This window comes from Coleofasciculus sp. F4-SAH-05 (genome assembly GCF_040222985.1).
In the GTDB taxonomy this organism is placed as follows: domain Bacteria; phylum Cyanobacteriota; class Cyanobacteriia; order Cyanobacteriales; family Coleofasciculaceae; genus Coleofasciculus; species Coleofasciculus chthonoplastes.
Genome location: NZ_JAVKBY010000196.1, coordinates 1 through 50,476, shown reverse-complemented (window position 1 = coordinate 50,476; position 50,476 = coordinate 1). Strand labels below are relative to the sequence as shown.

The window sequence follows — 50,476 nt, the reverse complement described above, 5'->3', positions numbered from 1 at the left end:
TGGTTAACGGTTTCAACTGTTGCTTGATAGAATATATCGGACAATGAAGTTAAAAACATCTCCAAGTCGGTGAAACCGATGGGGTTAAGTTCATCGGCGGGAGTTGGCAAGCCTTTGCAATAAGTTATCGTCGTCATAGCTTTTTGGATACCCGATTTCTTACCAATTAAGTCAACAATATCGATAAGACGATGACCACCAGCGATACTAATACTATAAGATTGTATTTTACCATTGAGTTCCCATCGGTGCAAAGTGCAAGACCGTGGCACCTGGTAGACCCGTTTCACCACATACCCGATACAGCGCCCATCGGGTTGAATTGACAGCCGCCGCGTCCTTTAAAGGACGTTTAGCAACCGACAAAACTGACCCGAGTAAATCGGGCTTTCTGTTTAGGAACTCTTCAATAGGCTTGTTTCCTTTGTTCTGATTGCATTGAACACAAGACAGAGTAAGATTGCTAACTCGGTTACTACCTCCCTTGGATTTGGGATGAATATGCTCCACCTCTAGGGGGACACCTTCTTTGCCGCAATAGGCACAACGTCTACCCCACTTTTCGAGTAGATACTCTCTGGTCTCATACCCTGCCAATTCGCCCTGCTGATACTCCGTGCCAGATATTTCTGGGTTCTGCATTAGTTGGGTGTCAAAGCGAACCAATTCCATTGAAATGGAACCAATTGGGCAAAAACGTCTCAATCGATTAACCCAAGTTAAAGTCGTCAAAACTCGATGTTGGAGACTAGGAGCCAACCAACCATCAGGACGCTTGCGATTGTTGAATCGGGGTTGACGATAACGGGTATACCGATTTCGTCTCCCTCGTCTCAATGCACGGCGAGACTCTAAGGACTGTTTAATTGAGTAACCGCGATGATTTAATTCGGCTGCCCAAATTATTTTGTCGTCCTTGAGGATAGAAATGCCCGTTGTCCTGCTGCCAGGATCTAGCTTGAGTCGATATTCTTGACATACACTATTCGGTTTTTTCTCGACATCTTTGAGCATGATAGTAAGCTGTTCGGCATTTAAACCTTAATGTCAATAATGGCGAAAGCATTGTAGTGCGAGCATCTTGCTCGCTACTAATACCCAATTTAAATGCATGACAGCTTAAACGGATAGCGCCGTAGCACAACCGCTCTTCCAGACTTGAGAAACTTCCTCGCCCGTGCCGGATGACACGGATTAAGAGGTTTTCGGTTTTGATCGACAACAAGTACAAACATAAGTTTTCATCTCCCGTTTCCGGGGTAGAGACGCGCCATGGCGCGTCTGTACGCCTCGAAGTGGTTATTAGGCGGTACTTTTCCCAACACACTGGCTTAACCCTTGTATACCTGTTTAATGCTGAGATTTCAGCGGCTTGGAACTGGCACGCATTCCAAGGTGAGAACTTAAACTCTCCCTAATAACGGCTGCTTGGTTCGGCTCCGCTCACGCCCGCGACTGGTATCGAGCGAAGCCGAGATAAGTCGAGGTGAGCCTTCTGGTCAGGTGGGGCAAGCTTCCCTCCCTCTCAAAGATCGGGTAATTTGCAAGCCCCTAGCTTCAGCTATGGGGTTCCTGACGACTAAGTTTTGGTGTCCGAATCTAGGGGAAAACCATTATCCGATGATTTTGACTCAACCTTGACACTATTGAGTGACCAACGGTACTCAACCGGTAAATTGAGCCGATTACAGGTTTGTTCGAGTTGTTTCTGCTGGGCTAACGCTTTGCGGAGCGTAACAATCAATTGATGCACCTGTTCTCGAATCATGGGGTTTTGATTCGTGGCAAAGGCAGTATGACGCTCTAGCATCTGTAGTAGCAGTTCGTAGTGAATATAAGACGGAAGGGGTATTGGCTCCATGAAACCGGGTTTACCTCAAAAGACGAATTCGCGATCGCGCTTCAGTTGAATAAGCGTATCGGATGATCTGACCTCTTGTAGCATTCGTGGCTACAGGCAAGGACAATTGACGACAGAAAACTCACGAACTTGGTAACAGATTGGTAATGGCTAGGGCTGGATCAGGCTGTTTGACCAATGATTCACCGATCAGTACGGCTGTAGCCCCCGCCGATGCGACCTGCTCTAAATCAGCACGTTTATGCAGTCCTGACTCACTGACAACCAGAATACCGCGTTCTTCAAGCTGCTGACTTCGTGCTGCCAGAAGTTGGCAGGTTGTTTGCAAATCAACCGAGAAATCTGTCAAGTTACGATTGTTTATACCTACTAGGGTAACCCCATCTACCGATAACACGCGGTCTAATTCATCCAGAGTATGCACTTCGATCAAAGGGGTCATGGATAACCCATTGGCAATTTTGACAAAATACCGTAGGTCTTGATCCGACAAAATAGCCGCAATCAGCAACACCGCATCAGCGCCACGACTCCGAGCCAGGTAGAGTTGATAAGGATAAATGATGAACTCTTTACACAGAATTGGCAAATTTACAGTTTCCCTGACATAGCTGAGATTGTCCCAACTCCCTTGGAAGAACTTTTTATCCGTCAGCACAGATATGGCACTCGCACCCCCAAGTTCGTAAGCACGGGCAATGGCAACTGGGTCAAATGCTTCCCGAATCACGCCTTTACTCGGTGATGCCTTTTTGACTTCAGCAATTAAGGCGGGACGAGTCTTTGCCGCTAATAACGCCGCTTTAAAGTCACGCGCTGGGGGGGCTGACTCGATCTGTTTCCGCAGTTGAGCTAAGTTCAGCCGTTCCCGCATCTGGTCAACTTCTTTTTCTTTATGCCAGACAATTTCTTCCAGAATATGGCGCGGCTGGGCGTCTGGGAGAACGACTTGATAGCGTAAGATATTCAGGTCAACCGCCGGATTAGGTGGACGGCGGCGAATTTGTTTTTGGTCATTTGTCATTGGTCATTTGTCCTTCGTCATTGGTCATTGGTCATTGGTCATTGGTCAAAAAAACTCTATTGCATATTCCACACCGAGCGTGTTACCGAGCGAAGTCGAGGTAAGTCGAGGTGTTGCCTTCTGCCTCCTGCCTTGTCTAATGACTGGCAACGGCTCGCTTGTAGGCTTCGTCAAGGACTTCTGACAAAGTGGGATGAGCGTGAACTAGATATACCAGAGTATTCACGGACTGTCGCTGGGCGATCGCGTTTGAGGCTTCGTGAATTAAATCAGAGGCGTGGATGCCGAAAATGTGAACCCCTAAGATTTCACCGTTATCTTTACGATAGATAACTTTGGCAATCCCATCCGCCTCTCCTTCCGCGATCGCTTTGGAGTTTCCTTTAAAATAGGTCCTCACTGAGGCAACTTCAAACCCTTCTTGTTCAGCGAGTTCCTTGGCGGCGGGTTCAGTTAGTCCCACATAACTAATCTCTGGATGGGTAAAGGCGGCGGCGGGGATGCTGCGATAGTCAATGGTACGATGACGCCCACAAATATTTTCCACGGCGACAACTCCTTGAGCTGATGCTGCATGTGCCAGCATGAGTTTCCCGGTAGCGTCACCAATTGCCCAGAGGTGGGGAACGGCTTCGTCACCGGATAACACTGCCATTTGATCATTGATGGGGATGAAGCCTCGGCGATCTGTTTCCACGCCTACAGATTCTAAGCCTAAATCTTTACTTACCGGAATCCGTCCAGTGGCGACTAAGCAGGCATCAACTTCTAGGACATCAACGACTTCCTTGGTTTTAGCATCTGCTAGTTCAATCACCACGGGTGAACCCGGAGTCACTTTTTGTGCCAGAGTGCCGGAATAGGTTTCCATATCACGGGGAGAAATCAGCACCCGGCTAGCTAGTTTGGCGATATCGGGGTCAAAGGTGGGCATTAACTGATCCAGGGCTTCAATCATGGTGATTTCTGACCCTAGGGCGGTATAGATATCAGCAAACTCTAACCCGATATAACCACTGCCAATAATTGCCACCCATGGGGGTAACCATTCCAGCTTTAGGGCATCGTCGCTGGTGAAGACGGTTTTCCCATCAAGTTCAATACCGGGGGGGACGAAGGGAACGGAACCTGTACAGAGGATAATGTCTTTGGCGGTGAATGTTTTTTCACCCTCGTCTGTCGTCACTGTTACCTTTTGTGATCCCGCCACTCGACCCCAACCGGGAATGATATCCACCTTTAAGCGTTTGAGGCTGTTGGTGAGATCGCCACGAATTTTACTGACCAAGGTATTGGCATGGTTTGCGATCGCGCCTCTATCAAATTCTACGCCACTCACCTGAATTCCCAGGGATTTCAGATGATGGGTATTGTGTAACTCGCGCACTCGACCCGATGCGGCTAATAGGGCTTTTGACGGGATACAACCGCGATTCACACAAGTCCCGCCCATCTCCGATGCTTCAATGATTGCGGTTTTCAAGCCGCAACTTACTGCATGTAAAGCTGCGCCATGTCCACCGACGCCAGCACCGATAATCACTAAATCGTAATCAAATTCTTGACTCACATCCATTTCCCTGACGCAATTGCCTCCTTATTTTCAACTTGACCCCTGACTCATCGCAAGCTTTTGCTGAAAAATTTTGCCTGATCTAGCTAAGGCGGTGGTTTCTTTAAGGGTTGTGCGTTTGTTAAATTGGATAGGTCACGGAGATTTCTTAGATTGTGGTTTAATTGCTTCGATATAATTTTTTGCCTCTTTGACTATACAAGAACTATTTTTTGAGTAAATAGTATTTTCCGAAAAAGCGGAGATTTTATCGCATACTGCTATCTGACTCAGTAGAGCAATTCTTCCTCCTAATCTAAGTAGTCGGACAAAAGAAAACAGCAGATCTACTAAGTTTTGTGAACAAGCCTCAAACCCTTACAAAGGACGAATGACGTAGCTTGCTTCTCGCTTGCGCGAGTATGACGAATGACGAATGACGTTCTTCACCGTTCACATTAATTGTGTCCACCTAAAACTAAAAAACTATACCATAGAATGAAACGGTAAGGGTGTTGTTTTTCCGAGTATAGGCTATTCAACAACCCCACGCTACTAACGTAGAGCGTGGGGATTGCAAGACAAATTGCGATTTAAACCATTGAATACCGCACTGAGTCTCAACTTGGCACAGACCTCCGAATGCCTCCCTAGTTCGGATACCCTCTAAAACCTTTTGTCGGGTTGTGGTTAAGTCAAGACATCCTAGTTGAGATGGCGGGAAGGGACTACATTTCGACTTACCTCGACGGTCAGTGAGCTTGTCGAACTGTCGCTCGGTACAAGTCGCTCAATGCAAACACTTTACTCGTGAGGTTTATCACCCATGTTACGAGTACCAGTTCTATCGAAATCAGGCAAGCCGTTAATGCCTTCCTTACCTAGCCGCGCTAGGCGTTGGCTAAGAGACGGTAAAGCCAAGGTTGTACATAACGACTTGGAATGCTTTGCCATTCAGTTAACTTTTGACCCTTCGGCTTCGCTCAGGGTCAACACCGAGCGAAGTAGACAGTTACACCTATGTGTTCCATCTAAGGGCGGTAAACGGCGCAAATATGGCGGCACAGTTACCCGCCATGGCTTCAGCAAAGGTGACAAGGTTATAGCCGAAAAAGCCGGAAAGACTTACATCGGTTGGTGTTCTGGAGACACAGAGAAACAAGTTTCAGTTAGTGATGTTAACTGGAAACGACTAGGGCAGTTTACTGTCAAAAAAGTCCAGTTGTTGCAGCGAAGCACGGGGTTAATCGTTCGCCGCCAAGCGAAGTCGAAATGTCGTGCCTTCACCTGGATTGTCAAATCTCCCCTTATTGAAAGGGTCGATTTGACCGCTATCCCTCTCCACCCTCCTGAGCCGGCGAAGGATCTGCTGAGGGTGGAGTCTCACGCGAATACGATGAGTAGCGTTCACTCTCAATAAACACTAGCTTTAGGGGATAAACTATTATGTGCGAACCTCAGCAAAATCATCGAAATGAAGCAGCTAGAGCGTTTGTAGAGTCACTTGAGCAACTTGAGAATCTCTTGGGTCATACATCTCCTCCTCCCCAGTCGAAATCTCGTCCTTCTTCATTGAAATCCCCTACTCCTCAATCAAAAACTCCTCAATCAAAATCTGCTCAGTCAGACGATGACGTTTTTGATCTAGATCTTCTCGAAGAAGCGGCGGCTGATCTGGATGCATTTTTTGGCGACACTGAACCAATGGAGGAGGAATAGAGTGCAGGGGAAGCTGGGGAAGCCGGGGAAGCCGGGGAAGCTGGGGAAGCTGGGGAAGCCGGGGAAGCTGGGGAAGCTGGGGAAGCCGGGGAAGCTGGGGAAGCCGGGGAAGATGGAGGAGATGAGGGACAAAATTTCTATAGCCTATTGCCTATAGCCCATTGCCTATAGCCTATTGCCTATAGCCTATTGCCTATTGCCTGTTCCCCCAACCCGTTGGCGCAGTGCTTCATACACGATTAAAGCTGCCGCGATCGCTACATTTAAAGATTCTACATCCTGACCGAGGGGAATTTGCACCGATTGATCAGCAAGTGTCGCTAACTCAGGGCGCAATCCCGCCGCCTCATTGCCCAGTAGAATCAGGGTAGGACAGTGCCAATCTATTTCCCAGTAACTCAACGTTGCCTGAGGTAGAGTTGCTACAACTTGTACCCCTTGAGCCTGACTTTGCCTAACTACCTGACTCAGATTAGCATTGGCACTCATGGGCAGACGAAACCATTGACCGGCTGAAGCTCGCAAGACTTTAGGATTCTCTAAGTCTACACTGTCTGGACTTAACCATAAACCATCCACACCAGCTGCGGTTGCGGTACGAATGATCGTACCCAAATTTCCTGGATCTTGCAGCGTCTCTAACACTAAACCGAGGGAACAGGGAATCTGAGGCGGGGCGAGGAATGAAGACATTGCCGTTACCACTACGCCATCTGGCTGAACTGTTGTCGCCATGGCTTTGAGAACCGAGGCGCTAACAAGTTCTACACGCTGACAGTGAGGGGTAGCGTCTTGCCAAAGTTGGGGATGACTCTGCTGCCAATCGGGTGTACAACAAAGCGTGACTAAGGGATAATTGACCGCACAGGCTTCTGCTAACAGGTGAGTTCCCTCTAACAACAGAAGTCGCTCCTCCCGTCGTCCTTTGGCTGTGTGTAGTTTCCGAATTGCCTTAACTAGAGGATTTTTGGTACTGGTTAGCATTATTTCAATGTTATGTAGAGACGCGCCATGGCACGTCTCTCCAATGCGGAACCCGGGACTTGAACCCGGAAGTTCTTGCGAACACTAGAACCTGAATCTAGCGCGTCTACCAATTCCGCCAGTTCCGCGTCTTTTTTTAATTTTCCATGCAGTTTTCAATCATGCAACAATCCTGACACATTTGTCAACTATTTTTTTTTTCGGATTTTCAGCATCGGACAAGGTACAATTCAAGGCTGGTCGATTCACTATTTTAGGGAGCAAATCTAGACATTTGCCCTCTTTCAGGTAGAATCAAAACCAAATTTTAAAATATGCCAAGATTTCACCGATTCTGGAGGATAGACCTATCAACCACTCTCTTAATTTGACCGATACTGGCTCTGTACCCAAGCCAAACCCATCCGTTCTAGAGATTTGGGGCAGATCGTCCCTAAAAGGACATGTCACCATTAGTGGCGCGAAGAACTCAGCATTGGCAATTATGGCAGGGGCGCTGCTGTGTCCTGAAGATTGCCGACTGCGTAATGTGCCTTCTCTGGTAGATATCGGGCGGATGGGTGATGTGCTGGCGGCTTTGGGTGTAAAGCTAGAACGCCAAGGAGATATCTTGGATATCAATGCTCGTCATTTGAAGCAGTCAAAAGCACCCTACGAGATTGTGAATCAGCTTCGAGCCAGTTTCTTTGTGATTGGTTCTCTGTTGGCACGATTGGGTGCGGCTCAAGTTCCTTTACCGGGTGGCTGTGCCATTGGCGCTAGACCTGTCGATCTTCATGTTAGGGGATTGCAAGCGCTGGGGGCTGAGGTGCAAATTGAGCATGGTATGGTTCATGCTTATGTGAGGGGGAATGGACGGCGGCGGTTAAAGGGGGCAAAAATTTATCTGGACTACCCTAGTGTGGGTGCAACAGAAACCCTGATGATGGCAGCAACATTGGCTTCAGGGGAAACCACTCTAGAAAATGCTGCCCAAGAGCCAGAAGTGGTGGATTTGGCAAATTTTTGTAACGCCATGGGTGCCAAGATTCGAGGGGCGGGAACCAACACGATTATTATTTCTGGCGTTCCCAGTTTACATTCAGTAGACTACTCGATTATTCCCGATCGCATTGAAACGGGTACATTTTTAGTTGCTGCGGCAATTACTCAGTCAGAACTCACCCTTTCCCCGGTTGTGCCCGATCATATTACCGCCGCGATCGCGAAACTCCAAGATATTGGCATGAGAGTGATTCAGGAAGCCCCCGACTGTCTGCGGATTATCCCGACGGGGATTATTCGGGCGACGGATATTGAAACCTTGCCCTATCCCGGATTTCCCACGGATATGCAAGCTCCCTTTATGGCACTCTTAACGTTGAGTGATGGGGATAGTGTGATTACCGAAACCGTGTTTGAAAATCGTTTAGGACATGTTCCTGAACTGAATCGCATGGGGGCAGATATTCGGATTAAGGGCAATAATGCGATCGTGCGCGGTGTCCCTTTGTTATCAGGAGCCCCTGTGGTTGCCACTGACTTACGAGCGTCCGCTGCGCTGATATTAGCCGCCTTAGCCGCCGATGGTAAAACCACAATTCAGGGACTGCATCATTTAGACCGAGGGTATGAGAAGCTAGAGGCGAAGTTACAGAAACTTGGCGCACGATTACAACGGGTATCGGATAACTCTCCGATAAAAGCCCCCTCGGTGACTCACAGTCCCCTTAATTCCTGACTGGCTATCCATCCCCATCAGGTAAGTAGGTGGGGATAATTAAAGTTAACGGCGGAGATCGTCATTCGTCATTCGTCATTCGTCATTTGTCATTCGTCATTCGTCATTTGTCATTCGTCATTTGTCATTCGTCATTCGTCATTCGTCATTTGTCATTCGTCATTTGTTGAAAACTGCTTGCACTCTGTCGGGGCGGGTTTAGGGATATCAGAGTCAAAACCAAACGTTAGCGGTAAAACCCGCCCCTACAACTCCCTCATCTGACACACCGAGCGTGTTACCGAGCGAAGTCGAGGTAAGTCGAGGTGTTCCCCATCTGACACACCGAGCGAAGTCGAGGTGTTCCCCAGCTTCCCCAGCTTCCCCAGCTTCCCCAGCTTCCCCAGCTCCCCCAGCTTCCCCAGCTCCCCCCGCTTGCCGTTATAGCGCCCCATTGACTCTGCCATTAAACCCATAAACCTGACGGCTACCGACAAACGGAACTAACTCAACCTCCCGTTCATCTCCTGGTTCAAAACGCACGGCTGTACCCGCCGGGATGTTTAACCGCATCCCCTTGGTTGGCTCTCGGTCAAAGGCTAGGGCGTCATTCACTTCATAGAAATGGAAATGAGAACCCACCTGAATCGGGCGATCGCCTGTATTCGCTACCGACAGGCGTAAGGTAGGACGCCCTGCATTGAGTTCAATTTCTCCCTTTTGGATGATTAGTTCCCCTGGAATCATGAGCTACCCTTAACAAAAATTTACAAAACCATAGCTAGTATTAATTGGCATGACAGCAATGACTCCCAGTGCTTCACCTGTCCTGCTGCCAATGAAGGCAAATTTATTTATAATACACGACTATTTAACCTGTTTGATGAAAAGATTATTTTAATTTTGTATATTTCATAAAAATATCTTTACAATTCGTGCTGTGCCACGACGCTAGTAGTTAGCCCAGGATTATAACCGGCTAAAGCCCTTACTACGAACTCAATCACTTGCCTGAGAGCTTAACCATACCAATTCCACCGAAGTAAAGACCAATAACCGCGCCAGCGAGTAAACTTTGAGTCAGAGGATCAGTGGAAGGCGTTAACACAGCGCCTAAAATCACTGCACCTAAAATAACAATTCGCCAACCGGAAAGCATTTGTGAGGATGAGACAATTCCTAAATTTCCCAACAGAATCTGAATAATTGGCACTTGAAAGGCTATCCCTGTGCTGAACATGAGAAGCAGCACAAATTCAAAATACCGTTCAATTGACCAAGCTTGCTCAACCACATCAGCGCCGTAACTGATAAAGAATTTCAGCGCGGCTGGAATTAAAGCAATGTAGGAAAATGCCAACCCCACGAAAAACAGAACACTCGATCCTAAAACCACAGGTGCAATCAAGCGTCGTTCGCGGCGAGTCAGCCCCGGTAAGACAAACTGAATCACTTGGTAAAGAATGAAAGGCGTCGCCACGAGCAAACCACTGTAACCCGCTACTTTCAGGGACACAAAGAAGTATTCACCGGGAGCTAATTGTAAAAACTTAACGCCTTTAGCCGGGATTTCCAATAACTGGACAATGTACTTAACCGCCACAAAGCAGCCAATAGCACCAACGGCGACAGCCAGCAGCGAATAGAAAATTCGCCGCCGCAACTCTTCTAAGTGATCAAACAGTGACATCTCGACATCATGGGGAAGTTCGTCGAGGTTGTCGGTTTCACTGGTGTCAGGTTGCTGGGGTAACGTTTCTACGTCAGGCGTCATCAGTTTGCAGAGTTGGATTGTAGTTTTTTAACTATTGTACCGATCGCGGGATGAGAATGCAGGAGTGCGGGGGAGCTGGGGGAGCTGGGGAAGATGAGGGATATGGGGAAGATGAGGGATATGGGGAAGATGAGGGATATGGGGGAGCTGGGGAAGATGAGGGAGATGAGGGAGATGGGAAAGATGGGGCAGATGGGAAAATTGTGTAGGGGCGGGTTTCACTACTATCTTTTCGGTTGCACCCAGATGTAACTAAACCCGCCCCGACTTGACATAAGACGTAGCTTGCTTCTCGCTTGCGCGAGTATGACAAATAACGAATGACTAAGGACGAATATCAAATTCACTCAGACGCTGTTCTAACTCTTCAAGTAATGTATCGACATCTTTCCCCACTTCCTCAAAACATACAGGAGGTGGAGATTCTGGTTCAAAATGAATTAACTTAATTTGGTCATTACCAATCCCAATCATTAAAACTTCTTTATCCGGTTGGTGAGCATTGACAATACCGACCACTTCCTGAAGATAGTTCTCAACCTTTTGATTTAATTTTTCCAGGGCGGCTTTGGAACAATAGACAAAATGGGGTCTAGGTTTCAGGTCAATTCCTATAGTTTCGTCACTTTCGCCCTTCTCTAAAAAAAGTCCCCATGACAGCGCCGCCAGTTCCTTACTATGTTCTTTGGCAAACTGATTTAGCTTAACTTTCCACTGCTCCTCTGGCTTATTCGGCTGAGGTTTACTGAACATGATCATGGTTGGCACTCCATTTGGCTCCATGGCTCTTTATTATAGCTGATTACTTGTACCAAACGGTTATCGTGGGTGTATATTAATAACTAGGACTGACTCGTCGGTGACTATGACTGCCAACCAACTTAGCTACTTGTATTCTACGTTCGTCGCATAATCATGAAAAATTTAATTAAGCAAATTAGCCGAAAATTTGGTTTTGATATCATTAAATACTATCCCAGCCCTCTTGAGCGTTCAAGAGCTATAAACCTCAAGAATAAAGGAGCAGATATGCTCAAATTGCTCACGTTTCATGAAATTGATTTAGTTTTGGATGTTGGTGCTAATGTAGGGCAATTTGCTACTCAATTATTTACAATTGGATATCAAGGTAAGATCGTTTCTTTTGAGCCTCTATCTTCTGCCTACAATCAACTATTAGAAGCCAGTAAAAACAATCAAGATTGGCAGGTAGCTGAACGATGTGCTATTGGCAATAAAAATGGGGAAATTGAAATTAATATTTCAGAGAATTCTGAAAGTAGTTCCATATTATCTATTCTGCCCAATCACACGGATGCCGCTCCAAAATCTGCCTACATTGGGTCTGAAACAACAAAAATAAGGAAACTCTCTGAACTTGTTTATAATTATGTTGATCAATCCAAAGCAACCTTGCTAAAAATAGATACACAAGGTTATGAAAATGATGTTTTGGAAGGTGCCAAAGAAATTATTCCTAAACTCAAAGGAATTCACTTAGAACTTTCTTTAGTTCCACTGTATGATGGACAAATCCTTTTTGATGAAATGCTCGATAAATTAAAAAATATGGGATTTTCTCTTTATAATCTATATCCGGGTTTTAGAGACTACAGAACAGGACGATTGCTACAAGTCATGGGAACCTTTTTTCGCTAACTAGCGACTCGAATAATTGCTTACTCCCATTCCGGCACAAGACTCTGTAATAAAAACATAGCACTGATAGGTATTTCAGCCATTAACAGTACCTAATCTTATAGTGGGAAGGGAGTAAGAGAGCCAACGATCAGTTTAAACCTGATTGAACTCGCCAGAGCATCGCATAAATGGCTTGTTGCTCTAGTAGTTGTTCATGGGTGCCTTGTTCAACTAATTTACCTTTATCCATAACATAAATACAATCGGCATTGCGTACTGTAGACAGGCGATGCGCGATCGCGATCGTGGTTCGGTTTTGGGTAATCTTTTCTAGCGATCGCTGGATGGCGGCTTCTGTCTCATTATCCACGGCGGAGGTGGCTTCATCGAGGATCAGCACCGGGGGATTTTTTAAGATAGCACGGGCAATTGCTAGTCGCTGCTGCTGTCCACCGGATAACTTTTGTCCTCTCTCCCCGATAATTGTGTCGTAGCCTTGGGGCAGTTGGCAAATAAATTCATGGGCTTCGGCAATTTCTGCGGCGGCTTCTACCTCAGATAAGGTGACATCAAAACTACCATAAGTAATATTTTCCCGCACTGTGCCATGAAACAGAAACACATCCTGGCTGACTAAACCAATGGCGCGGCGCAAATCAGCTAACTGAAGCTGGCGTAGGTCAATACCATCTAGGGTTATCGTTCCGTCTTGGACTTCATAGAGTCTCAATAATAACTTGACGAGGGTACTTTTCCCGGAACCCGTTGCACCGACAATGGCAATGGTTTTTCCGGCTGGAATATGAAGGGAAAGATTTTCTATCACAGGATGGCGTCCCTGATAGGAAAAGGTAATATTTTTTAACGCTAACTCACCTCTTATCTGAGTTACAGGCAAGGAAATCTCGCCTGAATGCATGGTAATCGGTGTATCTAACAGATTCATCACCCGGGTTGTAGACGCCATCGCCCGTTGATAGAGATCGAGGGTTTGTCCTAATCGGGTGAGGGGCCACAATAAGCGTTGAGTGAGAAATACTAACACGCTATAAGTACCGACGGCTAATCTCCCAGCTACGGCTTCCATCCCCCCATAGAGGAGAATGCCGATAAAGCCCAATAAAATAAGGATACGAATCAACGGTACAAACGCGGCAGAAAGTGCGATCGCGCGACGGTTACTTTGACGATAGGCTTCACTTTGGGCAGTTATGCGCTGGATTTCATACGCTTCCGCCGTAAAGCTTTTAATCGTGGTGATTCCGGTCAAATTATTGGCTAATTGCCCATTGAGTAAACTCACCTTTTCCCGAACCTCAGCATAACGGGGCGCAAGGCGGCGCTGAAAAGCGATAGAACCCCAGAGAATAAACGGCATGGGTAGAAGCGCCATCCAAGCCACGCCAGGTGCCAGAATCAAGAAGGCGACACCAATAATCACAACGGTTGTAGATACCTGGAGAATTTCATTGGCGCCAACATCCAGAAAGCGTTCCAGTTGGTTGATATCATCGTTGAGAATCGACATCAACCTACCCGTACTCCTATCCTCAAAAAAAGCCAAGTCTAGCGACTGTAAGTGGGCGTAAGCATCTAAGCGCAAGTCATGCTGAATCGTTTGTGCCAGATTACGCCAGAGTCGGTTGTAGGCATATTCAAATATGGATTCTAATCCCCAGATGATCAGACTCAGCACCGCCAGAATCAACAGTTGTGTGAAGATATCAGTGACGCCAAGTTGGGCAATTAAGGAATCCTCTTTTTGAACTACCACATCCACCGCCGCACCAATTAAAGCAGGTGGCGCTAAGTCAAAGATTTTATTCAGAACCGAACACGCGATCGCCTGCCAGATTTCCGTGCGATAGTTATGACCGTAGGCAAATAGGCGTTTGAGTGGTGATTTGTCATTTGTCATTTGTCATTTGTCATTTGTCATTTGTCATTTGTCATTTGTGATAATTGAACGGTTAGGTCAGGGCGGGTTTAGTTATATCAGGGTGAAAACGAAACGTTAGTGGTAAAACCCGCCCCTACAACAGATGTTTCATCGGAACGTCTCTGCTTTCTCAGCTCCCCCTGCTTCCCCCTGCTCCCCCTGCTCCCCTCTTGTCTATTTTGTGGCAATCCGTAGAATAAGTATATTTACTCGACCGAATTATGTGAAGGTTATATGAAGCTCAATTTCACAGAGACTTCGGCAACTCCCTATAACCTCGTGTTTTGTTCCAATATAATTATGATATTTCGATAAAGATTGCGGGTAAGGCTTACCATCTCCAGAAAGGAGTGGCAAGATGATTGATAGGACTCAGGGCATCACCAGTAAGCTATAGGCGATCGCTTCCTTACCCTCAATCACAATTTTTTTGACCACTTACAGGGTATTACGAGCAAGCAATGATGATTACTAACGCCAACCCCTCGATTATTCCTCCCCGAATTGATTATTGCCTCACCGCAACTGAGCAAGGATGGCAATTGACGGCTTGGGAACCTGCTATTGTGGGGGGCAATAGAGTTAAGCCTTATCTCTGGAAGTTTAATTCCGAACTCCAAACGCTACAAGAAGCGCACCGAACGCTTCAGCTAATTCTGGGTGAAGGATAGTTTTTTATTTTCCAATCGGCTTTCCGCGACTGTCTGAGTGAGCGTTAAGCTCATCCGTTTTGAGTTTATAACCCTAAACGACTGTGATAGAGTGATTTGGCTGGATTTGAGGAATACAAATTTTCGCTTGTTGTAGAGTAAACTCTATTTAGGTTGGATTTCTAGCTCTTTATATCCCGTCGTTTCATCCATCGTTCTCAAAAAGATTAAATTATCGCTGACGCCCATAATAATTTCAGCCGTCGTATAGATGATACATCCCTCTAGAAGATGACCTCCGATTGTCTTTCCTTTTTTATCCGACAAGGCAATGTGTAAATGGATACCATGGATAGACAGAGTGCCAACGAGGGAAACAATTTCAAAACGCCGCTTGAAGGCTTGAGCATAATTTTGACCTGCAAAGCGCAGGGTGGCTTGTTTGAGGCTACCCACCGCCGTAATCATAAACCCGGATTCAATCTGGTGCTGTTTGACGAACTGCCTTAAGCTTGTCCTTAAATCGTCATTGGGTTTTAAGCGAATCGCAAAAATTTGCATGGTGTATGATGATGGCGGCAGCGCTAGTTTTAAGTCAGATTGATGAGAGTTGTAATTACCACCTTTGTGGTAGTATTTAGCCTAATAGAATTGTCCCAGTGGATGAGCGATTTTATCCTACCCATGCCAGTATTCATTTTGGCAGGAGCGTTACTCGCGATCGCGTCTAACTACGGTAAATCTCCAGGTTGGTCTATTTCTCTACAACCCAGACAATTCTCAAGCAGTCAAACTCAGTCTACCTCTGTGGAGAGTAATAATCCAGCATCTAACTCGACGGTGCTTAATCCATCATCATCCACATCACTACCTCAGCCGCCTCGTTCGATTTCCTTTACGATTCCTCGCCGTTCATCAGGGAATGGGTGAATAGGGAGGGGTAATACCAAATTTGCCTTTGTTACCCCCTTTTAAGGAGGTGATTAAAATAGCGGCTAAATCAACAAAGGTTTTGGCTTTGTGCAGCAAACCATATCTATTTTCTCTGGAATCCATGATCAAGATTGTCGGGATTTTCGGAATTATCGCGGTTGTAGGGGCGTCGCGGTTGTAGGGGCGAGTCGCTGCACATAGTAGGCGGTGTAAGAATTAACCTATATCGACTCGCCCCTGTCCCAATGTGGTGTTATGCCAAATCCGGGTTAACTATTCCTAAAGAGAGCAAATCGCCAAAACCCTGTAGAGACTTGCCATGAAAACCCTGTAGAGACTTGCCATGGCAAGTCTTGAACAATCTGGACATAAAAGGGTTATGTATGGCGGATTTGGTATTAGATAATTACCGATACCTAATGCAGGGCGACCCGATATAATCAAGGGTTGGGTTCTGTTCATTGAATGCGGCGGGTCGCCCCTACCATGTTTATCTATAGTTACCGATACCTAGTGCAAGAAAGCAGAAATAACTGAACAGCTAATATCTCCCCCCGCTTCCCCTGCTCCCTCTGCTCCCCCTGCTTCATCGTATCTACGAAGCTGCTCAAGTATTTTTGCCGAGCTGCACTAGTGGGAGGGAAAACCGATCAAATTAAGGGTTGGGTGGTGTTGATTGGGTACGGCGAGTCGCCCATCCCTGTTAGTTTCTCTGTACACCCTCAGTGCCCCATATTCCGTTTCAGTTGCTCCAACTCCTCATCAGTCTCCCAGCGCTGAAATTGAGTCTCTAAGGGGTCTACACCTGCTCCAATGTTGTAATTTGAACTCTGGTTCCAAGCCGATGTCTGCCACTGAGACTGAGATTGAGCTTGGGCTTGAGTGCGGGCAGCTTCGACAACTCTTGCTTTGGTATGAACTTCATTGCGACGGGTTTGAATCTGACGCTGTAGTTCTTTAGTCTGAGCAATTCGTTGTTTAACCCCTTCCATCTTGCCCCAGAGTTGATTCCCTTGATGCAAAAGCGTAGCTTCTCGTTGTTGAGCGGCTTGGGCTAAATCAGGTCTGCCTTTCGATTGAGCCTTATTCATCCGTTCGTGCCAACGCTGAATTTCTTGGGCAACTCCTAATATTTCATCCTGTAGGCGCTTTTGCTGAAGTTGCAAGTCAGCAATCAGCTTCAATGTGTCTTCTTCTTGCTCCCGTAACTGTTCTTCGAGTGCCTGTAACTCTAAATGGGGATTGTTGCGGAGAAATTCATCCAGGCGATTTTCCAGAAAGCGATTGAGATCCTCAAATAAACCCACTTCTGACTCCTAATACCCGTGCCCTTCGCTAATATGCTACCTCATCCTGCGGGTGTCGGGGTGATGGGGTGTCGGGTGTCGGGTGTGGGAAAAATCTTTTTCCCGATCAATTCGCCAATCCCTCTATCGATGGGCATAAATTGGCAATTTGCCTGGTGGGTTTCACCCCTTGGGGAGATGATTTTAAGCCTTTAGACAACGATTCTGACAGACAGAAGGACAGGAAAATCTGCCTTGAAGTAGGCAATCCTATTCCGGTCATCGTTATATATAACCGAAACAACGAGGAAAAACATTATGGTTGAGAGTGTGGGACTAGAACTCACGAGTTGGGTGGCTTGGATAGCACAGATACCAGTAGAGCCAGAACTCGATACCGTCGAAGATGCCGCGCTGATCTTTGACGGACCTCAATTTTTTACCACATTAATCGCTGGTGTGGTTTTAGCGTTTGCGTTCCAGATGCTCTTAACGAATCTGGGTGTGGCGTTGGGAATTTCCTTTGCTGGAGGCGGAGATTCATCATCGTCTGATAAAAAGTCATCAGAGACGGTGCAGGGGACAATTCGCAAGGTTGGTACAGCATTGGGATTAGCAACGTTAATTAGCGTTACCGTGGCGCTATTTTTTGCTTGTCTATTTGCCGTAGAATTAAGCTTGCTGGAGAGTCCCGGCTTAGGTGCGATTGTCGGGTTGGTGATTTGGGCAACGTACTTTTCGTTACTGGTTTGGGTCAGTTCGACAACGGTTGGTTCTTTGATCGGATCAGTAATTAGTACCGCTACCTCTGGTTTTCAAGCCATTTTAGGTACTGCCACAGCCGCAATTGGGGGTAGCGCCGTCCAAAAAGAGGTGGTGCAAACCGCAGAAGCAACGGCGGCGGCGGTACGTCGAGAACTGGGTTCTGCCATTGACCCGGAGACGATTCGCGAGAACTTAGAAGATTATATTCAGGCGATACGACCTCCAGAACTGAATCTGCAAAAGATTCGGGCGGAATTAGAAGACTTAATCAATGATCCAAATTTACAAGAAATTGCGGATAGTAACAGTCTGTACGGTGCGAGCTGATGTGGAAAATTATCTGCTCAATAAATATTCTTGGCAGATGCATCGACCAACGCTGGAGCGGGAATTCCGAGATGTACTCTATGATCCAGAAGCTGACCCCGCCACTGTGGTACAGGAATTAGAGCAGCTCAATCGGTCAGATTTTGCTGATTTGTTGGTACAACGGGGTGTTTTTACTGAAGAACGGATCAGAGAAATTTCGACTTGGCTGGATATCATTCGCTTAGAAGCCTTATCTGTGGCAATTGCCGCTAGAGAACGCGCCGAGGCGATCGCACTATTAGCCGCGATGGAGCAATATTTCCTATCCACGCCCAAGGAAGCACTCACGCCTGAGAAGATTCAACTGAATATTAGGGAGATTCTGCATGATCCAGATGCAGATTATGAACATCTGAGCAATCGTCTGGCTCAGTTTGATCGTCCTCTATTTGAGCGGTTGGTCGAACAACGTCAAGATTTAACCCCTGTTGAAGGGGAAGCCGTAATCGTTGAACTGGAGAAAGCCCGCGATCGCGTTTTAGATACAGCCAGAGAAACCCAAGAGGCGCTGAAGGCAAAGATTGAAGCCCAGTGGATGAAGGTTCAGTCTGTTTTGAGTAACACCGGTAAATCTCAACTGAATCCTCAAGCCATTGAACAGGAACTCAAATTACTCTTAGATGAACCTCAAGCGGGATGGCTGCTGCTGCGTAAACGCGCTGAACGCTTTGACCGGGATACGTTGGTACAACTGTTAAATCAGCGTCAAGATTTGAGTGAAAGCCAAATTAACCAAATTATCGATCAGGTTGAGGGAACCTGGAGTCGTGTTCGCAGTATTCCCCAAAAAATGGCGGATACAACCAAAGAGCAATACGACAAAACCATGTCCGCGATCGCGGAGTATCTGCGGAACACCGGAAAGCCAGAACTCAATCCAGACGGGATTCAGCGTGATTTAACCAAACTGCTGGATGATCCACAGCTTGGCACCCGCTTAATCAGACGTCGATTAGCGGCAATGGATCGCGATACCCTGGTACAGTTACTCGCCCAACGGGATGATCTGAGTGAACAAGAGGTGAATCAGATCATTGATCAAGTGTTTTCCACTGTTCGCAGCGTAGCTAAAGCCCCCCGACGCTGGGCGCTACGCACTCAGGAAACTGCCCAAGATTTCCAAGCCGCCTTTGAGGATTACCTACGTTCGACGGGCAAAGAGGAACTCAATCCCGAAGGAATTAAGCGGGATATGCAAATGTTGCTGAATGAACCCGGTGCTGGGATGTCGAGTCTGCAAGAACGCCTGTCTCACTTTGATCGCTCGACGCTGGTGGCGTTGTTATCCCAACGGGAGGATATCTCAGAAGACGATGTAAATGGAATTGTCGATCAAATTCTGAATGTGCGTAACCAAGTGATCGCCCAAATCCGGACTGTGCAAGATCGCATCCAGTCAGTTATTGATGGTATTTTTGAGCGTATTCGCGATTATCTGAATAGCTTAGATCGTCCGGAACTGAATTATGATGGCATCAAGCAAGATGTGCGAACATTGTTTGATGACCCCGAAGCTGGATTTGATGCACTGCGCGATCGCTTGTCTCAGTTTGATCGCGATACCCTCGTCGCTATTATCAGTTCCCGTGACGATATCTCCGAAGCCGATGCTAATCGGATGATTGCTCAGATTGAGCTGGTTCGCACTAGGGTGCTACAACGGGCAGAACGGATTCAACAACAAGCCCAACTGCGCCTAGAACAGGTCAAGTATCAAGCCCAACGCCAAGCTGAAGAAACTCGCAAAGCCGCTGCGACGGCAGCTTGGTGGCTGTTTGCGACAGCATTAATTTCGGCGTTGGCTTCCGCAGGTGCAGGGGCTTTAGGTGTCGCTTAAAAGATGTAGAGACGTTGCAGGCAACGTCTCTACCAAATGATGCCTCCTAAACGCTATGGCGATTGCTATAAGTGAAAGGGGTTGAACAATGTTTTTTCTGAGAGGTATATGACAAAATGGGACATCCAGATTAAAACCCCAATAAAAGATAGGTTTCATTTTCTTGTTGAGTAACCGTTTGTTTCCAGCTCATTTGATGGGAGACATCTTCAAACAGCACAAATAACTGATTATCAACATTCATGCTATAGATATCAATATACTCCGGTCGCTGCGGATTATGGGAACGCGCCACACCTTCGAGCCTAAAATCTTCTGTTTTTCCTGCCAAAATATCCAATAATATATCGTCTAAACCAATCAACTCTGGAAAACTAACACTGACTGACTTGCCAATAGTTAATTTTTCGGGAAAATCACAAAACTTGTGAGCCTGATCAGAAATCTCTCGAATGGTTAAATCTGGATTTAGGATTAAATACTCCATCTGACGCATTGCCACAAACCGTTCTAGAATGGGGTTAAGCTTAGACGACGCGGTTTGCAGTTCACACAGATCCTTCAAACGATAGCCGAACCCATACACGGTTTCAATCATGTCACCTGCACCCGCTTTGTTGAGCTTGCGTCGTAATCCTTTAACATGTGCCTTAACCGTTTCCCTGTTGGGTGGATCTCCAAACGTCCAAAGTTTTTCGATAATGTAATCTTGACTAAATATCCGGGTAGGAGATGACATCAACAAATACAAAAGACCATATTCTTTGGGAGATAGACGCAAGGGTTGTCCCTGACAGGTTACTTCACAAGTACTGGGGTCGATTTCCAAGTTTCCCCATTGCAACGTTGGTGTACTAGCATCCCGGTTACGTCTGAGTAAAGCCCGGATTCGAGCCGCTAACCCCTCAACAGGACAGGGTTTAATAATATAATCATCAGCGCCCGCATCTAATCCCGCCACCATATCTTGCGTCGCGGCTGATGCACTTAATAAAACAATCGGACTGGTATTTCCGGCTTGTCTCAATCGGCGACACAGACTAATACTATCCAGATGGGGCAAATTAATATCAAGCAGAATTAGATCGTAGTTATAGGCTAAAGCATTGTCCAACCCCGTCTCACCGTCATCCGCCAGATCAACAACATAATTTTGTTGAGTTAACCCTACCACAATGGTTTTGGCTAAACTTTGATTATCCTCAATAACCAAAAGTTTCATTTTTCCCCCTTTGAACAATAGATAAGCCTGAATCTTCCTGTGATCTCCCCCGATTTTTAAGCAGGAAATTCCTCCCCTACGGAAACCTCAGCCTTGCCTACATCGTTTATGACAATTTTTCAGGAGGCGGAAAGATGGGGGATAGGAAGACATGATAACGACAGACAGAAAAGATTCTGTCCACCTGAAACCCCTATTCTGCCTCACTTCAAAAGAGTATGGTAAAAAAAACAACCGATTGTAATAGATGTTAAACACAGAGTCAGGTAATTCTATGTCATTGTCGATGAATTCCCAGGAGCGTAACCTGCTCAAGCACCTGGTTGACTACTCCTCTATCCAGTCTCTGCCAGAAATTTGGTCGATCGCGGCGCAGCGATTTGGACAGATTATTGCCCTGAGAGATCCTCACACCCAACCGGAGGTGATCCTAACCTACACTCAGTTGGTGCGCCAGATTCAACAATTGGCGGCGGGATTACAAACCCTGTTTGATGATCCGGTGATCAAGCAGGAACAAGAGTCCTCGGAACTTCCTCCCCGTATCGCCTTAATTGCCGATAACAGCCCCCGTTGGCTAATTGCCGATCAGGGGATCATGACGGCTGGGGCGGCAAATGTGGTTCGTAGCGCCCAAGCTGATCCCGAAGAACTGCGGTATATTTTAGAACACAGTGGCAGCATTGCTTTAGTTGTCGAAGATACCAAGACACTGACTAAACTCAGAGCTCATCTTGACGATTTGCCGATTCAATTTGTGATCCTACTCTCCGATCAAGAGCCACCGGCTGAAGACAAGCTAAAGGTGCTTAATTTCTCTGAGGTGATGAGTCTGGGGTCAAAAGCCACGCTACAACCCGTTCAGGCGACCCGTCAAACCCTCGCCACCTTAATGTACACCTCCGGCACCACCGGGAAACCCAAGGGGGTGATGTTAACCCATGGTAACCTGCTGCATCAAGTCACCACCTTTGGTATCGTCATCCAACCCAAAGGAGGCGATCGCGTCTTGAGTATTTTACCGACGTGGCATGTCTATGAACGCACCGTTGAATACTTCCTCTTGTCTCAAGGGTGTACCCAAATTTACACCACCATTCGCCATGTCAAAGCCGATCTCAAAGCCTTTAAACCCATCTACATGATCGGCGTTCCTCGGCTGTGGGAATCGATTTATGATGGGGTGCAAAAGCAGTTTCGGGAGCAACCACCGAACAAGCAAAAATTAGTGTTCACCTTACTGGATATCAGTCAGCGCTATATTAAAGCGCGGCGAATCGCTCAAGGATTAGACTTGAATCAGCTTAATCCTAGTCCCCTAGAACGTCTTAGCGCCAGCATCCAAGCCTCACTCCTGTTACCCGCCCACAAATTAGCCGACAAACTCATTTATCAAACCGTGCGGGCGGCAACCGGGGGTCAAATTAAAACCATTATCAGTGGTGGGGGTTCCCTGGCAATGCATTTGGAAAACTTCTTTGAAATTGCCGGGATTGAGATTCTGGTGGGGTATGGACTTACTGAAACCTCCCCCGTGACGAACGTTCGCCGGATGGAACGGAATCTGCGCCGTTCCTCCGGACTCCCCATGCCCGGAACCCAGATTCGCATCGTTGATCCAGAAACTCGGAAACCCTTACCCACAGGCGAACAGGGCTTAGTTTTAGTGAAAGGACCCCAAGTGATGCAAGGCTACTATAAAAATCCAGAGGCGACAGCAAAAGCCATTGACTCCGAGGGATGGTTTGATACCGGAGATTTAGGATGGGTGACGCCCAACCATGATTTAGTCTTGACAGGACGGGCAAAAGATACCATCGTATTGACCAACGGCGAAAATATCGAGCCGCAACCGATTGAAGATGCCTGTCTGCGAAGTTCTTATATTGAACAAATTATGCTAGTGGGTCAAGATCAGCGATCGCTCGGTGCGTTAATTGTGCCGAATATGGACGCCCTGCAAAAGTGGGCAGCCGCTGAAAATATTACCCTAAACTTGCCCAACTCCGATACGAACAAGGACAGCGAGTCGTTCCGGACGGGTATTGACCTGAAAAGTAAAGAGGTGCAGAACCTATTCCGGCAAGAATTGAACCGGGAAGTCAAAAATCGACCGGGCTATCGCCCTGATGATCGAATTGGTCAATTTGCGCTGATTTTAGAACCCTTTTCCATAGAAAATGGCATGATGACTCAAACACTGAAAATCCGGCGACCCGTTGTTACTCAACGATATCGCGATATCATTAACGGGATGTTCGCCCCTATTGCGGGGAAATAGGGTGAAAGAGTATGCTGGTAAGTTGCCTGTTGCTCAAAACATGATTATGCCCCCAAACTTTAGGTTATCCTGTTAGCCGGATTAACCCTTACCGATAGAAGCGATGGTGAAGGCTCCTGCGCTCTATAGCCAGGAGATGAAACCGAGCAAACCGTCTAGGTAGCGAATTTATTCGCCAGTCAAATAATCCGGATAACACTCAGCCAACAATGTAGTATAATATTAGTAACATTGCAAAAGGTCGAGCAAGTGTTTAATCTGATTTACGAGTTTAAGTTAAAGCCAACTTCCGCCCAAATAGCCACTTTTGCTGAGTGGCTAGAACAATGTCGTCGGGTCTATAACTACGCTCTTTGTGAGCGGAAAGATTGGGTTAACTCACGTAAATCCTCAATAAACAGTTGCTCGATTAAACATGAGTACATCATACCTGCGGGTGCATCAGCACCCAACTATTCTAGTCAGTGTGAAAGTCTCACTCAGGCTAAAAAGAATATCCCTGCACTTAAGCAGATACACTCACAAGTGCTACAGCAAACCCTTAAGCGTTTGCAAAAGGCATTTGAGGGGATGTGGGAGAATGGGCGAGGGTTTCCACGGTTCAAGAAAGCAGGTCGGATGCGGTCATTTCTTTTCCCATCAATGGGAAAAGAACCCATTCAAGGGAAGTATGTCAAACTCCCTAAGATTGGGTTAGTTAAATTTATCCAATCTCGTCCAATTCCCGATGATGCAACTATTAAGCAAGCACGAATCGTTAGACGGGCATCCGGTTGGTATGTACAACTTACCCGGCAATGGAAATTAGATATACCTGAAATTAGTCCGGCTGGTACATCACTGGGAATAGATGTCGGATTAATGCACTTTGCCGCCGTGTCTAATGGACGAACGTTTCCTAATCCACGACCATTTAAGCGCCTAGAAAGCAAGCTGAAATCGCTGCAAAAGAAGGTGTCTAAAAAGCGTCCAGGGTCAAACAATCGCGCCAAAGCACAAGCCAAAGTGTCACGACTACATGAGCGGATAGCCAGTACCCGCAAGAACTATCATTGGGAGTTAGCCCATAACTTGTGTGATTGGGCGGATATGATATTTGCTGAACAACTCAATCTGAAAGCGTTAGGTCGAGGCTTTTTGGCTAAACACTGCCTAGATGCGGGTTGGAGTCAGTTCCTAGATATCCTCTCTCAATGTTGTTTCAAGCGGGGTGTGTACTTTCAGAAAGTACCAGCAGCCGGAACAAGTCAGACTTGCCCCAACTGCTTAGAAGATACAGGCAAAAAGAAACTATCCCAACGGGTACACAAATGCCAGTATTGTGGGTACACAGCCGATAGGGATGTGGCATCCGCTCAAGTCGTAGAAATTAGAGGAGTCGTAGCCGTGGGACACACACCATCTAAGCTTTCTGAGGGTAAAGGTCACGTCCTGGAAGACGCTAAACTCTGCCTCCCTGTGACGGAAGAATCCCCCGCGCTCTTATAGCCGGGGGAGTGTCAACTTTTTAAGTGTCAGACCTACTGAGAAATACCTATATGCCTACAGAAGAATCTCAATCCAAAGAATCTCAATCCAACCTACTCTTGAAGCGACCGGTTAATATTAAAGCCATTGTCACACCCCGCTGGAAGGAGGAGGTACAACAACAACTCCAGGGACAAATTAACCAACTGGACTCTCAACTTCAACAGTTGGACATGCAAGGGCAACGGGCGATCGCGGAAATTCAAAAGCAAAGTGTGAATCCTCCGGGTCCTCAAGTCAAGCAGCAAATCGAAAGTATTCAATTGCAGGTCAATCAAAAGAAAAGTGAGCTGCTTGAGCAAAAAAACCAGCAACTCCAGCAACTTCAACAGGTACAGATGCTCGAACTTGACCAAGAAGTCAATCAAGGTCAAATCGAAAGCTTCTTCCGCGTTGAAGCCGGAGATAACCTGGTTCGCAAAATGCAGGTCGAAATTCTCCTACGAGATGGCATAGTCGAAGAAATTCGCGGCGATATTTAAAGCAGAGGGGCGGGTGTCTTGGGAATCGTGTTTCGCTATAGATAACCTTACCTCAAAACCAGCCCTGCCTGTAGAGACGCGCCATGGCGCGTCTCTACATTGGGTATCTTGCTATCCTGAAAAGAGTTGCCCTACTATTGCTAAGAAAGCCCATTCAACGATGAGTGACCAAACAACCCGATTATGTATTCTCGGTGGAGGGTTCGGGGGGCTTTATACTGCCCTGCGCTTAAGCCAACTCCCTTGGGAAAAGTCACAGCAGCCAGAAATTATACTCGTTGATCAAAGCGATCGCTTCGTATTTATGCCGCTGCTGTACGAACTCCTGACCGGTGAACTACAAACCTGGGAAATTGCCCCACCCTTTGAAGAACTCCTGGCAAATACTGGGGTACGCTTTACCCAAGCGACGGTGATGGGGATTGATAGTGAACAACAACGGGTACAATTGCAGGATGGCGTAGAATTTGCCTATGATCGCCTGGTCTTGTCCTTAGGTGGAGTTACACCGATGGAGAGCGTCCCCGGTGTCGCTGAACATGGGATTCCATTTCGAGCGATCGCAGATGCTTATCGTTTAGAAGAACGGTTACGCATTCTCGAAGAATCCGACGCGGAAAAAATTCGTGTCGCCGTTGTCGGTGGTGGGTATAGTGGCGTGGAACTCGCCTGCAAACTCGCTGAACGGCTAGGAGAACGAGGACGCATCCGGTTAATTGAACAAGGTGAGATGATTCTGAAAACCTCTCCCGAATTTAACCGTGAAGCCTCACAGAATGCGTTAAATGAACGAAAGGTATGGATCGACCTAGACACCTCGGTAGATGCGATCAGCGCCGATACCATTTCTCTGCTGTACAAAGGACAGGTGGATACAATTCCTGTCGATATTGTGTTATGGACAGTCGGAACCACAGTCACCCCCGTCGTGCGATCGCTCCCCTTTAAACAAAATCACCGGGGTCAACTCATGATCACCCCAACCCTACAAGTGGTTGATCATCCAGAACTTTATGCCCTAGGGGATCTAGCCGATTGTCGAGACATCACCGGTCAACAAGTCCCCAACACGGCTCAATCTGCCTTCCAGCAAGCCGATTACGCCGCTTGGAATATTTGGGCATCTCTAACCGGGCGTCCTTTACTCCCCTTCCGCTACCAGCATTTAGGCGAAATGATGACATTAGGGACAGACAACGCAACACTTACTGGGTTAGGATTAAAACTTGATGGGGTTTTTGCCCATCTAGCGCGGCGTCTTGCCTATCTTTATCGTATGCCCACCCTAGACCATCAGCTCAAAGTTGGTTTAAATTGGATGGCACAACCTTTATTGAATCTGCTCAAAAATGAGGGTATGTAGGGGCGGGTTTATTGATTTTCGTTTCACGGTTGACGATAACTTTACCTCAAACCCGCCCTGACCAGGTACGATAACTATAAAACAAATGACAAATGACGAATGACGAATGACAAATGACGAATGACAAAGGACAAATGACCAATCCAAAAGTCATTTTACTCGATGCCGTCGGTACATTATTTGGGGTGCGCGGAAGTGTGGGTCAGATTTACAGCGCGATCGCTCGCCAGTTCAACGTGAATGTACCACCGAAACTGGTTAACGATGCCTTTTTCCAAGCTTTTGCTGCGGCTGATCCCTTGGTTTTCCCAGACACAGACTCTGAAGAGATTCCTCAATGTGAATTTGAATGGTGGCGCGTGATTGCCCTTCGCACGTTCCAAAAAGTTGGTGTTCTGGAACAGTTTGCAGACTTTACCGATTTTTTTGACCACCTTTACACCCACTTTGCCACCGCCGAACCGTGGTTTATTTATCCAGATGTTATCCCAGCGCTGGAGGCGTGGCAGCGAGTTGGTATTCAATTGGGTGTTTTGTCGAATTTTGATTCTCGCCTTTACTTAGTGCTAAAAGCACTGAATCTGGATGAGTTTTTCAGTTCAATCACCATTTCCACAGAAGTGGGGGCGGCTAAACCTGATCCCAAAATTTTTACCCGCGCTTTACAGAAATATGAATGTGAACCTTCACAAGCGTGGCACGTTGGCGATAGTTTGCGAGAAGATTATCAGGGGGCTAAAGCGGCGGGATTGAGAGCTATCTGGTTGGAGCGTTCTGAAGATATGGCTGAGATTTAATCGTCTTATGTCATTTGTCTTTAGGACTTACGCAAAGGCTCTATATGTAGGGTGTGTTAGCGAAGCGTAACGCACCTTAATCAGCACATTTGGTGTGGTTGCGTAAGTAATTGATCGGGGCGGGTTTAGTTGCATTGGGGTGAAGTCAGAAAGGATAGTAGTCAAACCCGCCCCTACAAATGCGCCATGCCCGAAAAGCGTTGCGAAGGGTATTTTCCTGTTCCCTGTTCTGTGGTTTTAAGATTATAAAATTAAACATTCAACCTTACGTCACACTTACATCAGGTTTAATGTCATCTACAATGACCATGAGCGGTTCTCAAATTATTACCTATAGTCCGGCTTACACGCTGGTTCCCACCTACGAATGCTTTAACCGTTGTAGCTATTGTAACTTTCGCACTGATCCGGGTCAAAGTTCATGGTTGACTCTAACTGAGGCTGATACTCTCTTAAAACAGCTTCAATCCCAGGGAATTTGTGAAATCCTCATCCTCAGCGGTGAAGTACATCCCCATTCACCACGGCGTCAAGCCTGGTTCCAGCGAATTTATGATTTGTGTGAACTCGCCCTATCCATGGGATTTCTCCCCCATACTAATGCTGGACCATTGCAGTTTGAGGAGATGCGATCGCTAAAGTCGGTAAATGTGTCAATGGGGTTAATGTTGGAACAACTAACGCCCCAACTCCAGCAAACCGTTCACCGTCATGCACCCAGTAAGATACCCCAGGTGCGACTACAACAGCTTGTTTGGGCGGGGGAGTTACAGATTCCGTTTACCACAGGGCTATTATTAGGTATAGGTGAGACAAGTGATGATTGGTGGGAAACCTTAGACGCGATCGCGCAGCTTCATACTCAGTATGGTCACATCCAAGAAGTGATTTTACAACCCCATAGTCCCGGTGATCAACAACATTGGCAAGCCCCCGCATTTGATCCGCAACAGTTACCCCAAGTCATAGCCAAAGCCCGTCAAATTTTACCCGCTGATATTACCCTGCAAATTCCGCCCAATTTAGTCCTAGATAACCAATGGTTACTCGCCTGTTTAGCAGCAGGGGCGAAGGATTTAGGGGGAATTGGACCCAAAGATGAGGTAAATCCTGATTATCCCCATCCACAAATTCAGCGACTACGAAATATCCTCGAACCAGCCGGATGGCATCTTGTTCCCCGCTTACCCGTTTATCCGCAGTATAATGATTGGTTGTCCCCACGATTACAACAAGCCGTTTTGAATATAAGATTTAATGACATCCAACGGGGAAGCGATGTCCTAATTGACAAATGACAAATGACGAATTTATGTCTGAACTTGAAACCGCCTTAGAATTTATCCGAAACGTTGAACGGGAAAACCCTGATAAATCAGCCTATCAAATTGCCAATATCCTGCGCGGCTATACCCGGAAAAACTATACAAGCCGATTATGGAGTACCGCAACAGGTTATCACCAAGAGTATATTGAAGGAGAATTTCAAGGAAAACTCAATGGGGATGTCTTGTTAAGTGGAGAAACCACAGACTTTGGTCACTTTCTCGCCTCCCTATCTGATCGGTGGGGAGGGCGGGTTTTGTTTTTCATTTATCGGTGGGGAGGGCGGGTTTTGTTTTTCATTTATCGGTGGGGAGGGCGGGTTTTGTTTTTCATTTATCAGTGGGGAGGGCGGGTTTTGTTTTTCATTTATCAGTGGGGAGCTGAATTTAGTCCCTAAACCCGCCCCTACAATTGATTCCCTAAACCCGCCCCTACAATTGATTCCCTAAATCCGCCCCTACAATTGATTCCCTAAATCCGCCCCTACAATTTGAGGATTTATTTTCGTTAACTTTTTAAAATAAAACTCTATAGGTTGCCCATAAAATTGCTAAACTACAACCATCTTAAAAGAATCTCAAATGGAATGGTTGAAAAATGACCTCAATGAAATGTCCTAAATGCCAAGGAAACCTAGAATCTGTCGTTTATGCCGATATTGAAGTAGACCGATGCACGGATTGCTATGGCATCTGGTTTGATTCTCAAGAGGCTCAAACTCTCAAAGAAATAGAGGGATCTGAAGCCATCGATACGGGTGATCCCCAAATCGGCAGTAAATTTAATGCCATCGAAGATATTAATTGCCCGAAATGCCAAACCCGAATGACCAAAATGGTTGACCTAAAACAGCACCATATTTGGTATGAAAAATGCCCGATCTGTTATGGTATCTGGTTTGATGCTGGGGAATTTAAGGATTATAAACAGGAGGATATTCAGGATATCTTCAAAGGCATCTTTACTGGGGAACGGCGCTGAACCGTAATTTGGAAAAATCGGAAGTCATCTGGGTGATCAAGATTAGCGAAGCATCAACTGAAATAGTCCGGTTCAGTACATTGACACAGCCGCTTTGAACCGAGCTGATGTGAGAGTCTCCTACACTCAATCAAAGATTAGAGTGTAGGCTTCCTTTGCTTTGTTATGGTATATACATATTTAGTTTAATTTGTCAATATTCTGATTGAATGATTTTAGAGACTTTTTTCTCTTGACAAACAGTCCTAATCACCTCATATAATATTGAGTCAGGCGAAATCCATTTTCGTCGCCCTCTTTTCACCCCACCCATTGGACGTCACGGCGTCACACTTGCCTCCTGTTTACCTAGGACATCAGTCAACAAACCGACTGCGAGCAAAGTGAAAGGTTGATATGGCGTTGTCATCCTCACGCCTTTTCCCGGTTTCTAGGAATACTTGACCGACGCTCTTGGTGAAGTTGACGGCAAAGGGGAAGTCAAACTGGATTCAGTCTTTTTTTTGTCAGTCTTTTTTTTGTCAGTCTTGTTGTGCCAAAACACTCAATCTATCTATTGTCTCAAAACATGAAAATAGAATAAATTGATAATTACGCTCAAAATTCAAATGAACTTAAGTCATTATGGAATCATTTTTGGAATTCTTAAACAATATCAATATTGATATCTCTGGCATTCCTGTTGTCAAAACTGTTATTGTCCTCATTCTCCTGATAGGAATACAGGTATTTAGACGGCTGTTTATTTCAGTCGTCATTAAAACCATAGAGCGTTTTACTAGAAAAACCGACACTACCCTTGATGATGAGTTAATTGCGTTTCTGAAACCGGCATTAAGCTGGATAATTTCCCTGGCGGGGCTGTGGTTATCACAACTCATTTTGGCGGATGAATTGGGACCTAAATTGACTGAAACAATAGAGAATACGCTCAACTTCCTCTTTGTTTTTGTCATAGCCTACTTGGTTTACCGAGGCGCTTACCTTTTAGGCAATGTAATTGCTGCCATAATGTTCCATTCGGAAAGCGATGTTGATGAGGTTCTTAAACCCTTAATCCCCAAAATTTTTCAAACTATCGCTATTATTCTACTCGCCATTAAAGTGAGTGAGATGTTGTTAGGGCAATCGGCGGCTGCAATCGCTGGTTTATTAGGCGGAGCCGGAATCACTTTAGGTTTACTGTTCAAAGACATTCTTTATGACTGGTTTTGCACCTTTATTATCTACTCCGATAACCTCTATCGAGAAGGAGATTGGGTAGGAATACAAGGAGTGAATGGTTTTGTCCAAATCATGCAGATTGGATTTAGAACCACCACACTACATATAACAAAATGGGGTTCTATTGTGAAAATGCCTAATGCTAAAATGATTGCCGGTATTGTGGAGAATTGGTCACAAAATCCGGGTGATGAGTTGAAGTGGGGGATTAACTTAACCCTAAAAATTGACGGAATTTCCGCTAAGCAAACGGAGAGAATTTGCCAGGGCATTCGAGACATAATACCCTCTATTCCTGGTATGTCTCAATCATGCTTGGTTCGGTTTAGCCGCATTGAGCAGAATGCCCGGGTTATTGAAATTATGGCTTTTGTCAATGATGATAATCTCTACTTTGATGCAGAAACAGGATTAAACCTAGCTATATTAGATTTATTGGAGAAAGAAGGTATTGACTTCCTGTACATTCACCTAAAAACACAACCCGAAAAGTTAAAAAGTTTCCAAGCCGCTAACAATTGAAAATCCAACGCCTTATTGATTCATGAAACCCAATCCTATCCAGCCAAAACCAGGTCAGGAATCAGTTGGGGATTATCCGCGTCCGGCTCGTTTAGTCAATTTATTGGTTTGATGATCAACAGTTACAGAATTAGCGATGGTGCAGGTTCCCTCGTGATTCATCTGAGGGATGAAACCGAGCGATGCGTTTAGTTTAGCAACTAAAGTTGCTTTTCTTTCTAATCTTAGGTATAATAATAGTTTTAACCGGGAGAGTGTCAATTATAGGACGTCTCTAAACCAGCGTCGGGGCGGGTTTAGTTAACCTTGGCTGCAACCGAAAAGATAGTAGTCAAACCCGCCCCGACACTATGAATAACTGCTTTAACATCACCCTTTATTTTCGGAAGGGTCAGTTATTCTTGACTTTGATATTCTTTGGTGTGGGGCTTCTTGGCAATTGAACTAAATGTCTTCCGACTTATCAACGCTATTGCTAGGGGAAGCATTATATAAAGCATCAAGCTGGGTGCGAGCGTCTTCAACCGTCATTGATTTCATTACCAGCAGCGGTTCACTTGTCGGATTCCCGGTATCATCCAACAGTTCTGGATGGGGGACACGAGTGTTGCTAGAACTAGACGCGGCAAATGAAGCCTTTCCCGCAGGCGCGTAATGCCGTTGAGCATCTATACTCAAGTTCAGCAAACTGCGAATCAAATTCCTGATCGCGAGAAATGCAATAACGGTAAAGGCAATTATGTAGAGTAAGTGTAACATGGCATCATCCTCCAGACTAAACCGCTGATCTGTTAATCGATTATCTTAGGGTGGGTCTTTGAAATTACGTTTTTATCTTTGACACTCCCCCGGTTAAAAACGCGGGGGATTCTTCGTTCATCCAATCACCAAGCGAGTATTGACTTTCATCAATACACGCCTAAGGCAGTTGTCCCGAAGCGTTTATCCAGTATTCCTGGAACGTTCCCGTTTGCCCCACGGTACGAAGTGCTTCCTTAAGTATGTTTATTGCAGCATTCCAGTCGCGGTCTAAAATACACCCGCACTTACACTTATGTGTTCGTGTTGAAAGGCATTTTTTGACAACGCAACCGCAATTCGAGCATTTTTGGGAGGTGTAGTGAGGTTTAACAGCAACCGTTGCTACGCCAAATACTTTGCCAAAATACTCAACCCAGCGTCTAAATAAGACCCAAGTTGCATCAGCAATCGACTTAGCTAGGTGATGATTTTTGACCATATTTCGCACTTGCAAGTCTACATAAGCTACCAAGTCGTTAGACCGGACTACGCACAATGCCGTCTTTACTGCAAAGTCTTTACGCTGCCTACTGACTTTAGCATGTTTCTTAGCTAACTTTTGTTTAGCCTTTTTGTAGTTGTTAGATTGTGGTTGCCCCTTTTTAAACTTTCTAGATACTCTATGCTGAAGTCGTTTCAGTTGTTTCTCTGATTTTCTTAGAAATCTAGGATTTTCAACTGTCTCACCATTTGAATCAGTATAAAAATGGTTCAATCCAACATCTAACCCTACAGTAGTACCCGTTGGCTCCCTATCCTCAGTTCTGTCATGGTCAATACAGAACTGAGCATAATAACCATCGGCTCGACGAACCACCCGAACTCGCTTAATTTGATTGAGTTGGTAGTAGTTTAAGTCACGAGTTCCATAAAGCTTAAACATCCCGGCTTTGAACCCGTCAGTGAATGTAATAGCATCACGATTCTCTGATAGCTTCCATCCGGATGTTTTGTACTCTACAGAACCATGATTAGGACGATTTTTCTTGTACTTAGGATAGACTTTTTTTCCTTTGATTTGTTTTTTACAGTTATCAAAGAATCGTGAAATAGCCGCCCAAGTACGTTCCGACATGGCTTGTCGAGCTTGAGCGTTTAGCTTTCCCGCCCAAGGAAACTCTTTGCTTTTACCAAGAACCGTGCAATATTTAGAAAAATCATTGCGGGTTTGGGCATGACCGTCTTCCCAATATTTAAGGCAAGCGTTGCGTATAAACAGACCAGTACGGATGGCTTCATCAAGCCTTCTATACTGATAGTTTTTACCTTTCAACTTACCCTCGTAAACAATCATTTTACAGCGTTGAGTTTATGGTAGAATAATAGCATATCCCAGGTAACACTCGCAACTAAAGTTGCTTTCCCTAAACGTCTCGCTCGGTTTCATCCCCCGGTTAAAAACGCGAGGGACGGTTAAAAACGCGAGGGAGTCTGCACCATCGCTATTCTGTAATCCGTTTAGCTTATCAAAACTGGGCAGAAATTTGATCACTCTCTCGGCTCAATATTGACATTTACAGAAACCTCCGACTCGGATTCTCCCGATTTCAATGAGCGCCAGCGCATCCCGACTTGCCAACACTCGTTGACTAACCGATGCCATGGCACTAATGTAGCGGGTTCAATCCCCACTTGACCATCGGTGGCTTGAAATAGCGTCACGGCTGCATTCACTTCCAGTTGGGCGGTTTGGACTCGATCCAGTAAATCCCTCTGCTGCTGCCGACTTAAAAAGCTGATCTCCTCGGCTTCGAGTAACGAACGCGATCGCGAAAACCAATATCGAAAATCCTCTAAGAGGGGTTGCAGTATCGACTTGAGCAGGTCTTGCTCGTGGGGCTGAGACTGAGTCATGAATCTTAAGCGCTAATTCATCTGTAAATTTATATTAACGCTAGTTACAATTCTTTACAATACGCAATCAACTCGGCAACCTGCATTGGTTCAAGAAGGTGAGTATCATGGAATGGAGAAAAGGAACCAGGGAAACCGTTAACTGCTTTCAACCTCAACTCAATGGCACAGTCACCCATGTCCAACGTAGAAGCCCCCCAAAAACCAGAAAAAATCCATTTGCCTCGGACGAGTGAATCCGAGAGTCTGAAAAAAATCCGTCATACCGCCTCTCACGTCATGGCGATGGCGGTACAGAAGCTGTTTCCGGGGACACAGGTAACGATTGGTCCGTGGATTGAGAATGGCTTTTACTACGACTTCGCCAAGCCCGAACCCTTTACCGAGCAAGACTTAAAAGCCATCAAAAAAGAGATGGTAAAAATCCTCAAGCGTAAACTCCCCCTAATTCGGGAAGAAGTCAGTCGTGAGGAAGCCGAACGCCGGATCAAAGAACTCGGAGAACCCTACAAACTGGAAATCCTCCAAGACTTAGAAGCCCCGATCACCATTTATCATCTCGGAGAAGATTGGTGGGACTTGTGCGCCGGACCCCATGTAGAAACCACAACAGACATTCATCCCAAAGCCATTGACTTAGAAAGTGTCGCGGGTGCTTACTGGCGCGGTGATGCAAATAAGGCACAACTTCAGCGAATTTACGGCACCGCCTGGGAGACGCCGGAACAACTGACCGAATATAAGCGGCGCAAACAAGAAGCCCTGAAGCGTGACCATCGCAAGCTAGGCAAAGACCTGGGATTATTTATCTTATCTGACCCCGTAGGACCCGGATTGCCCTTGTGGACGCCCAAAGGGACAATCCTGCGGAGTACCTTAGAAGACTTCCTCAAACAAGAGCAAATTAAGCGCGGGTATCAGCCTGTTGTCACCCCGCATATTGGTCGCGTGGACTTGTTTAAAACCTCGGGACATTGGCAGAAATATAAAGAAGACTTGTTCCCGATGATGGGTGAGTCTGAAGCCGAGGGATTTGTCCTCAAAGCCATGAACTGTCCGTTTCATGTGCAAATTTATAAACATGAACTGCGTTCCTACCGAGATCTGCCCATGCGCCTCGCGGAGTTTGGCACGGTTTATCGGTATGAACAATCTGGGGAACTAGGCGGATTAACCCGAGTTCGCGGCTTTACCCAAGATGATGCCCATCTATTTGTCACCCCCGAACAACTGGATGATGAGTTCTTGCGGGTGGTTGATTTAACTCTATTCGTATTTAACACCCTAGGGTTACAAGATTTTAAAGCCCGTTTAAGTTTCCGTGACCCCAGCCAAGACAAATATATTGGGTCAGATGAGGCGTGGAATAAGTCAGAAAACGCCATTCGTCGGGCAGTAGAAACCCTGGGAATGGGACATTTTGAAGGCATTGGCGAAGCCGCGTTTTATGGTCCGAAACTGGATTTCATGTTCCATGACGCTTTAGATCGCGAGTGGCAATTGGGGACAGTACAGGTGGACTATAACCTGCCAGAGCGATTTAACTTAGAGTATGTGGCAGAAGATGGCACACGCCAGCGTCCGGTGATGATTCACCGTGCGCCTTTTGGCTCATTGGAACGGCTAATTGGGATTTTGATTGAGGAGTACGCGGGAGACTTCCCCTTCTGGTTAGCCCCCGTGCAAGCGCGACTGTTACCCGTGAGTGATGAGCAGTTACCCTTTGCCAAGGAAGTGGCACAGAAAATGCGCTTGGTGGGAGTTCGAGTCGAAGTCGATACCAGTGGCGATCGCTTACCCAAGATGATTCGCAATGGCGAGAAGGCAAAAATCCCGGTGATGGCGGTTGTCGGGGCGAAAGAGGTTGAGTCTGATAGTCTCAGTGTCCGAATTCGCGAGGCTGGGAAGCAATCCCAAGACTTAGGGGCGATTCCCGTGGTACAGGTAGTGGAACGCATGGAGAGTGCGATCGCCAACCGCCAGAATTTTTAGGCTGAAGGATTTCCCAAAATGCCTGTATGTCCCTCTAGCTAAGGTTTTCGTTATTTTGTCCTGGGGGGAGAATTCCGTGTAAACTTAGGCAAGTATGGAGGGGAGCAAAGCTGCTTGACCTTTCAAAATTCAACAAGGTAAGTCAACGTCTAAAATGATTCATGCTGGTGTGAGTGAATTGGAGCAAGCGTTTCAGAGTCATCTAGCTGCTGTTAGAGAGACTAACGGTACTGCCTCATACTTGCTGCTGTTCTACGCGACTGAATGTGGACTCAAGAGAATTTGGCTAAGAAGGAAGGAGTTACAGACTACGGATCAGATCCAAGACCAAAAACTGAAAAATGGTCATAAACTAGACAGATGGATAAAAGAACTCGGTATTCCCGCTAGTGAAGTTGAAGCAGCACCCCGTTTTAGCCTAGAACGCGATGGCTCCAATTTGGATATAGGAAAAGCGCATGAGGTATGGCGATATGGCATTGAAGTGAAATCAGAGCATGAAGAAAATCTTGTTAACTGGCTTGAAAGCGTCTGCGATTGGATTAATAGAGAGATTCAACAATGATTCCATCAGATATTCGCCTATACACATGGGTTGATGTAGAAGAAGTACTGCTACGAATGCGAAAGCAGAATAATTGGCATCAATCGTTAGTTTGGGCAAGAGGGTATTGGGATGGATTAACCTTAGGCATTCGCCCAGGCTGTCAAGATGAGGTAAAAGAATGGCTCAGTCAGGTTTATGATCCTCGGTTTCGAGGTGATTCAGACCCAAACATGGGAGACGGTTCAATTGTTTTAGAGAGTATTTCTGGGAATCAACGCCTGCTACCTGTATTCTTTGAAGAAACTGAAGAAGAACCTGCCACTCCTAGACTAAAACCCAGTTTGTCTAGACCTGGAGTGCTTTGGCAACCCACCGATAGTCAATTTCCTGAAGTATTTCCTTCAGATTTTCCCCCAGTCGTCGCGTTCCATTCCTTCAAAGGGGGTGTGGGACGAACAACCCATACTTTGGCTTTGGCAAGAGTTTTAGCCACAAAACAGCAGAAAGTATTACTGGTCGATGGAGACTTAGAAGCACCAGGAATCAGTTGGGTGTTTGAGCATCGTTTACCCAATCCACCCATTTCCTTTGCGGATCTGATTGCTCTAGCTCATGGTGATCCATCGACCAAGGCGGAGAATGCGGTTCAATTAGTAGCCGATCGACTTCAGAGTGCGCTAATTGATGGAATTTATATCTTACCTTCATTTCGTTCTCACACAGGATTTACGTCCTTGGCAATCCGACCGGAGCATCTGATTGAGGGGTCTAAAAATCCTTTTTTACTGACCCAAATTTTAGCCAGTTTGGGTAAAGCGATTGGAGTAGATGTTGTATTGATAGACCTGCGAGCTGGATTATCGGAACTTGCCACCGGTTTAATTTTAGATCCACGAGTCTACCGCGTATTTGTCACTACCTTAAGTGGACAGTCTATTTCCGGAACAGTTCAGCTAATTAAGCTTGTGGCAGAGCGAGCTATGTCCCAACGGGAAGAAGATCCATTACCAGCATTAATTTTTACCCAGGTTCCTGAAGATGAACGGCTTAAAAATTTAGTGTTGGAACCGGAAAAGATACTGCTTGAGGCGGCTCAACCGTTTCTAGCAGAAGACCGTGAACTTCTACAAGTCACCACAGGCTTTGCTGATAGTTTGCTAGTTTTACCTCCCAATTGGGAGGATGTGATGATGCTGCTCCAGAGATCAGGAATTTTGGAAGCTGTACATCCTTTGGTGGAATGGTTACCACATCACCATAGTGAACCGATTGAGGAAAGTCCTTCAGATTTAAAATCTAAAAGAGAAAAGTTAAGCAATACAGCAGAAAAATTGGTGTATGCAGAGAATGCAGAAGCTGAAGATTTCCTGGCGACTACTCCTTTACGTCGTTTAGCTTCAGATCACAGACGACAGGTGCCAATTACGGTTGTTGTCGGTGCTAAAGGGTCAGGAAAAACTTACACGTTCTTACAAATGATTCGCCGAAAAAATTGGCACGTTTTTGCCCAAGATGCTTGTGCCAGTGACGTTGAGATGAATGCTGTGATTTGTCCAATTTTGGCGTCAGAAAATCTGGAAGATTCTGCCAAGAGACTGGTCAAGCAAGTTCAAGAATCAGCATCACTGGAATTAGGGTTTAAAAATCCCCAAGATTCTCTAACGATGCGTGATCATATCAGAGATGGTTATCAGCTAGCACTTCATGAAGGTCAGTGGCGAGAACGCTGGTTAGATGTAATCGCTTGGGGGGTTGGGTTTCAACCTCAACAAGACGGTGCTGGTCGAGCTTTAGCCACTCATTTAGTGGAGAGTCACCAACGACTTGTGGTAGTTATAGATGGTCTTGAAGACCTTTTCCAAAACTTTACCAGTAACGAAGCACAACAGACTGCTCTACGCGCTTTACTACAAGAAGTTCCCGAATGGTTGGGACAACAACCGAATCGTCCTCTAGGAATTCTCATTTTTGTTCGACGTGATATTGTACTGGCTGCTGTGCGCCAAAATGCTGCCCAAATGATGGCTCGATATGAACCTTATGCTCTGAAGTGGAATCGGGAAGAAGCGCTGCGATTGGTTGCTTGGGTTACTCAACAAGCTGATATTCAGCTAAAGATTGAGCAACTTCACACGATGAGCGAAGAGGAACTCACCCAGGCTTTAGTCCCTTTATGGGGGAAAAAACTAGGTAAAGAGCGCTCGCGAGAAGCACGTTCAGCTCGCTATGTCATTGCTGCACTTTCGGACTTCAACGGACAAATTCAGTCACGGGACTTAGTCCGTCTTTTACATTTAGCCGCCACGGATTCTGTGAATGATGATTATTGGCAAGATCGTATCCTTGTCCCTACGGCGATTAAAAGGGCATTGCCTGGATGTAGTAGCCAGAAAATTGATGAGATTGAAAAAGAAAATACGGCGTTAAAGGATATATTCAATAAATTACGTCAATTAGAAAAGGACAAGAAGAAAAATCCTTTCACTCGGGTTGAAACTGAATTATCTCTTACAGAAATTAAAACACTAGAAGATAATGGTGTGATCATCCGGGATGCAGATGAGTATTATATGTCAGAAATTTTCCGTTGGGGATTGGATTTTTCACAGTTAGCTGGGCGTTCCAAAGTGTTAGCTTTAGAACGCCGTGCTAGGCAAGGATATTGAAGCTCAACCCAATAGGAATATATGGAGCTTTAAGTCAGTGTAGTACATCTGGACTAAAAAAAGAATTTAATGCTCATGTTGTAATTGTCTAACCCCATTCATCGATAACGGTTTATAGAGACGACATAAGGCAACTTTTCGCTTTTCCAAAAGTTTAGCCACTCCATCGATAATAATGTTTACGAGATCAGCATCGCACCGGGCTAAAAATTCCTCCGACGTGATTTTTCCTTGAAAAAACTCCTGGGTGCGTTGCCACATCTGGAAAATCCCCTCAAATCCGATATATTGGACAACAAAGCTAGTCAGGGGAGAGGTTTTGAAATCGAAGGAAATGCTTTGAGCGCGTCCCCCTGCCAATAATTGGCACACTTCCCGTTCTAGAAGCGTTTTAGGGCGATGCGGATTAATCAGCGTGGGAAAATAATCGCCCAAACTACCCATGGAACTGGGTTCATCGCCAAAGTCTCCCATCATAATGGTTAAGGGGACATCTGACCCTAAACGCAGGGATAAAGCTTCTAAAATAGCATTCGCTACCAATTTACTGTCTAAATAGAGCCGCGCCACTTCTAAATTACGACGAGCTTGTTCGACATAATGGATATAAATGCGATCGTCAGGTTCTCCTCGGAACCGTCGAAAAATGAGTTCGGCGTTCAGGAATTTCAAAAAAACTGCCATTTTTTGGATGGCAACTCGATAATCCCTAATGGTATACGACTCGGACTTTTTCAGCGTATGATTTGTTTCCGGTAATAACTTCCAGGTGTTGGATAAGAAAACAGCAGAACTCGGATGAGCAAACCCACCAACATCCCGGTTCGCCAACCGTACTGAACGCTTCACGGTTTCGAGGAGTTCGGCACTGGTTAAGTTAAAATGAAATCGCTGATTGATAGATTTCAACGACTGATATAATTCTTCGCTAGGACTTAACCCAAAATCGGATTGCGTGCGGAAGGGAATCGTCGCTTCGATACAAGCCACAACCTGCACAATCAGCGCTGGTGTCAGCAAAGGCTCTAAGAGTTTAGCTGCAACAATCGCACTTAAAAACTCATTTTGTCCGGTAAAGGGAAATAGTTCCTCTCCTGGCGCAACCTTAAACAGGGTGGCGATTAGCTCAAAAATGGCATCACGTTCACCTGGATTATCGGTGCGGACAAACAACTTACCTCTCTCTTCCTCGATAAAAGGAGCGAGATAAGGTGTTAGGTTAAACGGAATACTCCCATCCACTTGCACGTAGATAATATCGTGGAATAAAGCCGCCAGAACTTCAATGGCGTCCGTTGAGCCACCCACCTCTAAAATATGTTCGATGGAATGAAAATAGCGCCATGGACCCATCATCGTTTGTACGATGATCTTGGCAAGATTCGCAAGCTGCGATTGGGCAACTTTAACGTCGAGCTGATGGATTGCCCAGATGAGCTTGTCCAAACATTTCTGATAATTATTATCAAAGTTCATAATGTAAACTTAACTCATTGGGATTTTAAAAGTGCTATTGTAACTCTATACAGCTTAAACAGCTATTTACCAGGAAAAGACAGGGAAAGTGGGAGCGTTTTGAGTGTTGACCCTTCGCTTGCCTAGTCGGCAGAGTTTTGAATTAAGTCTCCTATCTCTCTGATTTCCCCATTCAAAGAATTAACGACCTGGGAATCCAACGCGGGAGGAGTGGTTTTCAAGAGCATCTGAGAATTTTCGAATTTTCGTTGCCATGGTAGGAGACTATAGGCTTGAGTTTCAATTGTGAAGAGGTTTTCGCCAATTTTACCTCAGCCAGATGTTTGATTGGATATGCGCCAATTGGCTGAATCTCTAAAAAGAGACTTTTAAATTGGTTCTGCTGAAGTTTAGAATCCATTCTGTCTGCGGTACTAAGAAAATTTTTCATGCCTCAAATCCTTACTGTTCCCTGTCCCTTCCCTATCTCAACCGTCAACTCTAATGAAAGGCTGACTACTTACCGAAAAGCCAAGCGCTCCCAATTCCCAACTTGTCTATTTTTGAGCGATGATCATAGTATATCAACCTGAATAGCGCTGATTTAAGCGTTTATCGCGAAGACAGCGCAACTACGAACCTAGCTTATATGAGCGATCGCCCTCCTGTGAATGCATCTCCCTTAACCTCTATCCTTTGGCAAGCCCAGCAGGAACTGTTATCTCCTGATCAGTTCTATCGTCTCTGCCAACAAGTGCGTCAGCAATCGGGTCAAACACGATTATACTTCTATACTCCTGATTCAGCGTTCATGGATGTAGACAACGGAATTGGCTCGCGGGGAATTAGACGATTTCTCGACTATTTAGCCCGATATGTCCGGGGGACAGTTCAGGAAGGGGAACGCACAAGCTTTTCTCTCAAACGAGTCAGGCTCCGGCTAAAACACAAGACTAAAAGGATAATTCTGATTAAAAAAGAAGGAGAGTCTTACTCATCTCCCTTCTTTACCCAAGCCATGAAAATTGAAGTAGAAATAGCTGGAGCAGGAATGATTGGTCGGGTGGCTCGTCTGAGGATAAATGAAAAAGATTTTGCCTTTAAAGCATTTTTTGATCCCGACTTTGTCTGGCAGCACGGACCTTGGGCAGAAATTCCTATCGGGATTCGCTTAAAATATTGTCAAGTGACTAAAGATGTGCCAGAATTTCTGTTTTCTGGTCTGGATTGGGCAGTATGGGAATGGATTTATCCCCACACTCACCCTCAATCCCGAAAACAGGGGATTACATACCAGCAGTTTGCTCAAACCGAAGGACTGACGACACTGAATCCCTTAAATCGAAATAATTACAATCCCCATAATATACGACTTGATCCAGGCGGAATTCAGAAAGCCTATTGGGGAAGACGATTTCAGGATTTTTTCCGCAGCCTTCTGTTTTATGCGCGGAAAGTTCGCCGAGAAGGATGGAAGTCCCTGACGCCATACCTAAAACCGGAAAAACTCCGCTATTTAGGGGTGCGATTGGTTTCACTGATCCTAACTGGGGGGAGTCCGAGGTGGGTATCGTCGATAATGAATTGGCAGACTGTATTGACAAAGAAAAGCCATGTCAAACACCGTGAATTATCATAAGCTAAATCGTCATTTCTTAACATAAATTAGCGATTGACCTGCTCTAAAAGTTAGAGTAAAATTATTTTTTTGATCAAGGGATAGATTAATACTTTATTCCTAGCCACAATGCTATACCCGACGAAAAATCCGGCATCTAGCAAGGACATTCTTTATGCAGCCAGAACAGCTACAGCAAATAAAAGGCTACTACCTTGAGGCTGCCGAAGCACACCTACAACTCATTGAGCAGTATTTGCTGCATCTGCGAAGCACGCTCAAAGACCCAGACCAAGTGAATGAACTCTGCCACGCGACTCGTTGTGGTATCGTGGGGGGGGCTAACCTGCTGCCAATTAGTCAGCTTCATATCCAAGGGATTCATCAAGCAGGTTTATGCTTGGTCGATTGTGTTAATTTGATTCGACAGCAGGGTTCACTCAAGGTTGACCAGAGGTTGCAAGCATTTTTAATGCAAGTATTTTACGCCTTGAAAAAATTAATTGATGGGATGAAGGAACCCTCTAGCTTAACCGACGAGCAGGTAACGCACATTATTGCCACAACTGAGTCAATGAGGAAGCAACTCAAGGATCACCTCAAAGGGTTAATTCAGCGATCGCGTCACCAGTCGTCTGCTAACCTGGACACAGAGTCAGCCCAGGAAAATGAGGCGATCTCTATTGATGACTTGCAATCTTTAATCGATGAACTCTTGCAGGATAGGTGAACTACCCAAACCCCCGCCATCAGTTAAATCCGTGAGTCTAAATAAACTTAACGATATTAAGTTTTGTAAACGCCCCTCAACCCCTGATCAATGATCAAGGACAAATGACAAATGACAAATGACGCTCCGATCACTTTTTGTAATAGATTCGTAAATGCCCTTCCACTCAAAGATTATCCAATGCTATGATTGTCAGTTGAAGCCTAAACCATTACCTCTTCATTTGGGAATGCATCTTCATTTTTAAGCGAGCCAAACGCAGCAGACGAGGCGCTATGGAAACAGTAGGCGTGTTAATCTCAGGTTGCATTTTACACTTGTCCGGTTACAACTCTAGTCGGTAACGATTCAGAGGCGCAAGCCAAACGGCTGAGTGGAAAACTGATGCTGCGATCGCGAGATCACATAGATCACATAATCCTACCCTTTAATCACGAGGCTAAGGTTTCACTTGTCCCTACTTTTCTGAATAGGAATCAGCCAACATGAGTACAGTTTTACTAGTTGAAGACAACGCCAGTCAGATGGATCTGATCGAGAACTACCTGCACGAAGGGGGTCACACCGTTATCCGAGTGTCTAAGCCCAAAGAGGCGGTGACTCACGCAACCAACAAAAAACCCGATGTGATTATTACAGATGTTGTCATGCCAGGAATGAGTGGTTTTGAGTTGTGTCGAAAACTTAAAGGTCATCCGGCAACAGCTAACATTCCTATTATAATTTGTTCCTCTAAAAATCAAGAAATTGACCGTCTTTGGGGCATGAAACAGGGAGCTAAAGCTTACTTGACGAAGCCTTTTTCCCAAGAGCAACTCAATCGTGCGGTTAAATTGGCAATGGCATAATTTTAGTTTGGCATAAGAGTCCGATGGGTGCATCCCATTTTTAGGGAACAGGGACTAGGGAACGGGCAACGGGCAACAGGAATTGAAAAATTTTTAACTCATCTATTTACTTACCAGTAGGTAAACAGGTACGTCGATAAATATCAAAATATTGTAAAATTTAATTCGAGTTATTTTTTTTCAAATGCTGATTACCATGTTTAAAAGCAAGTTGCATCGGGTAAAAGTCACCGATGCCTGTCTGCACTATGATGGCTCAATTACTATTGATGAGGAACTCCTAAAAACGGCAAATATTTTGCCTTACGAAAAAGTACAGGTTGTCAATGTGAATAATGGTTCCCGATTGGAAACCTACACCATTCCAGGTGAGTGGGGAAGTCGTGTCATCTGTTTAAATGGTCCGGCGGCTCGTCTGAACGCTGTTGGAGACAACGTGATTGTAATTGCTTACGCTCAGATGACACCGGAAGAAGCACTTTTACATAATCCCAAAGTCGTCAAAGTGGATGAATCCAACAATCCATTGTAGTTTTTTTAACCACACCTGGGTATTATGGGTATGATGACAAATTGGGTATTATGACAGATAAAGATTCGGCATCAGTCAAAGTATGGTGCAGTGAAATCACAGCCGCCTATACCTTAGAACAACGAAAACACTGGTACAGTGATGTCGCCAATATCTATCATCAAGCTCGACCACGCTATCCTAAAACCCTAATTCATCGCGCTGTTGAGTTAGCTCGACTTCCCGCTCAAGCTACCATTCTAGAAATAGGATGTGGTCCAGGAATTGCCACTGTAGAATTTGCGGAATTAGGCTTCTCCATGGTTTGTTTAGAGCCAAGCCAAGAAGCGTGCAAACTCGCTAAAAATAACTGTTCAGCCTATCCCAATGTGGAGATTATCAATACAACCTTTGAAGAATGGCAGCTAGAACCTGGGCGATTCAACGCTATTCTTGCCGCGACTTCCATGCATTGGGTTTCACCCGAAATTAGGGTGCAAAAATCGGCTGATGCTTTGCAAGACAATGGCTCTATAATTATGTTGTGGAATACACCGCCGCACCCCAATGATGAAATTTGTCATCAATTAGATGACGTTTATCAAACTCAAGCGCCATCTATTCCCAAATTTGCCAGATATGGATCTATAGAAACCCATCAAGCTAACTTAAAAGAAATTGAACAAGATTTTATCAAGTCAGGTTTATTCCAGATTTTTTTGTCAGAACAGTTAGTTTGTGATAAAACTCATAGCATTGATGAGTATTTGACACTTTTGAGTACAATATCACCCTACATAAAGTTAGACTCGCGGCAACGAGCGTCCTTATTTTCCGGTTTGAGAGACGTTTTAGAGAAAACCTGTACCGGAAGGCTCAAAACGTCCTATCTTTCCGCATTGCAAATTGCCCAGGTCAATCACTGGTAAAACTGTAAGAGTTTCAAGTTTTGGGAGCAATCTCTAACTATTCGCTTTGCTTAATTTGGGTTAACTACACCCTTGCATAGAGCGACTTCCATTGGGCATAGTCGCTCCACAGAAATTTGTCAGATAAACATTTGCAGTCTTAATCTTGGCTTTGCGTAAATTGGCGTTAACTAAGTTTGTGCTAATTAATGAAGCATTACTTAAATTTGCTCCTGTCAAGTTGGCACTATTGAAGTTTGTCCCATTCAAATTCGCACCATCTAGAGAAGCACCACTCAAATCCGCTTCTGCTAAATTGGCATTACTCAAATTCGCACCATCTAATATAGCCTCCTTGAGATTAGCGCCCCTTAAGTCTGCACCATTGAGATCCATCTTACTCAAGTCACAGCCAGCGCAATCTCTCACTTTGGCTATCTTTGCCTGAACCTCAGTACTGTTTTTTTCGACAGTCGCGCTCATACAGGCAGACGTACTAACAAGTAATAGTGGAATAATTAGGTTTAGGGGTTTCATAGCACGTAAGGTTTTTTAGGTTCTACCACTTAAAATTTGGTCGGGGCAGGTTGAATTGCATCTGTGGTTGATTAAATTTTACGTTATAATTAGGACATTATACATTTAAAAAATAATATCGAAACATTTTGAATTGACGTAGGGGTTTGGTCTCCAAACCCTCCAAACCCCTCAACCCCAAATTCCCAACCCCGCCGTAGGGATGTAGATAAGGATTTGGAAACCAAATCCCTACAGAATAATTACCATTTTGATGGGTTGTTTGGATGTAATTGATCATTTCCCCAACGTAAGGGATTGTCAATTATATATTGCCTCAAAATATTGAGCGTTTTTTCATTACGGATAATATGCTCATAATAGTTCCGTTGCCAAAACCTAGTTCCCATTGAACCTCGTTTTTGATTGATTAATTTAGTCGTTTGATATTTGAAATAAGCGATGATTTTTCCAAGTTGTGTTTTTTGCATAAAAAAGGGATTAGGGGGTTTGGAAACCAAACCCGTACAGGGATTCGGGGAATTGGGGAAATTGGGAGGATTGGGGAAATTGGGAAGATTGGGGGGTTTGGAGACCAAACCCGTACAGATGATGCAGTGAAAATGATTGGGCATGATAACGGCAGCATCAATTTCTAGGTTGTCAAAATGATGGGGCAGATAGTTCCAAACCTGATCAGTGATTTTGCCATATTCATTAAGTTCTACCCTTTGATTCGTGATAGTGCCAAGTAAACATTCACGGTTTTGAACACAGATTGTCACAAAATAAGCCCCCGCCTGATTATAATCATAAGATTTTAGGCGAATTGAACGTCGATGATGAATTTGAGGATTATAGGTTTTAACCATCTCACTTTCCCTTACATACCCACCAATTTATCCCGCAGATGCTTAATTTTATCGCGATACTGGGCAGCTTGCTCAAATTCCAGATTCTTCGCCGCCTCTTTCATCTGGGTTTCTAATTGACTAATGACTTCTGGAATTTGTTCTAAGGGTAAATCCTCCGCTTGTTCATAAACCGTTGCCAACTGTTGATGATTCAACCGTCGCGATACGTCTAAGAATGCCAAAATTGCATTACTCGATTTCTTGACAATCGGTTGCGGAGTAATTCCATGCATCCGGTTATATGCCAATTGAATTCCCCGACGCCGTTCTGTCTCATCAATGGCTTTTGCCATGCTATCTGTGAGATTATCCGCATAGAGAATTGCTTGTCCCTGGACATGACGCGCCGCCCGACCAATGGTTTGAATCAAGGATCGTGCTGCCCGGAGGAATCCTTCTTTATCGGCATCTAAAATAGCCACCAGAGACACTTCTGGCAAATCTAATCCCTCACGCAACAAATTTACGCCAATAAGTACATCAAAAGCGCCCTCCCGCAATGATTGCAAAATTTCAATCCGTTCAATTGAATTAATTTCCGAATGTAAGTAGCGCACGCGAATGCCGCGATCCTGTAGATATTCGGTTAAATCTTCCGCCATGCGCTTGGTTAAGGTGGTGACCAGTACCCGTTCTTTTTTGGATGCCCGTTCCTGAATTTCAGCCAGTAAGTCATCCACTTGACCTTCGGTGGGACGGACAAAGATTTCTGGGTCAACTACCCCTGTGGGGCGAATAACTTGTTCCACCACTTGTTCTTGGGACTGTTCAATTTCCCAATCTCCAGGAGTGGCGGAAACAAAGATACATTGATTAACTTTTGTCCAAAATTCTTCTGCTTTCAGAGGACGATTATCCGCTGCACTGGGTAAGCGAAACCCATGGTCAATTAACACCCGCTTCCGGGCTTGGTCGCCGTTGTACATCCCTCGAATTTGGGGGACAGTGACGTGGGATTCATCGATGACTAATAACCAATCCTGGGGGAAATAATCAATTAAACATTCTGGAGGTTCCCCTGCCATGCGTCCAGCGAGGTGACGGGAATAGTTTTCTACACCATTACAATATCCAACTTCGCGCAAGAGTTCTAAGTCATAGCGGGTGCGTTGGTCTAATCGTTGGGCTTCGAGTAATTTGCCAGCCTCTTGTAACTGGGCGATTTGTTGGTGGAGTTCGGCTTCAATAGCTTCACAGGCTTCTTCTAATCGGTCATCGGGGGTAACAAAGTGGCGGGCGGGGTAAATGTTGAGGGTGTTGAGACTTTGGATAATTCCACCTGTCACGGGGTCAACATAGCGGATTGCGTCAATCTCATCACCAAAGAATTCGACGCGAATAATTCGGTCTTCGTAAGCTGGACCAATTTCCAGTACATCTCCCTTGACTCGGAACCGCCCTCGCCCCATTTCGATGTCATTGCGGGAATATTGGACGGAGGCTAAATCCCGCAGGAGTTGACGCTGGTCTAATTCTGTACCCACTCGCAGGGGAATCGCGGCTTTGAGGTATTCTGAGGGGATACCCAAGCCATAGATACAGCTAATTGAGGCTACCACAATCACATCGCGCCTCTCAAAGAGCGATCGCGTGGCTGAGTGGCGCAGCATATCGATTTCATCGTTAATGGCGGCGCTTTTCTCAATATAGGTATCACTAACGGGAATATAGGCTTCCGGTTGGTAGTAGTCGTAGTAGGAGACAAAATACTCCACCGCATTCTGGGGAAAGAAGTCCCGCAATTCGTTACAGAGTTGGGCGGCTAAGGTTTTATTGTGCGCCAGTACCAGAGTGGGTTTGCCCGTCTGTTCGATGACTTTGGCAACCGTATAGGTTTTACCGGTTCCCGTGGCGCCGAGGAGGGTTTGGAAACGGTTTCTGGCTTGCAGAGAGGTTGTCAGGCGGGAAATGGCTTGGGGTTGGTCGCCCTTGGCTTCAAAGGGGGCTTGCAGGTTAAAGGGTGTCATTGGTCATTGGTCATTGGTCATTGGTCATTGGTCATTGGTCATTGGTCATTGGTCATTCGTAAGGGATTAGGGTAGAGTCAAATAACTTAATGGGAACAATTTTATCTTCATTAACTTACTTACTGAATTTTTCTATTTACCAATCAACGGTAACCTGGAAACCTCCAAACAAATCTTGGTGATGACCAAATCCAATCCAACAGCAGTGTTAGGGGAGAAAGGGCAAATAACGCCCAGAAAACTGCTGTAGACATAAAGAAATGATTTCGCAGAATAAAGGTTAAAATCGCAATACTGACAGCCCAGAGTAAACGACTCACCCTAGCATTGGGAATCGAGCGAGGATCAGTTAACATAAACAGGGCAAACAACAAAAACGAGCCACTCATCAACCGATGCGCCCAGACATCCCACGTCCAGCCCAACCAAAGATTGCGAACAGCTTCGAGTAACGCATAAGCACCGAAAAAAGCCGCCGTTGTATCCCAACGCCCCACCCGTTTTAAAATCATACCCCCAGTTCCAGCAAATAATAGGACATACCAACCCCCCTCTCCCCACTGTCCTGGAGAAACCCAGGCATCCTTTGTAAGGATTAAAACTGAAATTATGCCAAAATTAGCCGGATTTAAAAAATGTTTACCTTGGAATCGAAACAGAAATTTACTTAAAATCGCCAGTACCCCCGCCAAGATAATCGTGCTGTACTGATCGACTCGCAGGAGTAAACTTAACCCCAATGCCGTAATCATGGCACTTTTGAGGGATACTAGAGACGTTTTGAGTGTAGAGACGTGCCATGGCGCGTCTTTAGGAACGGGTTTAGGAGTAACGTTTGTGCAAAACCCGCCCTGACTGAATTTTGACTTAGAGATAGACCAAAGTTTGAGGCTGATATACTGGGTCAGCAAACAAGTCGCGATCGCAACACCAATAAACTGAGGCTGTAATGTCCAATCTCTCGTACCAATACCCAATACCAGGAAGAGTGAGAGAAACAGAATCTGATAGTCTCTGGGATCGTGTTGCTGCATTTGAGTAGAAAAATAGGGAAAGGGAAAGGAATTCAGACGCCAGCCCGGTTCTGAACCTCCAATCCCTAAGAAAGCGATCGTGTACTGAATTGTGCCTGTAATCCTGTTGCTAGTATGTCCTCCCTCGATCTTTAACCTGGAGTTGTTACAGTTTTGGTAACAGTAGGCTGGGCAGTGTCCACCCTACTATCAATGGTTGCGCCGATCCAAAAATGCTTCTTTGACACTCCCCGCCCTATAAGTGCGGGGATTCTTAGTTCCGCGACACACCTTACAATTATCTATCCTTGCGGCAATACTTAAACCAAACACCCGTAGAAAACTACCAAGTATTGAGCCTAATTTAGATAACTCCAG

44 protein-coding genes, 1 tRNA gene and 5 pseudogenes are annotated in these 50,476 nt (G+C 45.5%); 28 read left to right on the top strand and 22 right to left on the bottom strand.

The window, feature by feature from the left end; all coding sequences use genetic code 11:
- Positions 1–273: 273 nt before the first annotated feature.
- The 4 genes and pseudogenes from iscB to lpdA all read right to left on the bottom strand — a co-directional run.
- Positions 274–1,235: pseudogene (gene iscB, locus RIG27_RS23485) on the bottom strand (RNA-guided endonuclease IscB); the annotation flags it as partial.
- Between the two features lie 344 nt (positions 1,236–1,579).
- The gene (locus RIG27_RS23480) at positions 1,580–1,861 is read right to left on the bottom strand and encodes a DUF5340 domain-containing protein (protein ID WP_446339998.1); all 282 of its coding nucleotides are present in this window, start codon (positions 1,859–1,861) and stop codon (positions 1,580–1,582) included.
- 121 nt (positions 1,862–1,982) lie between these two features.
- Positions 1,983–2,885: an indole-3-glycerol phosphate synthase TrpC gene (gene trpC / locus RIG27_RS23475; protein ID WP_446349192.1), complete on the bottom strand. Its 903-nt coding sequence runs from the start codon at positions 2,883–2,885 to the stop codon at positions 1,983–1,985.
- Positions 2,886–3,021: 136 nt separating this feature from the next.
- Positions 3,022–4,455 carry a dihydrolipoyl dehydrogenase gene (gene lpdA / locus RIG27_RS23470; RefSeq protein WP_446349190.1) on the bottom strand — a complete coding sequence of 478 codons (1,434 nt, stop codon included), beginning with the start codon at positions 4,453–4,455 and terminating at the stop codon, positions 3,022–3,024.
- A gap of 808 nt (positions 4,456–5,263) precedes the next feature.
- Between lpdA and RIG27_RS23465 the strand changes: the two are divergent.
- The 3 genes and pseudogenes from RIG27_RS23465 to RIG27_RS23455 all read left to right on the top strand — a co-directional run.
- Positions 5,264–5,353, top strand: a pseudogene (locus RIG27_RS23465) (RRXRR domain-containing protein); the annotation flags it as partial.
- 90 nt (positions 5,354–5,443) lie between these two features.
- A pseudogene (locus RIG27_RS23460) lies at positions 5,444–5,857 on the top strand (hypothetical protein); the annotation flags it as partial.
- Between the two features lie 26 nt (positions 5,858–5,883).
- Positions 5,884–6,156 (top strand): hypothetical protein, encoded by a 273-nt coding sequence (locus RIG27_RS23455; RefSeq protein ID WP_446339992.1) that lies wholly within the window; start codon positions 5,884–5,886, stop codon positions 6,154–6,156.
- A gap of 186 nt (positions 6,157–6,342) precedes the next feature.
- Here the strand turns inward: RIG27_RS23455 and RIG27_RS23450 are convergent, their stop codons facing one another.
- Positions 6,343–7,140 carry a TrmH family RNA methyltransferase gene (locus RIG27_RS23450; protein ID WP_446349188.1) on the bottom strand — a complete coding sequence of 266 codons (798 nt, stop codon included), beginning with the start codon at positions 7,138–7,140 and terminating at the stop codon, positions 6,343–6,345.
- A gap of 44 nt (positions 7,141–7,184) precedes the next feature.
- A tRNA-Leu gene (locus tag RIG27_RS23445) sits at positions 7,185–7,268 on the bottom strand.
- 239 nt (positions 7,269–7,507) lie between these two features.
- Between RIG27_RS23445 and murA the strand changes: the two genes are divergently transcribed.
- Positions 7,508–8,860, top strand: coding sequence for a UDP-N-acetylglucosamine 1-carboxyvinyltransferase (murA, locus tag RIG27_RS23440; protein WP_446349186.1), 1,353 nt, complete (start codon positions 7,508–7,510; stop codon positions 8,858–8,860).
- Between the two features lie 29 nt (positions 8,861–8,889).
- Positions 8,890–9,030, top strand: a complete 141-nt coding sequence (locus RIG27_RS23435) for a hypothetical protein (RefSeq protein WP_446349184.1) — start codon at positions 8,890–8,892, stop codon at positions 9,028–9,030.
- 250 nt (positions 9,031–9,280) lie between these two features.
- Here RIG27_RS23435 and RIG27_RS23430 read toward each other — a convergent pair whose 3' ends face one another.
- The gene (locus RIG27_RS23430) at positions 9,281–9,586 is read right to left on the bottom strand and encodes an urease subunit beta (RefSeq protein ID WP_446339986.1); all 306 of its coding nucleotides are present in this window, start codon (positions 9,584–9,586) and stop codon (positions 9,281–9,283) included.
- Between the two features lie 256 nt (positions 9,587–9,842).
- Entirely contained in the window at positions 9,843–10,613 is a 771-nt protein-coding gene (gene tatC, locus RIG27_RS23425; protein ID WP_446349181.1) for a twin-arginine translocase subunit TatC, read from the bottom strand.
- A gap of 56 nt (positions 10,614–10,669) precedes the next feature.
- Between tatC and RIG27_RS23420 the strand changes: the two genes are divergently transcribed.
- Entirely contained in the window at positions 10,670–10,822 is a 153-nt protein-coding gene (locus RIG27_RS23420) for a hypothetical protein (RefSeq protein WP_446349179.1), read from the top strand.
- A gap of 115 nt (positions 10,823–10,937) precedes the next feature.
- Here the strand turns inward: RIG27_RS23420 and ccmS are convergent, their stop codons facing one another.
- Entirely contained in the window at positions 10,938–11,366 is a 429-nt protein-coding gene (gene ccmS, locus RIG27_RS23415) for a beta-carboxysome assembly chaperone CcmS (RefSeq protein ID WP_446349197.1), read from the bottom strand.
- A 162-nt stretch (positions 11,367–11,528) separates the two neighbouring features.
- On the opposite strand from ccmS, the gene RIG27_RS23410 reads away from it, so the two are divergent.
- Positions 11,529–12,272 (top strand): FkbM family methyltransferase, encoded by a 744-nt coding sequence (locus RIG27_RS23410; RefSeq protein WP_446349178.1) that lies wholly within the window; start codon positions 11,529–11,531, stop codon positions 12,270–12,272.
- Between the two features lie 130 nt (positions 12,273–12,402).
- Here the strand turns inward: RIG27_RS23410 and RIG27_RS23405 are convergent, their stop codons facing one another.
- A complete protein-coding gene (locus RIG27_RS23405; RefSeq protein ID WP_446349176.1) occupies positions 12,403–14,172 on the bottom strand; it encodes an ABC transporter ATP-binding protein in 1,770 nt (589 codons plus the stop codon).
- A gap of 482 nt (positions 14,173–14,654) precedes the next feature.
- On the opposite strand from RIG27_RS23405, the gene RIG27_RS23400 reads away from it, so the two are divergent.
- Positions 14,655–14,864 (top strand): hypothetical protein, encoded by a 210-nt coding sequence (locus RIG27_RS23400; RefSeq protein WP_446339977.1) that lies wholly within the window; start codon positions 14,655–14,657, stop codon positions 14,862–14,864.
- 144 nt (positions 14,865–15,008) lie between these two features.
- On the opposite strand, the gene RIG27_RS23395 is transcribed toward RIG27_RS23400, so the two are convergent.
- Positions 15,009–15,404, bottom strand: a complete 396-nt coding sequence (locus tag RIG27_RS23395) for a PPC domain-containing DNA-binding protein (protein WP_446349174.1) — start codon at positions 15,402–15,404, stop codon at positions 15,009–15,011.
- Between the two features lie 42 nt (positions 15,405–15,446).
- Here RIG27_RS23395 and RIG27_RS23390 point away from each other — a divergent pair, with 42 nt between their 5' ends.
- A complete protein-coding gene (locus RIG27_RS23390; RefSeq protein ID WP_446349172.1) occupies positions 15,447–15,773 on the top strand; it encodes a hypothetical protein in 327 nt (108 codons plus the stop codon).
- On the opposite strand, the gene RIG27_RS23385 is transcribed toward RIG27_RS23390, so the two are convergent.
- Together RIG27_RS23385 and RIG27_RS23380 are read right to left on the bottom strand one after the other, a co-directional pair.
- Positions 15,759–15,899, bottom strand: a complete 141-nt coding sequence (locus RIG27_RS23385; protein WP_446349170.1) for a hypothetical protein — start codon at positions 15,897–15,899, stop codon at positions 15,759–15,761. The two genes, RIG27_RS23390 and RIG27_RS23385, sit on opposite strands and share 15 nt — an antisense overlap.
- 599 nt (positions 15,900–16,498) lie before the next feature.
- Positions 16,499–17,083 (bottom strand): TIGR04376 family protein, encoded by a 585-nt coding sequence (locus RIG27_RS23380; protein ID WP_446349168.1) that lies wholly within the window; start codon positions 17,081–17,083, stop codon positions 16,499–16,501.
- Positions 17,084–17,380: 297 nt separating this feature from the next.
- On the opposite strand from RIG27_RS23380, the pseudogene RIG27_RS23375 reads away from it, so the two are divergent.
- Positions 17,381–20,033: pseudogene (locus RIG27_RS23375) on the top strand (hypothetical protein).
- Between the two features lie 130 nt (positions 20,034–20,163).
- On the opposite strand, the gene RIG27_RS23370 reads toward RIG27_RS23375, so the two are convergent.
- Positions 20,164–21,255, bottom strand: a complete 1,092-nt coding sequence (locus RIG27_RS23370) for a response regulator transcription factor (RefSeq protein ID WP_446349167.1) — start codon at positions 21,253–21,255, stop codon at positions 20,164–20,166.
- Positions 21,256–21,502: 247 nt separating this feature from the next.
- Between RIG27_RS23370 and RIG27_RS23365 the strand changes: the two genes are divergently transcribed.
- From RIG27_RS23365 to RIG27_RS23320, 10 genes and pseudogenes are all read left to right on the top strand, one after another.
- Positions 21,503–23,536: an AMP-dependent synthetase/ligase gene (locus tag RIG27_RS23365; RefSeq protein ID WP_446349165.1), complete on the top strand. Its 2,034-nt coding sequence runs from the start codon at positions 21,503–21,505 to the stop codon at positions 23,534–23,536.
- A gap of 249 nt (positions 23,537–23,785) precedes the next feature.
- On the top strand, positions 23,786–25,024 hold the full coding sequence (locus RIG27_RS23360) for an RNA-guided endonuclease InsQ/TnpB family protein (protein ID WP_446347062.1): 1,239 nt from the start codon (positions 23,786–23,788) through the stop codon (positions 25,022–25,024).
- A 50-nt stretch (positions 25,025–25,074) separates the two neighbouring features.
- Positions 25,075–25,545 carry a YlqD family protein gene (locus tag RIG27_RS23355; protein ID WP_446349163.1) on the top strand — a complete coding sequence of 157 codons (471 nt, stop codon included), beginning with the start codon at positions 25,075–25,077 and terminating at the stop codon, positions 25,543–25,545.
- Positions 25,546–25,705: 160 nt separating this feature from the next.
- Entirely contained in the window at positions 25,706–26,908 is a 1,203-nt protein-coding gene (locus RIG27_RS23350; protein ID WP_446349161.1) for an NAD(P)/FAD-dependent oxidoreductase, read from the top strand.
- Between the two features lie 134 nt (positions 26,909–27,042).
- The gene (locus RIG27_RS23345; protein ID WP_446349159.1) at positions 27,043–27,705 is read left to right on the top strand and encodes an HAD-IA family hydrolase; all 663 of its coding nucleotides are present in this window, start codon (positions 27,043–27,045) and stop codon (positions 27,703–27,705) included.
- Positions 27,706–28,007: 302 nt separating this feature from the next.
- Positions 28,008–29,003 (top strand): 7,8-didemethyl-8-hydroxy-5-deazariboflavin synthase subunit CofG, encoded by a 996-nt coding sequence (cofG, locus tag RIG27_RS23340; RefSeq protein ID WP_446349195.1) that lies wholly within the window; start codon positions 28,008–28,010, stop codon positions 29,001–29,003.
- A complete protein-coding gene (locus tag RIG27_RS23335) occupies positions 29,000–29,428 on the top strand; it encodes a hypothetical protein (protein ID WP_446349157.1) in 429 nt (142 codons plus the stop codon). The genes cofG and RIG27_RS23335 overlap by 4 nt, the downstream gene beginning before the upstream one ends.
- A gap of 200 nt (positions 29,429–29,628) precedes the next feature.
- Positions 29,629–30,012, top strand: a complete 384-nt coding sequence (locus RIG27_RS23330; RefSeq protein ID WP_446349155.1) for a zf-TFIIB domain-containing protein — start codon at positions 29,629–29,631, stop codon at positions 30,010–30,012.
- A 624-nt stretch (positions 30,013–30,636) separates the two neighbouring features.
- Positions 30,637–31,758: a mechanosensitive ion channel family protein gene (locus RIG27_RS23325; RefSeq protein ID WP_446349153.1), complete on the top strand. Its 1,122-nt coding sequence runs from the start codon at positions 30,637–30,639 to the stop codon at positions 31,756–31,758.
- A 22-nt stretch (positions 31,759–31,780) separates the two neighbouring features.
- Positions 31,781–31,852, top strand: a pseudogene (locus RIG27_RS23320) (DUF427 domain-containing protein); the annotation flags it as partial.
- Between the two features lie 350 nt (positions 31,853–32,202).
- Here RIG27_RS23320 and RIG27_RS23315 read toward each other — a convergent pair.
- The 3 genes from RIG27_RS23315 to RIG27_RS23305 form a co-directional block, all read right to left on the bottom strand.
- A complete protein-coding gene (locus RIG27_RS23315) occupies positions 32,203–32,517 on the bottom strand; it encodes a DUF2973 domain-containing protein (protein ID WP_446346250.1) in 315 nt (104 codons plus the stop codon).
- Between the two features lie 160 nt (positions 32,518–32,677).
- Positions 32,678–33,853: an RNA-guided endonuclease InsQ/TnpB family protein gene (locus tag RIG27_RS23310; protein ID WP_446349150.1), complete on the bottom strand. Its 1,176-nt coding sequence runs from the start codon at positions 33,851–33,853 to the stop codon at positions 32,678–32,680.
- A 194-nt stretch (positions 33,854–34,047) separates the two neighbouring features.
- Positions 34,048–34,413 (bottom strand): DUF2605 domain-containing protein, encoded by a 366-nt coding sequence (locus RIG27_RS23305; protein ID WP_446349148.1) that lies wholly within the window; start codon positions 34,411–34,413, stop codon positions 34,048–34,050.
- Positions 34,414–34,575: 162 nt separating this feature from the next.
- Here RIG27_RS23305 and thrS point away from each other — a divergent pair, with 162 nt between their 5' ends.
- From thrS to RIG27_RS23290, 3 genes are all read left to right on the top strand, one after another.
- Entirely contained in the window at positions 34,576–36,405 is a 1,830-nt protein-coding gene (thrS, locus tag RIG27_RS23300; protein ID WP_446349146.1) for a threonine--tRNA ligase, read from the top strand.
- Between the two features lie 154 nt (positions 36,406–36,559).
- The gene (locus RIG27_RS23295) at positions 36,560–36,970 is read left to right on the top strand and encodes a hypothetical protein (protein ID WP_446349144.1); all 411 of its coding nucleotides are present in this window, start codon (positions 36,560–36,562) and stop codon (positions 36,968–36,970) included.
- Positions 36,967–39,618, top strand: a complete 2,652-nt coding sequence (locus RIG27_RS23290; protein WP_446349142.1) for a ParA family protein — start codon at positions 36,967–36,969, stop codon at positions 39,616–39,618. The genes RIG27_RS23295 and RIG27_RS23290 overlap by 4 nt, the downstream gene beginning before the upstream one ends.
- Before the next feature lie 66 nt (positions 39,619–39,684).
- Here RIG27_RS23290 and RIG27_RS23285 read toward each other — a convergent pair whose 3' ends face one another.
- Positions 39,685–41,094, bottom strand: coding sequence for a hypothetical protein (locus RIG27_RS23285; protein ID WP_446349140.1), 1,410 nt, complete (start codon positions 41,092–41,094; stop codon positions 39,685–39,687).
- A gap of 628 nt (positions 41,095–41,722) precedes the next feature.
- Between RIG27_RS23285 and RIG27_RS23280 the strand changes: the two genes are divergently transcribed.
- The 5 genes from RIG27_RS23280 (at position 41,723) to RIG27_RS23260 (ending at position 45,709) form a co-directional block, all read left to right on the top strand.
- The gene (locus RIG27_RS23280; RefSeq protein ID WP_446349138.1) at positions 41,723–42,712 is read left to right on the top strand and encodes a hypothetical protein; all 990 of its coding nucleotides are present in this window, start codon (positions 41,723–41,725) and stop codon (positions 42,710–42,712) included.
- Between the two features lie 154 nt (positions 42,713–42,866).
- Positions 42,867–43,421, top strand: coding sequence for a hypothetical protein (locus RIG27_RS23275; RefSeq protein ID WP_446349137.1), 555 nt, complete (start codon positions 42,867–42,869; stop codon positions 43,419–43,421).
- Between the two features lie 485 nt (positions 43,422–43,906).
- Positions 43,907–44,269 carry a response regulator gene (locus RIG27_RS23270; protein ID WP_446346262.1) on the top strand — a complete coding sequence of 121 codons (363 nt, stop codon included), beginning with the start codon at positions 43,907–43,909 and terminating at the stop codon, positions 44,267–44,269.
- 184 nt (positions 44,270–44,453) lie between these two features.
- Positions 44,454–44,801 (top strand): aspartate 1-decarboxylase, encoded by a 348-nt coding sequence (gene panD, locus RIG27_RS23265; RefSeq protein ID WP_446349134.1) that lies wholly within the window; start codon positions 44,454–44,456, stop codon positions 44,799–44,801.
- Between the two features lie 50 nt (positions 44,802–44,851).
- Complete coding sequence (locus RIG27_RS23260; protein WP_446349132.1) at positions 44,852–45,709, top strand: class I SAM-dependent methyltransferase; 858 nt, start codon at positions 44,852–44,854, stop codon at positions 45,707–45,709.
- Between the two features lie 60 nt (positions 45,710–45,769).
- Here RIG27_RS23260 and RIG27_RS23255 read toward each other — a convergent pair whose 3' ends face one another.
- From RIG27_RS23255 to RIG27_RS23240, 4 genes are all read right to left on the bottom strand, one after another.
- Entirely contained in the window at positions 45,770–46,225 is a 456-nt protein-coding gene (locus RIG27_RS23255) for a pentapeptide repeat-containing protein (protein WP_446346268.1), read from the bottom strand.
- Positions 46,226–46,467: 242 nt separating this feature from the next.
- Complete coding sequence (locus RIG27_RS23250; RefSeq protein ID WP_446349129.1) at positions 46,468–47,076, bottom strand: transposase; 609 nt, start codon at positions 47,074–47,076, stop codon at positions 46,468–46,470.
- 11 nt (positions 47,077–47,087) lie between these two features.
- Positions 47,088–49,085 (bottom strand): excinuclease ABC subunit UvrB, encoded by a 1,998-nt coding sequence (gene uvrB / locus RIG27_RS23245; protein ID WP_446349127.1) that lies wholly within the window; start codon positions 49,083–49,085, stop codon positions 47,088–47,090.
- Positions 49,086–49,228: 143 nt separating this feature from the next.
- Positions 49,229–50,119 (bottom strand): RnfABCDGE type electron transport complex subunit D, encoded by an 891-nt coding sequence (locus RIG27_RS23240; protein ID WP_446349125.1) that lies wholly within the window; start codon positions 50,117–50,119, stop codon positions 49,229–49,231.
- Positions 50,120–50,476: the final 357 nt, after the last annotated feature.

Coding starts and splice junctions, on each gene's coding strand:
- RIG27_RS23480 (WP_446339998.1), bottom strand. CDS start 1,861: ATGGAGCCAATACCCCTTCCGTCTTATATTCACTACGAACTGCTACTA.
- trpC (WP_446349192.1), bottom strand. CDS start 2,885: ATGACAAATGACCAAAAACAAATTCGCCGCCGTCCACCTAATCCGGCG.
- RIG27_RS23455 (WP_446339992.1), top strand. CDS start 5,884: ATGTGCGAACCTCAGCAAAATCATCGAAATGAAGCAGCTAGAGCGTTT.
- RIG27_RS23450 (WP_446349188.1), bottom strand. CDS start 7,140: ATGCTAACCAGTACCAAAAATCCTCTAGTTAAGGCAATTCGGAAACTA.
- RIG27_RS23430 (WP_446339986.1), bottom strand. CDS start 9,586: ATGATTCCAGGGGAACTAATCATCCAAAAGGGAGAAATTGAACTCAAT.
- tatC (WP_446349181.1), bottom strand. CDS start 10,613: ATGACGCCTGACGTAGAAACGTTACCCCAGCAACCTGACACCAGTGAA.
- RIG27_RS23420 (WP_446349179.1), top strand. CDS start 10,670: ATGCAGGAGTGCGGGGGAGCTGGGGGAGCTGGGGAAGATGAGGGATAT.
- ccmS (WP_446349197.1), bottom strand. CDS start 11,366: ATGTTCAGTAAACCTCAGCCGAATAAGCCAGAGGAGCAGTGGAAAGTT.
- RIG27_RS23410 (WP_446349178.1), top strand. CDS start 11,529: ATGAAAAATTTAATTAAGCAAATTAGCCGAAAATTTGGTTTTGATATC.
- RIG27_RS23405 (WP_446349176.1), bottom strand. CDS start 14,172: ATGACAAATGACAAATCACCACTCAAACGCCTATTTGCCTACGGTCAT.
- RIG27_RS23400 (WP_446339977.1), top strand. CDS start 14,655: ATGATGATTACTAACGCCAACCCCTCGATTATTCCTCCCCGAATTGAT.
- RIG27_RS23395 (WP_446349174.1), bottom strand. CDS start 15,404: ATGCAAATTTTTGCGATTCGCTTAAAACCCAATGACGATTTAAGGACA.
- RIG27_RS23390 (WP_446349172.1), top strand. CDS start 15,447: ATGAGAGTTGTAATTACCACCTTTGTGGTAGTATTTAGCCTAATAGAA.
- RIG27_RS23385 (WP_446349170.1), bottom strand. CDS start 15,899: ATGGATTCCAGAGAAAATAGATATGGTTTGCTGCACAAAGCCAAAACC.
- RIG27_RS23370 (WP_446349167.1), bottom strand. CDS start 21,255: ATGAAACTTTTGGTTATTGAGGATAATCAAAGTTTAGCCAAAACCATT.
- RIG27_RS23365 (WP_446349165.1), top strand. CDS start 21,503: ATGTTAAACACAGAGTCAGGTAATTCTATGTCATTGTCGATGAATTCC.
- RIG27_RS23355 (WP_446349163.1), top strand. CDS start 25,075: ATGCCTACAGAAGAATCTCAATCCAAAGAATCTCAATCCAACCTACTC.
- RIG27_RS23350 (WP_446349161.1), top strand. CDS start 25,706: ATGAGTGACCAAACAACCCGATTATGTATTCTCGGTGGAGGGTTCGGG.
- RIG27_RS23345 (WP_446349159.1), top strand. CDS start 27,043: ATGACCAATCCAAAAGTCATTTTACTCGATGCCGTCGGTACATTATTT.
- cofG (WP_446349195.1), top strand. CDS start 28,008: ATGACCATGAGCGGTTCTCAAATTATTACCTATAGTCCGGCTTACACG.
- RIG27_RS23335 (WP_446349157.1), top strand. CDS start 29,000: ATGACAAATGACGAATTTATGTCTGAACTTGAAACCGCCTTAGAATTT.
- RIG27_RS23330 (WP_446349155.1), top strand. CDS start 29,629: ATGACCTCAATGAAATGTCCTAAATGCCAAGGAAACCTAGAATCTGTC.
- RIG27_RS23325 (WP_446349153.1), top strand. CDS start 30,637: ATGGAATCATTTTTGGAATTCTTAAACAATATCAATATTGATATCTCT.
- RIG27_RS23315 (WP_446346250.1), bottom strand. CDS start 32,517: ATGTTACACTTACTCTACATAATTGCCTTTACCGTTATTGCATTTCTC.
- RIG27_RS23310 (WP_446349150.1), bottom strand. CDS start 33,853: ATGATTGTTTACGAGGGTAAGTTGAAAGGTAAAAACTATCAGTATAGA.
- RIG27_RS23305 (WP_446349148.1), bottom strand. CDS start 34,413: ATGACTCAGTCTCAGCCCCACGAGCAAGACCTGCTCAAGTCGATACTG.
- thrS (WP_446349146.1), top strand. CDS start 34,576: ATGGCACAGTCACCCATGTCCAACGTAGAAGCCCCCCAAAAACCAGAA.
- RIG27_RS23295 (WP_446349144.1), top strand. CDS start 36,560: ATGATTCATGCTGGTGTGAGTGAATTGGAGCAAGCGTTTCAGAGTCAT.
- RIG27_RS23290 (WP_446349142.1), top strand. CDS start 36,967: ATGATTCCATCAGATATTCGCCTATACACATGGGTTGATGTAGAAGAA.
- RIG27_RS23285 (WP_446349140.1), bottom strand. CDS start 41,094: ATGAACTTTGATAATAATTATCAGAAATGTTTGGACAAGCTCATCTGG.
- RIG27_RS23280 (WP_446349138.1), top strand. CDS start 41,723: ATGAGCGATCGCCCTCCTGTGAATGCATCTCCCTTAACCTCTATCCTT.
- RIG27_RS23275 (WP_446349137.1), top strand. CDS start 42,867: ATGCAGCCAGAACAGCTACAGCAAATAAAAGGCTACTACCTTGAGGCT.
- RIG27_RS23270 (WP_446346262.1), top strand. CDS start 43,907: ATGAGTACAGTTTTACTAGTTGAAGACAACGCCAGTCAGATGGATCTG.
- panD (WP_446349134.1), top strand. CDS start 44,454: ATGCTGATTACCATGTTTAAAAGCAAGTTGCATCGGGTAAAAGTCACC.
- RIG27_RS23260 (WP_446349132.1), top strand. CDS start 44,852: ATGACAGATAAAGATTCGGCATCAGTCAAAGTATGGTGCAGTGAAATC.
- RIG27_RS23255 (WP_446346268.1), bottom strand. CDS start 46,225: ATGAAACCCCTAAACCTAATTATTCCACTATTACTTGTTAGTACGTCT.
- RIG27_RS23250 (WP_446349129.1), bottom strand. CDS start 47,076: ATGGTTAAAACCTATAATCCTCAAATTCATCATCGACGTTCAATTCGC.
- uvrB (WP_446349127.1), bottom strand. CDS start 49,085: ATGACACCCTTTAACCTGCAAGCCCCCTTTGAAGCCAAGGGCGACCAA.
- RIG27_RS23240 (WP_446349125.1), bottom strand. CDS start 50,119: ATGCAGCAACACGATCCCAGAGACTATCAGATTCTGTTTCTCTCACTC.